The following is a 43,630-nucleotide window of genomic DNA, read 5'->3' as shown; positions in this document are numbered from 1 at the left end:
CCAGATTTAGCAAAGGCGATTGAAACTGCTTTTAGCCAAGTCTCCTTAAATGATATTTATAATTGGTTTACTCATTGTTGCTACTGTACTTCACCAGACTGAGAAACGCTATATTACATCAACTTTTAAATGAAGGAGCGTTAATTATTAAATGGGGACGAAAACTCAAAAATAAAGGCGATACTATTATCACAATTTAAATGCACAAGAGCTTATGACTGACGTGAACCTCGACAGCAATGGAAATATTACGATCGCACTCCTACCCCAAGACAATGGACAGTATATTTGCCGGTTGTCATCGTCTCTGAGCGATTCTCCTAGAGAAAATATACAATGCTACGGTCAAACCAAAGAACACGCGATCGCGATCGCCTTAGAACAACTAGCCGATGACTATCGCAAAATAGCAGAACAAAGACAAAATATAGCTTGGGACACCGTGGAGAGATCGGACTCTGGAGAGCCAATTACCAAGCATTACCATGTAATTCTGCACTACGAGCGCATTGCAGAGGAAGAATCGAAGTTTGAGGCAATGCACAATACCATTATGGGAAATACTGTGGTAGAGAATGCCAATATCACCGTGATTGAGATTGATCCAAATATACCAATTGAGGCATTAACGCGATCGTGGGATTGAAATCAACGAAATATAACGGTTTTTTACGACTTTAGTGCTATTGCGATCACCCAAGGCAAGCATAGCCCATCACCCACTCAATTCCAGCCTCATCTTTTGTCTGCACATCAATCTTTGTGATTCAAGCGAGAAGAATTTATCAATCTCAGCATAGTCATTTAAGTCGCCCAGATAAAAGCATCCACAACTCAACTACTGAACTTGTTATTTAACTAGCTCAACTGTTTTATAACCAGACGAACCCATAGAATCCTGATTCTGCCGTTGCTGGCGGATTGTTGCTAAATGCTCTAATGCTTGATTTAGTCCTCTTAAAATGTGCCTCTCATATCGGGCTAATTTATCTGTATCTGAAGGCAAAGCTAATGATTTTTGGTGTTCCTGCCTAATTTGTGCCTGCAAACTTTTCAGTTCTGCACTTCCACCTCTGTCATTTCCTGAATCAATAAGTGATTGCAGCTCATCAGGAAATTTAAAGACTTTTCCCGCATTGCTAAAGCCTTCATCCTTGCTGTTTGTGCTTGCTCTAGAACTTTATTAGCGATCGCGTTCTAAATAAAAACACAACTGTCATTTTTCAGATATGGTTATATGGGTATAAGGATGTAAGTATTCAGAACCCTTATACCCCATACCCTTTCACCCCCACACCCAATCCCCACAGACAATTGTGGTGCGTCACTATTGTATATTTTTAGTACAAAAATACTGCGAAAAGAACTGTCTTATAAATAAAGAAAACCCTCGTAAGTCTTAGCTCACAAGGGTTTCAGTTTCTAAGCGGGCGGCGGGAATCGAACCCGCATTAATAGCTTGGAAGGCTATAGTTTTACCACTAAACTACGCCCGCAAACAGAGGCTTCTATTCAATATAAATACAGTTCGTATACAAATAATACACAAGTACTGCTTATTTAGGCTTTGTTTTGCCTGTGTTTATTAATGAACTTGTATAAGTATAACAAGAAAAGTATCGGAACTACAACCCCTACTGGAAAATCTTATAAAGGAAGCATCACAGTAGAGTCAACCAATGGTAGATTGAGATTTAGAGTAGTAGGGCAGCTTTACACAGTAACTTTAGGTACATAGTATTTTTCATCCTAAATGAAATACGGCCAAGAATTATTAACCACAGATACACGCAGATAGCAATAGATAAATTTGTATCTTAGTAGACTAGAAAACGCTAGATAATCTGGCCATGTTTTTCAACAGATAAATTAACTATGTTCTATGAATTAAATATCTCGTCAGGACAATCTTAATATATTCCAATTTCTTCAGCTACTTAAATAAATAATGTATATAGAACTACAAAAGAAATTATTTAATTCAGTGCTAAAATTGATATATCATACAAAAACTATTAGATGATATTTGAAAACCATCAAGTATTTTGCTTGATTTTCTTAGTATAAGTATCCTAAATGAGACTCAAACAAATCTATTTCGTGTTCCCTGTTTCCAGTTACCTGTCTTTGTGAATTAGTTTGTCAATCAAATAGGACTAGTCTATGTCAATAGTTATCAGTTAGCCAGGCTTTGTAGCAATTTTTTGGGGAAAGACTTAACTGAAGAATTATCGATGAAAGTAAATTCTCAATCAATTGCCAACAAGTAGTCTAGATATAGGCGTATATTAAATTACTAAGTAAATTCGCTAATACTTTTCAAATAACCTCTAAGAAGCAACTCTCAAAGCACAAGCATCTTTGTGTGAAATAAATCTCAATAATTAGCTATTTGAGTAAATGCGAGTGCAAGAAATCAAAAAACATAACACCAAAATTTTTAGCTTGAACGTTCTGGCTTTTTTTGCAGCATTTGTCCAATCTACACGCGGTTTATGGCGCTACGGACAAACAGTATTAGGTATTATTTTCCGTCATCCTATTACTGGTACAAGTATTATTCCGATATTACCTGACGGTCGAATTGTCTTAATTCGACGGCGAGATAATGGTCTTTGGTCATTACCCGGAGGAATGGTGGACTGGGGAGAAGACATCCCGAATACAGTCCGCCGAGAATTAATAGAGGAAACAGGACTGGAATTAGTAGAAATTAAACGTTTAGTAGGTGTTTATTCTGCACCAGATAGAGATCCTCGCATTCATTCGATTTGCGTTGTGGTGGAAGCCGAAGTTAAAGGAAAAATGGAAATTCAAGATACTTTAGAAGTTATGGAAATCCAAGCTTTTTTTCCGAGTGCTTTACCTAAAGGCCCAATGTCTCATGACCATTCTCGACAGCTACAGGACTACTTAAACGGCTTGACAACGCTGGCGTAACAATACTTTAGATTTTCTCTGGGAGTTTTAATTACAAAATCCAATATAAAAACTACAATCTACTATGATGTAATTTTTATATATAAGATGGATACACTATTACGTAACTCCCGCAGAAAACTCTCTCAAGGATTGTTATTTTGGAGCGAGGCTGGTCAAGGTATTCCGGTGGTTTTGTTACATGGTGCTTGGAACGATAGTAGTCAGTGGTCATCTGTAATGGAAAAACTGGCGAAGAATTTCCATTGCTTTGCACCAGACTTGATAGGCTTTGGGGAGTCTGATAAGCCAAATATTCATCACTCAATAGATTTACAAGTAGAGTCGATCGCGGAACTACTGCAAGCCTTAAGACTGGAAAGAGTATACTTAGTAGGTCATTCTCTGGGAGGTTGGATTGCAGCGAGTTATACTTTGAAATATCCAGAACAGGTAGAAGGTTTAGTGCTGTTAGCACCAGAAGGTGTAGAAGTTGAGAAACAAGAAAAACGTTGGCAACAACGGCGTAAATTATTAGAATTTTCTCCGTTATTAGTGAAATTTTTCAAATTTATCAGACCAATCACTAAAATATTCGGTTGGCACGAAAAAATCGAGCAAGACCTAAAGCAACGCCAACATTTACTCAAATATCCTGCCGCTTGTCAGTTATTATTTCAAAGACAGACAGCAGAAATTAAAGCAGAGTTACTGCAAGATAAATTGCATTTAATTGAAGTTCCTGTGTTAATTTTACAAGGCGGACAAGATACTTCTGATGCTGTCTTTCAAAGCCAAACTTATAAACAATTAATTTCCCAAGTTGATTTTAAATTAGTGGCTCATGCTGGCAATGATTTACCAGAAGAGTGTGCCGGAATTGTAGCGGAAGAGATTCATGATTTTATTAAACATATATGATTTTTGAAATGCACGTAGTAGGATGTGTTAGCGACAGCATAGCACATCTAACGTAAAGCTTTTGGTGCGTTACTATCATTTGTCATTGGTAAGAGTTTCAAGCCTCTTGATGTTGTGTAAATGACTTACTTATTCAGGGTTTGTTGCCAATCAGCTACAGATATTCCTTCACTTTCAAACCGCGATATATGTTTTAAGTTTGTTGTGACAACTGTAACCTGATCAAAAATTTTTAGTTGCAAAATGGCTTGAGCAGCAAGAATTACATCTCCATCTAAGCTGTCATTACTGGCTGTGGGTTGACCTTGGTTTCTTACCCAAGCCCATAATTCGGCTGCTTTTATCATCGTTTCATGCGTTAGTGGTATTAGACAAATTTTGCTAAGTTGGTTGAGGCGCTCTATACTTTTTTGCTTTCCTTGTCTTAAAAGTTCACGTCGTAGCTCATAATCAGCTATTTCAGGAACACGTATAAGAGTTTCATCTTTTTGTAATGACTTTAACCATTGTTGGATTTTTGGATCTATCTTTGGATGCGTTACTTGACTCAATGGATTAGTATCCAACAAAATAACTCTACCCATGTGAGTTTTTATAATGATAGTTGATTGCGGTTCAAAGCTGACTCAATAGATGAATAAGTTTCTTCATCGTAATCTGATTCATCGGCCATCCATTCATCAACTAAATCTATCACCGCTTCTAAAGAATTATCCTGATTTGATTGTGATTCTAAAAATTTGCCTATTAAAGATTCATTCAGCTTACTATGTTCTCTAGCAGAGGCGTATATTATATGACCTTTGAGACTGGATGATGTAGTTATAGGAGGAAACGAGACAACTACATCTAAGTCTCTCGTTGTACTGGAAATAGATGTTTTCCTCTGATAGCTCCCAGAAAGAGGGTATAATTGAAACGAAGATTTTTCCTCAATCAAAGTATCAACTTTGGCTTTAAGTACTAGCAATTCTGCTAAAGTCAAATTATCTAAATTTTGCATGATTTCATAGATGTGTGTGGCTTTAGGCATATCTACGATTAGAAATAAGTATATGTTTCTATTTTAGCTTATAGTTGCTTTAGTATCTCTCAGTCAACCAATTATAGATTATCAACCGTTGCTATTCCCAAAAAAATTAAGTTTGGTTCTACAATCAAACGGGCTGTTATTTTTGGGTATAAAGTTTCCATATAGTTAAATAATAAGGTGCGATCGCCTCCTTTAATCACCACATTACTATTAGGATATAATTCCCACCAAGCTGTCATAAAATCTTTGATTCCAGCTAACAAGGTGTAGATAACACCACTTTGAATTGCATCTGGGGTATTTTGGGCAAACCTTGGCGGTAAAGATGTGAAAGTTTGCGTTTTTAACTGGGGTAACTGGCTGGTTTTTTGACCTAACGTTGCAAATTGTAAACCTAGCCCTGGCAAAATTGCACCGCCAACTAAATTCTGTTGACTATCTGCACCTGTAAAAGTGAGTGCGGTTCCAGCATCAATTACTAATATGGGAAATCCCAACTTTATCCCCGCACCCCACAAAGCCAAGGCGCGGTCAATTCCTAATGTGGGATAGGTATTTTTTAAAGGTACATTCTCTAAGGTAATTACTTTGACATTGGGGTAACTTTGCCAAAGTGCGGTTTGACTGGGAACAACAGAAGCAATTACCAGAGGAAGGGGACAAGGAAGGGTAAAAATCTTGGCGGGGAAATCATCTAAGGTTCGACCGTTACCTAACTGCTGTATAACTGAATCAGGTAGATAGTCTGTATTCCATGTACAGTCAAGGGTTTCGCCTACGAATAACCCCCAATGCAGTCGGGAATTACCTATCTCCAAAGCCAGCCAAGGTTTATGTATACGCGGTTTCACTCTTTTGATTTTTTTAAGATAACTATAGGTTTTTTAATAAAAATTTACATTTGAACCGTGTCAAAATAGAACAAGCGGAATAAATACTCATTGTGTTTGAGAGGGGATTTATGGTATCGCTCACCGAGAAAACGGAAAAAAGGTTGACAATACAGACTGAGGATATTTCTCAAGATACGACGGCAATTCGCTCTCTAGATTGGGATCGCGATCGCTTTGATATTGAGTTTGGTTTACAAAATGGTACTACCTACAACTCATTTTTGATTCGCGGTGAGCAGATTGCTTTAGTTGATACCTCCCATGAGAAGTTCCGTCATCTGTATTTTGATACGCTCACAGGATTGATTAATCCTCAAGATATCAATTATTTGATTGTCAGCCACACTGAGCCTGATCATAGCGGTTTAGTGAAAGATTTGTTACAAATAGCTCCAGAAATTACAGTTGTGGCTTCCAAAGTCGCAATTCAATTTTTGGAAGATTTGGTACATCAGCCATTTAAACGGCAGATTGTTAAAAATGGCGATCGCTTAGATTTAGGTAACGGTCACGAGATAGAATTTGTAATTGCGCCTAATTTACATTGGCCGGACACAATCTTCAGCTTCGACCATAAAACCCAAACCCTGTTTACCTGCGATGCTTTCGGGATGCACTATTGTTCCGATGCTACTTTTGACGAAGACTTAAAAACTATTGAAGCTGATTTTAAATATTACTATGAATGCCTGATGGGGCCGAATTCGCGCTCGGTATTGTCTGCAATGAAGCGGATGGGGGAATTACCAGCGATTAAAATGATTGCGACAGGTCACGGGCCGTTACTCTATCACAACGTTGAGGAACTCACCCAACGTTACCGCAAATGGAGTCAGAACCAAGCGAAACCAGAAACTACCGTTGGTGTATTTTACGTTTCAGAATACGGTTATAGCGATCGCCTCGCCCAAGCAATTATCAACGGTATCAACAAAACCGATGTCGCTGTAGAAGTAGTAGATTTGGGTTCAGCCACAGATTTACAAGAATTGCGCGAACTAGTTGGACGTTGTTCTGGATTAGTCATTGGTGCGCCGCCATCTGCTGGTGATACCATTGCTCAAGCCGCACTTAGTACTGTGTTAGGCTCGGCTAAAGATAAACAAGCCATTGGTATATTTGAAACCGGCGGCGGTAATGATGAGCCGACTTACCCCCTGTTGAACAAATTCCGGGCTTTAGGACTACATATCGCATTCCCAGTGATTCAACTTAGCGAAACACCCAGGGAAAATACTTATAAGCAGTGTGAAGAAGCAGGCACAGACTTAGGGCAGTGGGTAACGCGCGATCGCAGCATCAAAGCGATGAAAGCCCTGAGTGCAGACTTAGATAAAGCCTTGGGTAGACTCAGTGGCGGACTGTATATTATTACCGCCAAAAAAGGCGATGTCTCCAGCGCGATGTTAGCTTCCTGGGTAGCACAAGCCAGCTTTAAACCCTTGGGCTTTTCCATTGCAGTCGCTAAAGACCGGGCGATTGAATCCTTAATGCAAGTAGGCGATCGCTTTGTGTTAAACGTCTTAGAAGAAGGCAATTATCAAACACTCATGCGCCACTTCCTCAAACGGTTCGCCCCTGGTGCAGACCGCTTTGCAGGTGTGCGAACCCAAAGCGCCGAAGACGGTACACCCATCCTCGCCGACGCTTTAGCATATATGGAATGCGAAGTTGTTAGCCGGATGGACTGCGGCGACCACTGGGCGGTATACAGCACCGTCAATGGCGGCCGAGTTTCTAAACCGGAAGCACTGACAGCTGTGCATCATCGTAAGGTAGGAAATCACTACTAAAGACTTTTTAAAAGACGTTGCAGCGCAACGTCTTTTAAACTTTACCACTCAGCACTATATTCACTCGTTAGGGCTAGTACAGGTCGGCGGAAATAAAGATACCATTTCAAGTGAATGAAAAGCCTGTGATATGAGCTTTTTGACTTTTTACTTTTGACTTTTTACTTCCGCGTAGCGGTACTAGGTGCTTCCAAACATCCTCTTAGGAAAATTTGAAACTTTGAATGCCAGGTATAGTAATACCATTTTGGATTTTAGATTTTGGATTTTGGATTGGGAAATTGCTTACTGGCGAGCTTTTCAGTAACCCATTTGTCGCAATCATTTTTCAAATTGGTATAACACCTTTCCTCCTGCTATAACAGCCTACTACCTCAATCTGGCGTGGGCTGCCAAAATAATTCTTTCTGTTTCTTCCCAACCAATACATTTATCAGTTACAGAAACACCATACTTTAATTCTTCTGGTTTGCAATTTAATGGTTGATTGCCTTCATATAAATGCGATTCCAGCATCATCCCCACAATAGATGTATTGCCATCAATAATTTGCTGAATTACATCTTCAAATACCTGAGATTGCAATCGGTAATCTTTATTGGTATTGCCATGACTACAGTCAATCACGATTCTTGGTGGTAAATCAGAATCTTTTAATTTTTGTTCTACTAATTTGACATTAGCTGCATCGTAATTAGGCTGGTTTCCACCCCTTAAAATCACATGACCGTAAGGATTACCCATAGTTTGAAAAACGCTAACTTGTCCTTTATTATTGATCCCTAGAAAGTTATGGGGACTTTTTGCTGAGTGCAGGGCATTTAAAGCCACTTGAATGTTACCATCCGTTCCATTTTTAAAACCTACAGGCATAGAAAGCCCGCTAGACATTTCTCTGTGGGTTTGTGATTCTGTGGTTCTCGCCCCAATAGCAGACCAGGTAATTAATTCACTAATATATTGGGGGATGATTGGGTCTAAGGCTTCAGTCCCGGCGGGTAATTCTAATTCAGTAATTTTTAATAGTAAACTTCTAGCGGTTAATAAACCTTTTTCCACATGGAAAGAATCATCCATATCAGGGTCATTAATCAAACCTTTCCAACCTACTGTTGTTCTTGGTTTTTCAAAGTAAACTCTCATAACTAACAAGAGTTTATCTTTGACTTGATCTGCTAAAACTTTCAATTTTTCAGCATACTCTATCGCTGCTTTGGTATCATGGATAGAACATGGCCCAACTACAATAAATTTTCTACTATCTTGAAAATCTAAAATATTTTCTAGTTCTTGTCTATATTTTAATACTGTATGTTCTGCCGATTTCGTAATTGGCAATCTTGTCTTAACGTCGTGAGGCGTTAATAAGATATGAGAACTTTTAATGTTAGTATTAGATAATTTGTTGTGCATGTAGACGCTCTGGAGATTAGAATGCTCTCGTTACTTGAGAGAAAAGTAATATACACATTTTAAGTCAAAAGCACAATAATCTCTGCCTTGATTTTTATTTAAACAGACTTTATTCCTGAGTCTATTGATAGTTTAACTGTAATTGGTGGCGGGGAGAATTGGAGCGATCGCCCCAATTCTCCCCATTAATAAAAAAGGGGCAAATATCGCCCCGTTCACGTCTAACTCATGTCAGAGAATCTTGTTATTGCCAGACAAATACCTTAGCCTCATAAGGGCCAAGATCAGTCATAATCCCATTATCGCCAGCCTCTACATCATAATTGCCCGTCCACTCGTGCCAAGTACCGCCACAAGGGAAATTAGGAACGTGATAGCCAGCTAAAAAGTTTTCGGAAAAATTTGCTACCACAACTACACGGGAACCTTCATCATTCCATCGACTATAAGCCAACACTTTAGCTTCGTGATTTTCGTGGATGAAATCAATATTTGCTGTATACAAAGCATGGTTATTTTTGCGTAGATGAATCAAGCCTTTGTAGTAATTAAATAAACCACCGTTTAAATCATTACTTAGTAGTGTCCACTCAATTTTTGATGATTCTTGGGTTTTAGGTTTATATTCACCAAACTCTTGTCCCATCCATACCAAAGGTACACCCACAGCCGTCATCAAAATAGCTACACCTAATTTGATGCGTCTAAAAGCTTCTTCATCGAAAATATTCCGATTACCTAACTCAACCATTACCCGATTATGGTCATGGTTGGTGAGATAATTAACCACATTAGTCGCACCCATGAAACCTTGACGTTTCGGATCAATCACATCTTTGAGGTTTTCTAAATCAAAACTATCGCCGCAAATATGTGCTGTAACTGTGTGCATAAAGCTATCATGCCAACAACCATCCATTGGGCCATCAATATTAGTAATACTGGTTGTTTCTGGGATATGTTCAGCAACATTATAAAAAGGTTTCGCACCAGCAGTTTTTTTCGCTTCTTGAACTATCCAGTGCATAAAATCGTAATTGGCAATTTGTCTGGCAGCATCGTAGCGAATGCCATCTACATGATATTCTTCAATCCAAAAACGGACTGTATCGCCAATAAATTTACGGGCGGGATAAGTCTCTAAATTTTCATCGTAGAATTCATAATTAAATTCTGGCCCCCAGCTATTATCAGGGTCACGCGGTGCATGATGATACCAATAATCATGGTCTATTTGGGTTAAAGGGCTAGAAGATTCTGAGTGATTATAAATCCCATCCATAATCACCCGAATTCCTCGACTATGGCATTCGTCAACGAGTTGCTTTAATTCATTTGTAGAACCATAACTCGATTCAGGTGCAAAAAAATATCTTGGGTTATAACCCCAACTATAATTACCAGGATATTCTTTAACTGGTAGTAATTCAATAGCGTTAATTCCTAAATCACATAAATAATCTAACTTTTCAATAACGTGTTTATATTTCCCTCTCGCATCAGGGTCATCTTCACCACCAGAAAAATCACCAACGTGTAATTCATAAATCACTAGTTCATGGTCTGGCGGTAAAGGTTTATCATCATGATGCCAGACATAAGTATCAACAATTTTTTGTCCATCCTTAATACGAATTACACCATTATCTTTACCACCAATTTCGTCAACATCGGTTGCATAAGGGTCTGTAACATCTACCCATTGATCTGCTTCAAAAAACCACGATTTTGACTGCACACGGAATTTATATTTATAAACCCCATCTTCTAATTCTACAGTTGTACGGAAATAACCATCTTCTCCTTTTATCATTGGAATTTCTTGCCAATCACAAAAAGAACCTATTAACGCAGCGCCTTCGTTATAAGGTGCAAATAAACTAAATTCAATGGGATTAGCCATAAAAAATTTTCAAGTATATAAAGCGAATATCAGTATTTTCGTAATAATTAATCAATTTGCAAATCGGTCTACAGAAATAATTCAATAATCCCTCCTCTATCTGTAGAGGGACTAGTTAATGTCTAAATGGGTGTTTTTTAGAGTTTAATTCCTATCAATGCTGAATATTTGGCTATTATCAGCTATCTACCATCATGCGATAGATTTTATTAAATATGTAAAATTAGTTTTGTATATATAAGATTTATATTTGATTTAGGAAATACAAGTAGCAAAAAATTGTAGGTTGGGTGTAACGCAGTGAAACCCAACATTTTTATACTAAGTTGCTTTCAGATGTATTCCTACTCCCACCCCAGGTTACTATCTTTGACTGCAACTTGGTATTAGGATTTTGTTGGGTTACGCTTCGCTTCACCCAACCTACCTTTAATACAAGATACCCGATTTATTCAATAATTCAGGTATCTTACAGTTTAATGAATAATTGAGGATTGGTATATCAAAATTTCCCAATGACTATAATTCGGGATTTTGTTGTCGCCAATAACTTAATAACCAATTGGCGGCTGTGGCTCGGCGTGTTTCTCTGGGTGTAAATTCCCCAATTTTGTAACCTTTAAATCCCAACTTTTCTTTAAGGCTTTGCTTGTATTCTGTGGGAATTGAACGTGTTAATTTCATGGTTGCGGGACGACTTGCGAGAAAGTTTGGTGGTTCTGGGTATTCATCTCGCCATTCTGGTAAAACTTCGTTGTTTTCCCATTGATCAGTTGTGGGGTTATAGCGATATCCCAAGTAATACCAAACTAATTGATTGACTGTTACATCATCAATTTGATCCTTGAGGATTCCCCAAATTGTATCAGGATTCAAAGGTGGTAAATTAGACATAAGCAAGGCAGAATTCAAACTTTAAAATTAGCAGATTGATAGATGCTAGTCTGTAATTAGAGATGCAGCCTTCTATAGATGACGGCAAGGTACAAACAATAATTTATCATTATCTTTACTTACTCTTACAGCGAGTATGGCTATTTCTATACTGCTAAAGTGGAGCTAGATGAATTTAAACACTATTGCAGAAAATGAACGCAGATAAATTTATCCTCTGGTAGATGAGGAAACGCTATTTTTTCCTAAAACAGTTATCGGCAAAAACTTGAGTGTGTAATTAAAATTTTGTTCTCGATTCACATAACAGGTAGACTGGAAAGCGTAAAGAATTGACCAGTTTATGCAAGATTCCACACAAGTACCACAAATAATTCGCGCCCATGTCTTAATTTCTGGCCGAGTTCAAGGAGTAGGCTATCGTTATGCAACAGTTGATACCGCCAGCCAGTTGGGTTTAACTGGTTGGGTACGAAATCTACCTGATGGTAGGGTAGAGGCGGTATTTGAAGGGGTGCGGGAGGTTGTCGAGGAAATGATTCGCTGGTGTTATTCGGGGCCACCTGCGGCTGTGGTGCAAGGGGTGGTGACTGAGTATGAAGAACCAGAAGGCTTGCGGGGGTTTGAGGTTAAGTAGTTTGGGAAAGTGGGAATACGTGGGTATAAAGGTGTAAGGGTTGTGATATCAAATCGATATGAAGAAGCATATAATTAGCCTGCGTTCGGCTTTGCAGTTGCCGATAGGTTAGGCAGGCTTTGTTTGTATAGTCCTAGACTTCCAGTCTCTTGGGTTTATTCCAGAGTTACTGTATTCTTCCCTAGTTTTTTGAACCGTTTACACTCATACATTTTCATATCTGCAAGGGTGATGAGTTGGTCTAAGGGGAGGGGTTGATGAGGATCATAAGCTTGAAAACCCATACTCATCGACAGTTGAAATGGTCGGTTTTGGCGATGGTTGTATTCCTTAATGGCTGTTTGCAATCGCTGTTGAATCACTTCCGAACTGGGGTCTCGTCCTTGTAGCAGCACAACAAATTCATCACCTCCCAATCTGGCTAAAATGTCAGACTCACGAAAAGTATTTTTGAGTAAATCCGCCGCCGAGGTGATTGCATTATCACCCATTTCATGTCCTAAAGTATCATTAATGGTTTTGAGTCCATCCAAATCAATAAACAGTAAGCCAGTGGGAATTTGCGATCGCTGAATTTGTTTTAATTGCTGTTGTGCCAAAATCACAAAGCCACGCCGATTGTACAATCCTGTTAACTCATCTGTAATGGAAAGACGACGGATTTCGGCTTCTGCGGCTTTGCGATCGCTAATTTCTTGTTGGAGATGGGTATTAATTGCTGCTAAAGCCGCCGTGCGATCGCTGACTCGCTGTTCTAATTCTGCATACACTTGCACATTTTCCATTGCTACGGCTGTGGTATCTGCTAAAGCCTGTAATAACTTGACTTCTTCGGGGGTTGGCTGATGAAATTTTGCCCAATAAATACCGATAGCACCAATTGGATCAAATGTGCGAATTGGCACCATCACCATACTTTTCACAAAAGTAGGTTTATAAGCTACATGGGGAACCCGGAGATCATCATACACATCACTAATAACTGCTGGTTGACGGTTTAACATTGCCCAACCACCAAGACAGATATTCATCGGGAATCGCTGACCTTTCCACAAAGGAGCGATCGCATTTTCATCAACGTAATAGCAATAACCATTGTCTCGTAAAATAAAACTAGCTCCATCAGACCCAGTGATTTGCCGCGCTGCTACCCTCACAATTTCGATAACGCGCTCTAGAGTATGGGCGAGGGATAAATCTTGAACTACTACCAATAAGTTTTCCATTGCTCGTAAATATACCTGTGTCGAAGTATCTTTAATATCTAAGACCAGTGAGCAATGTAGCGGTGATTCAACATTTTTAGTCATATATCCCTCAATAAGCCATTAAATGGATACTTCCCTCTGAGGATTATTCAGTATAATTTTGTAAAAAAATGTAATATGTAGATTTTTATTTTTCCAGCATCAGACCATACACGGTATGATGCTCTGTGCATTTATGGTTAGCTTTGCAAAATAATGCTGGATTGGCTTTATCGTTACCCGACGCTCTACCCTGGTGTTTTACTCAAACGCTACAAACGGTTTTTTGCTGATGTGCAGCTTACTGATGGTCAAATCGTCACAGCCCATTGTCCCAACACAGGGCCGATGACTGGAGTTTCTACCCTTGGTAGTTTGGTGCAATTATCTCGCAGTGATAACCCTAACCGTAAACTGGCTTACACCCTAGAACTGATTCAAGTCTATGATCAGGAGCCGACTTGGGTAGGTGTCAACACAGCTTTACCTAATCGCATTGTCAAACTAGCTTTAGCAAAATACTTATTTCCCGAATTGGGTAACTACAGCCAAATCAAAGGTGAAGTGGTTTATGGCGTAGATAAAAAAAGTCGCGTGGATTTTTTGTTAACAGGTAATGAGACAGAACGCCCGATATATTTAGAAGTTAAAAATACAACTTGGACGCAAGGAACCTTAGCATTATTTCCTGATACAGAAACCACGAGAGGACAAAAACACCTGCGCGAATTAATGGCGCTGCTACCAACCAATCGGGCTGTGATGTTGTACTTTATCAACCGGGGTGATTGTACAGAGTTTGCCCCTGGTGATACCACAGATCCAGTATATGGTCAGTTATTGCGACAAGCGATCGCCCTTGGTTTAGAAGTATTACCTTGTCGCTTTGATATTTCTCCCGAAGGTATCCGTTATTTAGGTTTGGCAAAACTCATCGTTTAAATTGAGAACTTACGTACCAAGATTATCTGTGAAAAATGGGTGTATGGGTGAAATCAAGTCAAAAGTCAAAAGTTAAAAGTCAAAAATTCTCTTAACTTTTGAATTTTGACTTCTCTGTAAGAGTGTAGATGTTTCAAATCTTTACCCCCTACACCCTGACACTCATTCTCAACAGACCACAGCCTTATTAAAGTTGATGCGTAGCCAGAAAAGCTTCGACTTCTGCGGCTGTTGGTTGAGAAGCGATCGCACCTGGTTTAATCGTAGTTAATGCTCCCACCGCACTAGCATAAGTAACAATGCGTTTGGCGGTTTCTGCATCTTCTAGTTTTTTGATCCCATGCTGACTTAATTGGTGGATAAATCCCGCTAAAAAGCTATCTCCCGCGCCAGTGGTGTCAGCTACTTTCACCGGGAAAGAAGGTAATATTCCTTCGTTACCACTTAAGCAATAGGCGCAACCTTTATCACCATCAGTTATCAGCACCCCTTCCACAGAATCTAAACGGTAAGTAATGGCTCCTGCATCGGCGGTATCAAACAGCCATTCTGCTTCCTCTTTGGAGAGTTTGAGAAAGTCAATCCGCTTAAATGTATCTTGAATTTTTTGCCGCGCAATATTTTGGTCGTGCCAAAATACTGGTCGCCAGTTGACATCTAGCACAATTTTCAGGTCAAATTGTTCTGCTAAATCTAAAGCGCGATAAACTGCCTGTTCACTGTCAGGATAGGCTAATTCTAAAGTACCCAAAACCAGAAACTCTGCCTCTTGAAACAACGCAGTGGGTAATTGCTTGGCTTGTAGACGGGTGTCGGCAAATTCAGATGTATCATACTGACCGAAGCCAGCGAAACTGCGATCGCCTGCCAAATCTCGCACTACATACACCTGTCGCGTTGGCGCAGTCGGATGACGTTGCACACCCGTTATATCTACCCCAACTTCCTGGAGTAACTGAACCAGCTCATTCCCCGGTTCATCTTCACCTACAGAGCCAACAAATCCGGCGGAAGTTCCGAGTTTCACCAACGCACAGGCCACATTAGCTGGCGCTCCTCCAGGGTAAGGAGTCCAAGACTGTACCTCCTCCAACTTTAGCCCCAATTGATCGGCTAAACAATCAAACAGAATTTCACCAAGACACAAAACACGGGGATTGCTCATCTCACTTTAGATTTGCGATTTAGGTTGAGGAAGCAAAGAATAATCCTGACATCAGAATTTTTCTGCCTAAACCCAGAACTTTATATTCTGAGTTTTTCCTATTGACCCCTAACTTTTCAGTTCTTGTGAGGTCAGTATAAAATCTACAACAATCTTGTTGTTCTGTCGCCAGTCCTTCATAGAATTAAATAGCAATTTTTGTTACTCCTACTGAATCTGTAGGCTTTAATATCAGCTTTTATTTACCAGTGACAATACTTAATAAAATCTTCAGAATAAGTGCTAAAAATAACATTTATTTTGTGATATATAAATTTTCTCTTCGATTAAACTTGAAAAAAATTATTGTCAATCGTATTACAGCTAACACTTCAAATCCCTACCAACAAAAGAATCTTCTAGAATTAAAGAGAGTGATTAAGTACATATACCAAGGGAGGATAGAATCAGTCATGGCTGGTGGCGAGTCCCAGACCCCTGTTACTCTGTCAGACAGAGAACTGCAAATTATCGACTTAGTGGCCGCTGGCTTAACTAACCAAGAGATTGCAGCAAAATTGGAAATTAGCAAGCGAACAGTTGATAACCACATCAGCAATATTCTCACCAAAACCCAAACAGAAAACCGGGTGGCACTTGTGCGCTGGGCTTTACAGTGGGGCAAGGTCTGTTTGGATGATGTGAATTGCTGTCCTCTGCCTAAGCAAAACGAATGAATTGCTAACACAGATGCGGTCAATGGCGTTTGGCAGATGCCATAAATCGCGTCTAATCTGGCGATAAATTTAATTTGGCGTGCAGCTACGACATTTTCATGGTTCACTGCTTGTTTTACTCCTCACGCATCTATTTCAGCGTGAACCTCTAGTTCTCGCTAGTATCAACATCAGGCAGAACAGATTACTGAGTTATTGGTTATCGTGCAGAATTTGTTACCGTTGAGTCAGTTTTTTCAAACTGGCTCAACGGTACATTTCACCATATTTAAAAAGATATTCATTCAGTCATCAATAAAAATTAGCAATAATCTTTGGCTGCAAGCGTTACATTTGTAAGAAATCTATCTTGCTCCATCAGTTTGGGGAGCAGTGTTGCTATGGAAACTTCTGCTTCTGTTCAAGGTGGCTCGTCTTCCTTTAACTTTTTTAACTTTGACTTTACTACACCGCAATCTACCCTAGATGCTGATTTAGTCAGGCAGCTATCATTTGTTCCTGGCTTGAAAGAAATTCTGATGCTGCGGCAAGTCCACGCCTTAGAACATGCTACAGTTTGGGTTTTGAGTGAAACCAAAAATGTTCATACTCCCCCAGGGAGACCCAATACAGTTCAACTTGATAACGAATTATTGGGTGGTTTATCTACAGATCAAGGATTTTATCTTTATGGTGAAGTTAATATTAGCAACTTGCGACGGGCAGTCAGCCAAGCCCTTTATCGGCTGACACATGGTGAATGGGATTTAGCAGTACATCCCCGTTGTGGTACAAATCTTTCAGTCACAATGTTGTTAACAGCCGGACTCGCTGTTGGTGTCAATTTGTTGCTTCCCTTCCGCCCAGTTGAACAATTAATTGGTTTAGGACTAGCCGCCACCACAGCCGCAGAAATCGCCCCAGATTTAGGTTCCATAGCCCAGCGTTATCTCACCACAGCTATTCCGTTTAACTTAACAGTAGAAAATATTACCGTGGCTCGTGATGTTTGGGGACGGCAAGGACATTTTGTCAAGGTAAAATGGCGAGAGTGAAATTAATTCGTAATTCATAATTTTATAATGCGAAAGCTTTATTTTCTATTGCCTGGAACTCAGGGCAGATTTGTCTGTGGTGGTCTCTGGGCAGAATTAAAAACATTGAAACTTGCTCAACAGGTTTGTAGTGCAGAAGTTGTCACATACCGCCAACGAGAAGCCGATAAGTTGTTTTTAGATGACTTGCTGAGAGAACCAAATTTAGATCATGCCATTTTTGTGATTAATTGGGGATTTGATATCGCTAAATTAGTTGCCAAACTCCAGCAATATAATGTGGTATATCATGCCCATAGTTCTGGTTACAAGTTTAATTTACCTATAGGGATTCCCATTATTACTGTTAGTCGCAACACATTAGGTTATTGGGGGCAGAAATCGCCAAATAACCTCATTTATTATTTACCGAATGAAATTAGCCCAGAATTTAAAAATTTACATTTAGAACGAGATATTGATGTATTGGTGCAGGCGCGAAAATCTTCGGAGTATTTATTAACAGAGCTAATTCCCACGGTACAAAAAAAATGCAATGTGCATTTAGTTGATTATTATGTAGAAGATTTACCAGGATTATTTAATCGCGCGAAAATTTATCTTTATGATTCGGCAGAATATTGGGCGCAACAGAGTGTCAGTGAAGGCTTTGGACTGCAACCAATGGAAGCTTTAGCCTGTGGGTGTCAAGTATTTTCTAGCGTTAATGGTGGGCTTTCTGATTATTTAGATCCTGGGTTTAATAGCTATAAAATCGCTAATTATTCCAAAGAATATGATGTGGCACAGATTCTCAAAGTGCTGCAATCTGCTCCAGGTTTAAGTTTGTCAGAAGAGGTACTCAAAGAGTATCGTTATGAAAATATTATTCAAAGGCTGCGAGTAATTTTACAGGAATTAAATGAGTTTTTTGACCACAAACAGCAGTATCAATCTAACATCCCCACTTTGACGCAATTACGCTTAAATCAGTTAAGAATTAAAAATCTCTACAAAAAAGTGAAGAAAAAATATTTTAATGCTTGATTAGATATAGTAGCCCTAAATAATTCGTGAACTAAAATATCCCCGACTTCTTCAATAAGTCGGGGATATGAACCTCTCGATGAGTAATAAGTAAATTTTTGACTCATTACTCATTACTTTTTCCATCAGTTGCTGTACCTCATCAACATCTAATCTACTATGTATAGACAACTGTGCCAGTTTTGCAAATGGAACATAATTAACCTAATAGGTGATTACATTTTAATTGCTTGCGGATAAGATGGAATTGCACTTGTAGGTATCACATATAACTTAAATTCAGGGGTTAGAGTATGAAACGCCCATTTATAACTTTAGCTGTGATTGTCAGTGCGATCGCTCTTGCTCATCCTGTCCAAGCGCAACAACAAGAGGAACTTGCGCCACTGACTATCGAAAGCCGCGAAGCCGCCACCCTGATCACTGAACCAATTACAATCAACAGTAGCGCAGTTAGCAACAGCGATCGCGCTCAAGCCTTAAGACAAATTGCTAACACTATTGGTAGCGTCCGTGAAGAGAAGGGTTGCAAAAATATCAAACCCCTAGAAATTCTCAACGACCCCGAAGCAGCGATTAAAGAGTGCGAAAAGTACAATCATAACGAACCTACTCAACGTAACGGTGAACCAGTAGATTATTTAAAGGTTCCGCGACTAGATTCTGGTGGTGTCAGTTTGACAGTAACTCAGTTTTAAAAGAATCTTATTAAAAGGGAACACGCTGGTTTTGGACGGGGATTTCGACCCCGCCCAAAATGCTTGTGTTTAAAAACGGAGCTTCAAATTCAAATGGCTGAAGGAGTATAAGGAAACGAACAGAGAACTTTTTAAATTAGTTCATTTTATCCAAAAACAAAAGATTGAATCATTTTTTCCACGATGGGTAAAAATTTATCATATTCATCAACAGTTGCAGTGTAAGTAATAATATAGGCATTATCATTTTGTAAAGTCCAAACTTGCAGACTTTTTAACCGCCCATTATCAATTTTACCTGTAAAGACTAGTTGATTTGCCCTCTGATTAGCCAGTGTTGTTTCACTAGAACTTTCTATTTGAGCATCATCTACTGTATTTTTCACTTCCCGAATAAATAAATCTTTCGACTCATCTAAAGTACTCGAAAGCGGTTCAACCCGAATAGTTATAAGTTCTTGAAATTGGTCAGAATCACTTTGTTTTGGTGATAAAAAAGTCACTATATCTTGGGTTACAGCATTTGGTGTTTCCTGCACTGCCCAATTATCAGGATAGTTAATTTTTACTCCATGATCAGCATAATTTAAAAAGTTGGTTTGATTAACTTTGATTTGAGATAGAAGTATGAATCCAACTGCAAATGCGGCGGTAATTCCTAAACCCATCACCCATTTTTTCGGCAAAGATTGTTTGAGTTTAGTTAATGGTGCTTTCTCAAGCATCTCTAAGGCTTGTAACACCGACTCGGCTGTAGGGTAACGCTGGCGAAAGTCATAGCGCACCATCTTATCTAAAATACTGGCAAACTGGGGGCTAACTTTCACTTTATTACGCCAATCAATTTCGCCTGTATTGGGGTTTCTGGGAATTGAATGGCTACCAGCAGCCGGATTTATCCCTGTTAAAGCTAAGATAGCAATCATCCCCACTGCATAAATATCGCTACTTAAATGGGGATTACTATTAGCTTGTTCACTGGGCATATAACCAGGTGTCCCAATAGCAACAGTAAAACTTGTTTGTCCATCAGTATTAGCTACTTGGGTACTAATTTGTTTGACTGCACCAAAGTCAATTAAAACTATTTTGCCATCTGATTCTCTGCGGCGAATATTTTCAGGTTTTAAATCCCGATGAATCACATGATTTTGATGGACAAATGCTAAAACAGTCAGTATCTCCTTTAACAGTTTAATTACAGCAGTTTCACTTAATTGCTCACTCAGTGGCGGTAATTCTTGTTTGAGATCATGACCGGGAATAAATTCTTGGACTAAAAAGAATTCTTCATTTTCTGCAAAGTGCGCGAGTAATTGGGGAATTTGGTCATGTTTTCCTAACATTTCCAAAATTGCTGCTTCTAAGTCAAAAAAGCGTTTAGCTGCATTTAAGGTGTAGGGATCATTCGCCAGTGGCTTGAATTGTTTGACAACACACTGGGGATTTCCAGGTCTTTGTATATCTTGAGCTATAAAAGTCGTGCCAAATCCTCCCCGTCCTAACTGAGTAAGAATTTGGTAGCGTCCCCCGACCGTTTGACCCAGCATGAAGTTTCCCCTCTCTTTGAGAATACTCGCTCACTGATTTGTTAATCTTGATTTTTGCACATACAGCACAGCCAAATTCAGAATCATCTCAAAAGAGAGATAGTGTACCCCGGATTTCTCACCACACCTTTCAAAGCCTGTGCAGGGGAGCAGGGGAGCAGGGGAGCAGGGGAGAATGAAGGTACTCTCTCCCCTGCCCCTCCGCACCTCTGCCCCTCTGCCCCATCAAACGCCTGAAGCTTGTGAGAAATGCGGGTGTACTTCACAGTTTTGCCAATCTATTGTAATAAAGTGTTAAGTATTGGCTGGTAGCAAGTAGAGTTGTCATTTAGCAATCCGGTTTGATTTGTCAACTACGCGAAGAAACAGGGAGTAGATTGGTGAGCAACCGATTTAAAATTGCTAGATGCTAAATTTGTTAAGGTTTACGCAAAAAGATTTGCTGTGGAAACTGGGTGCAAGGGTATGGGGTGTAAGGGTTTTAGATATATACACCCCTACACCCTTACACCCTCTTCCCAACCCTTGATTTTTCGTTTTGATGCGTAAGTCTTATTTGTGCAAGTGCATCACCTATGTTTAATAAATATAAGTAAATAAATTGAAGTTCGCGTATGAGTATTAGTCTGTGCATGATTGTAAAAAATGAAGAAACTACGCTACCGAAGTGCTTAAATAGTGTTAAGGATTTCGTGGATGAGATGGTAGTGTTAGATACAGGTTCTAGCGATCGCACTCCCGAAATCGCCCAACAATTCGGTGCAGAAGTACATCATTTTCAATGGACTAATAACTTTAGTACTGCTCGGAATGCTGCTTTAAAATATGTTACCGGTGATTGGGTGTTGGTGTTAGATGCGGATGAAATACTCAACCCCAGTATTGTGCCACAGCTACAAGATGCAATTCAAAGTGATGAATATATCTTAATTAATCTCATCCGCCAAGAAATTGGTGCGGTTCAATCTCCCTATTCTTTGGTTTCGCGGTTGTTTCGCAATCATCCCGAAATTCGCTTTGAAAGGCCTTATCATGCCTTAGTTGATGATAGTGTAGCGGCAATTATACAAAAAGAACCTCATTGGCAAGTAGGTTATTTGCAGGGTGTAGCAATTCTGCATACAGGGTATCAAAAAAGAGCGATCGCTCAAAATAATAAATACATTAAAGCGCAAGCTGCAATGTTAGAGTTTCTCGCCACTCATCCCAATGATCCTTATGTTTGCAGTAAATTAGGGGCGCTTTATGTTGAAACTGGCAAACTTACTCAAGGTGTAGAATTATTGCTACGGGGACTCAAGCAAGCTAGTGGTAAGTCACCCCAAGATTGGGTGACAGCAAATCAATCAACAGAAAACTACGAAATTTTATATGAACTCTACTATCATTTAGGGATTGCGTACAATCATTTAAAACAGCCGCAATCAGCCCTAGAACACTATCAAGCTGCGATTAAATTACCGATATATCCCATGCTCAAGCTAGGAGCATATAACAATTTAGGCAACTTACTCAAAGATGCAGGCGATTTAAACAATGCCAAAAAAGCTTACGAAACAGCTTTAAAAATTGACCCAGATTTTGCGACTGGATATTATAACTTAGGCATGACATTAAAGGCTTTGAATTTATTTACTGATGCGATCGCTTGTTATCAAAAAGCCATCAAATTAAATCCTTATTACGCAGAAGCATATCAAAATTTAGGCGTAGTACAGCTAAAAGTTGGTAATCTCCAAGCTAGTCTGACAGCATTTAAAAATGCCATTCTCCTCCACGAACAGCAGCAAAATCTCGCAGAAGCCAAAAGACTGCACCAAGGTTTATATGAGATGGGATTAATCAAGTAACGACTCATACCAATTTTGGATTTTGGATTTTAGATTTTGGATTTTCGCTGAGAAACTTGTTTGAGACTGAGGAAATGTCTGTCTAGTAAAACTGTGATTTATTAACCACTCTGACTTCTAAATTCTGAATTTTATAGGACTTACGCAATAACTCTCTCAAACTCTTATAACTTCGTGTCTATGCGTCCTTTGCGGTTCGTTTCTTTATACTTTTGCGGTAATGATTCACTTCTCACTTCCTCTGCAAATTTAGAATGCAGCAACTTGTGAGTTAGAGAATTACGTAATAATAAGAGATGAGTGTTTTTTTGGCAAAGAGATTGAGTATGAAATTCATACTTCATGTTTTGCTACAAAACTAATAACCACCTCTTTGAGCATTAATTGAGCATTTTAGAGGACTCACAAGCTAAAAACCTTAGAGATTCGAGATAATGCGAGTAATTTTGATGACAGGCAAAGGCGGTGTGGGAAAAACCTCTGTTGCTGCCGCTACGGGACTTCGTTGTGCAGAACTGGGCTATCGTACACTAGTTTTAAGTACAGATCCCGCCCATTCCTTAGCCGATAGTTTTGATTTAGAACTAGAACATGCGCCCAAACAAATTCGCCCAAACTTGTGGGGTGCAGAACTAGATGCACTGCAAGAACTGGAAGGTAACTGGGGTGCTGTGAAGCGATACATTACCCAGGTTTTGCAGGCGCGGGGTTTAGAAGGAGTGCAAGCCGAAGAATTGGCGATTTTACCAGGAATGGATGAAATTTTCAGCTTGGTGAGAATGAAACGCCATTATGATGAAGGGGATTTTGATGTTTTAATTATTGACTCAGCCCCTACCGGCACAGCTTTGCGCCTGTTAAGCTTACCAGAAGTTGGCGGTTGGTATATGCGCCGCTTTTACAAACCATTTCAAAATATCTCTGTAGCGTTGCGTCCTTTAGTGGAACCAATTTTTAAACCAATTGCGGGTTTTTCTCTACCCGACAAAGAGGTAATGGATGCACCTTACGAATTTTATGAACAAATTGAGGCGCTGGAAAAGGTATTAACAGATAATACCCAAACTTCTGTACGTCTTGTCACCAATCCTGAAAAGATGGTGATTAAAGAATCCCTACGCGCCCATGCTTATTTAAGCTTATACAATGTAGCTACAGATTTAGTAGTTGCTAATAGGATTATTCCGCCGGAAGTGGAAGATCCATTTTTCCAACGTTGGAAACAAAATCAAGAACAGTATCGTCAAGAAATTCACGAAAATTTCCATCCTCTGCCAGTTAAAGAAGTGCCGCTATTTTCTGAAGAAATGTGTGGATTAGCTGCATTAGAAAGACTTAAGGAAATTCTCTACAAAGACGAAGACCCTAGCCAAGTTTATTACAAAGAAACAACAGTTAGAGTCATACAAGAGAAAAATGAATACAGTTTAGAACTGTATTTACCAGGTATTCCTAAACACCAAATTCAGCTAAGTAAAACAGGTGATGAATTAAACATTACAATCGGTAATCATCGCCGTAATTTGGTTTTGCCACAGGCTTTAGCAGCACTACAGCCTGCTGGTGCCAAAATGGAAGAAGACTATTTAAGAATTCGTTTTGCTGATAATAACAGAGTTTAATTCTCTGGGTAATCATCCTCAAGGAAGAGTTACTGTTTAACAGTAGAGACACAGCTTAGTTCTGGTCTCTATTTTTTTATAAAAACATAAATATCTGGTTTTTTTAAACTTTTTACTAGTGAAAATTTATCAAAAATATATAAAATACTGAGATTTTTTTCTTAAACAAAATAATGTAAAAACCTGTAACAAAAACCTAGGAGTATTCACTATATTTTGACCGTGGTTTTACTGTAGACAAATAGATTACATAAAATTCACAATATTTTTAGATTTATCGCTGACAAGATATTTAATTTCAAAAATTTTTAAACTTAAAAACAATGTCCCAACTAGCAGATCCCAACTTGCGGACAAGACTTAATCAAGAGAGTCTTCTACGCCGGATAACAAATCGGATTCGTCAAACATTAGAGTTAGAAGAAATTATTACAACCACAACAGCAGAAGTACGCTGTTTACTGGGTACTGACCGAGTAATGATTTATCAATTTCATACGGATGGTACAGGTAAAGTGGTGGCTGAATCCATTCATGAACAGCGTCTACCTTCGCTGTTGGGACTGAATTTTCCCGCCGATGATATTCCGCCTTATGCGCGTGAATTGTTTATTAAATCTAGGGTACGTTCGGTTGTAAATGTGGAATTGCAACAGATTGGTCATAGCCCGATGAGTGTTTTAGAAACAGGGGAACTGAAACCGGAGGATATTCGTTATCGCCCTGTAGATCCTTGTCACGCAGAATACTTAACGGCGATGGGCGTTAAATCTTGCGTTGTCGCGCCGATTTTCCATCAACATCAACTGTGGGGATTGCTAGTATCTCATCATTCCCAGGCGCATTCTATTTCACTTTACGAATTAGAAGCGATGCAAATGGTTGTAGATCAATTATCGGTGGCGATCGCCCAAAGTTATCTTCTCGCCCAAGCCCGCGCCAAAGCCGAACGAGAAAGCGTGATTAATCGCATTGCGACCCTGCTACATTCCCTCCCGACAATTGTTTTACAACCAGCATTAGAAGCTGCTGTCGCCGCCTTTCAAGGTGTGGGTGGAAGATTGTGTATGAGAAACGAAGCTTTTCAAGCTGCTAATAATCAAATTAAAAGTTTGAAAGAATGTTTAATTCCTGGGAGTGACTGCATTCAAATTTATACCAGTGGACAACAGCCAGAAATTCCCCCAGATACGATTTATCCCTTAATGGAGCAGTATAACGTCTGGCAAGAATATTATCAGTCTGGTGAATACGATGTTTGGGCAATCGATGATATTTATCAAACTGCAAGTTTGCGAACTTTGCAACCAACTTTTAAACCAACCAAAATTCGCAGTTTGCTGATGATTCCCCTGTGTTACCGTCAGCAATTAGTCGGTTATTTGAGTATCTTTCGCAATGAAATCGACACAGAAACCTTGTGGGCTGGTCAATTTGACCGCGATCGCCGCCAGTTATATCCCCGGTTATCTTTTGATGTTTGGAAAGAATCAAAAACAGCCCAAGCTCAACAATGGACAGACGCAGATATTGAATTAGCTAGAGAACTTGCCAAACATTTTGCCTCAGCAATTCAACAATATGAACTTTATCAACAAGTACAAGGCTTTAATCAAAATTTAGAACATCAAGTAAAAAGACGCACAGTTGAACTAGAACGCACATATCAACAACAACAAGCTGTATTTGGCGTAATTGCTAAAATTCGGGAGTCCTTGGATATAGATCAGATTTTTCAAATTACCACCAAAGAAGTTTGTCAGTTAGTCAAAGGCGATCGCGTTTCGGTTTATCGGTTTACAGCAGACTGGGGCGGTGAATTTGTCGGCGACTTTGAAGCTACTAGCCCCCATTGGACAAATGAAAGCAAAATAGGGGTAAATACCGTTTGGAATGACACCTACCTGCAAAAAACCGAGGGAGGACGTTACCGCCACAACGAAACTCTTGCTGTGGATGATATTTATCACATGGGCTTTAACCAGTGCCATTTAGATAATCTAGAGTATTATCACATTCATGCTTTTGTTTTAGCTCCCATTTTTGTCGGACAAAAACTCTGGGGTTTGCTTTGCACTTATCAACATTCTGGCCCCCGCGAATGGAAACCTTCGGAAGTTAACTTTCTCAGTCAAATCGCCGCTCAATTAGGTATAGCCCTACAGCAAGCTGACTTACTAGCGCAAACCCAACAGCAAGCCCAAAAATTAACCGCCGCCTTGCATGAGTTACAAACTACCCAAACTCAACTTATCCAAACAGAAAAAATGTCTTCATTGGGTCAATTAGTAGCGGGTGTAGCTCATGAAATTAATAATCCCGTGAATTTTATTTATGGCAATTTATCCCATGTGCGGGAGTATGCAGATGATTTACTGGGAATGCTCAACCTTTATCAGAAACAATATCCTAAACCTAGTGAAGAAATTAGCGATCGCCTGGAAGATATTGATTTAGAATTTCTCTCACAAGATTTACCCAAAACTCTCTCTTCCATGAGCTTTGGTGTAGAACGCATCCGCCAAATCGTCATGTCCTTGCGGAATTTCTCTCGCCTGGATGAAGCGGAAATGAAAGTAGTAGATATTCACGAAGGTCTCGATAGTACCTTATTGATTTTACAGCACCGCTTAAAATCGAAATCCGATGGTGCTGACATTCAAGTTATTCAAGAGTATGGTGATTTGCCATTGGTAGAGTGTTATGCAGGACAACTCAACCAAGTTTTTATGAATGTGTTGAGCAATGCGATCGATGCTTTAGAATATCACCCAGAATCCACCTCAGCCACTCATCAACGTCAAATTTCCATTCGCACTACCGTTGGTGAGATGAACAAAAATGTGCCGAGCGTGGTAATTTACATCAAAGACAATGGACTAGGCATACCAGAAGCCGTCAAAACAAGAGTTTTTGACCCATTTTTCACTACTAAACCTGTAGGTAAGGGTACAGGTTTGGGACTATCAATTAGTTACCAAATTGTGGTAGATAAGCATGGTGGTATTTTTCAATGCGATTCACAACCAGGACAAGGTACAGAATTTCGCATAGAAGTTCCCATTCAGCAGAGTATTCATACTTGAAGTGCTGAGTGCTGAGTAAAAATACTACCCTCTAGCCTCTAGTCCCTAGCCCCTAGTTTATGACATCTAACATTGATGCAACTTGGCTGACTCGTTCCTCAACTTTAGTGGCTCCTGAATTGATTGGCTGTACTCTAGTAAGACAAATGCCAGATGGTAGAATTTTTCGGGGAATAATTGTCGAAACAGAAGCCTATGCACCCGATGATCCAGCAATGCACGCTTATCGTAGTCGGACTACTCGCAATCAGGTCATGTTTGATGCGGCTGGAAAAGCTTATGTGTATTTAATTTATGGTGTTTACCACTGCTTGAATGTGGTAACTGACAAAGAGGGAATTCCTAGTGCGGTGCTTCTTCGCGCCTTGGAGTTAGAGCAAGTCCCTACCTGGGTTGATCATCAAGAAAAACTCAAACCACATCGCATCGCCGCCGGGCCGGGTAAACTTTGCCGCGCTTTGAAAATTGATTTGACATTGAATGCAATACCCCTAGAATTTGGTCAACCCCTCTGGTTAGAACACCGCCAGCCTGAGTTTCAACAACAGCTAGAACAAGGAAATCTCTCGTTAATTCAGACTACGCGCATTGGTTTGACTAAAGGTGTAGACTTGCCTTGGCGCTGGTATTTATGGAATAGTCTGGCTGTATCGAAATTTGGTAAATAGATGTATTATTTGAGCGATCGCACCAATATTTATATTTTTAAATAAAATATTCGGCATTGCTGAATCAGGGGATGAATTTTGATTTATTGAAATTTTTAACTCCTGATTCTCTCTGCGTCTCTGCGCCTCTGCGTGATACCAATTCACGAAATTACTGATACAAATCACTTCCTCTACACCTTTGTTTCCGGTCGCCGAGCGGAGTCGAGGCGCTGCTTGCCTATCTGTATCATGTTTAGAGTGAAATGGTATGAGATAAATTATCCCGCAATTATGCAACGCCACACCAAATATTTATATCTGCAATCAAAGTCTGCGTTTAGCTTGCACAGGCAAAGTAATCACAAACTCTGTGCCTGTGCCTAATATCGAATGACAATGAAGTTGACCTTGATGTAATTCAGTCACAATTTGATAACTGATAGATAAACCCAATCCAGAACCTTTACCCACATCTTTAGTTGTGAAAAATGGGTCAAATATTTTGGTGATTATAGCGTCAGAAATTCCCGAACCATTATCTACAATAGAAATTATAACTTGGTTTTCTGATAACACTTGAGTCTGAATCAATATTTGATTTTTATATCTTGTTTTTTCTGTTCTACTAAGCTGCTTATTTGCAAGTTCTATGGCATCAATAGCATTAGATATAATATTCATAAATACCTGATTGAGTTGTCCAGGATAACAGCTAATCAAAGGTAAATTACTATATTGTTTTACAACTTCTATGGCTGGGCGTTGTGCTTGCTCTCTCAGACGATTTTGTAAAATTAATAATGTACTATCAATACCCTCATGAATATTAACTGCTTTAAATTCGGCTTCATCTAAACGAGTAAAATTTCGTAATGATAACACAATTTCACGAATCCGCTCTGTGCCGATTTTCATCGAAGCCACCATCTTGGGCAAATCATCGAGAGCAAATGCCAAATCCAATTTGTCAGCCTCGATTTTAATTTCTGCCACTGGATGAGGATAGTAATGCTGATATAGTTGGATAAATTTCAACAAATCTGCGATGTAAGTTTCGATATAGCTGAGGTTCCCATAAATAAAACTAACAGGATTATTGATTTCATGGGCTACACCTGCTACCAGTTGACCCAAAGCAGACATTTTTTCGCTTTGAATCATTTGGGTTTGGGTACGTTGCAATTCTTGAAGTGTCTTTTGTAATGTTGTTGTGCGTTCATCAACTTTTAGTTCTAAGGCATTATTTATCTGTTCTAGTTCAATAAAAGAAGTCTTTAACTGATTTACCATGCTGTTGAAAGAACTGGCGAGTTCTCCGAGTTCATCTTGGCGATTAGTATCCAAATTAATTGCAAAGTCACCATTCGCAATTTGCTGACTGGCGGCGGTTAATGTTTGCAGTGGTTTAGCGATTTGTTGTTGCAAAACCGACAACAATAATAAAACTTCAACCAGTAATGCCACGGCACCAGATATTAAAATAAATTGAGCCATATCCCAAGCTGTTCCTGATAGCAATGATTGGGGATAGACTGTGACAAAATACCAGTTTGGCCCTTTCAAACGAGTCACTGCGAGATATTCACGGTCTTGGCTATTGTTGAGGACTTGGGTTTTTGCGGAAGTGTTAGTGACTAACTGAAAAATGCGCTGGAGATGGGGGTCGGGAATTGCATCGATTTTCAGTTGACCTTGAGCTTGCTGAATTTCTGGTGTGTGATGGGGATCGACAAGTAAACGGCCATCTGCACGAAAAATGAGATTGTATGTTCCTGGTAATTGATTCTGGGTTGTATGCTGTATCAAGCTGGTTAAAACCACATCATGTCCCACAACTCCTAAAAAGCGATCGCCCTGATAAATTGGTAAAACAGCCGAAACCATCCAGACTTTGACAATGGGGTCAAGGTAAACACCTGTCCACTGTGGTAAGCGGGCAGGGTTATGTTGAGGAGCGGCAATATAAAAGTATTCTTCATTTGGGATATAGATATCAGGCGGTGCTTGCAAGGCCATCGGTACGCCATTCCAATAATTTACCCCAGCATTTTCTGGTGCCAGAAAATAGGTATTGACAAATCGATGAGACCAAGCAGCCCCGTAAGCAGAAATGATCGTGTTAGCAATTAACATCCTCTGCTTGAATTCTGTAGTTAGCGGTGTCTTGAGACTAATGGCTGAACTGGCATATCGAGTAGAATCAAATTCTTGAATCGGTCGATTTTGTGGAAAATTGCGAAGACTACCATCATTCCAAGAAAAATACTCGCGTTCAAATTCGCTTTGAACATTAATATTTGTAGGTTGCTGAAATTCTAGCAACAGGCGATCGCGCAACGCAGCTATGTTATCCTGTGCAAGCTGAAAAAGGCTACTTTCTTGGTCTCCTCTTTCTTGAATATATTTTTCCAGTTGTGCTTGGGTTTGGCTTTCTAAACGCGACATCACATGAGCATAGCTTACCCCAGCAGATAGAAGTACTACCATTGTTACTCGCAATGCCATATTCAGCAGCGTTTTATACGTGAGTGAGGTAAGGCATTTCTTCAGCCAAGGGAAAGCTCTCCAAGACCACTGTTGATTGAAAATTTGTCTAAATTGGACAACCATAGCGTAGTGAATATAAGCAGGGTTCCTGAAAGTTTGTTGATGAGGAATAACTCTGGAGACGAACAATCAAGGGTTTTGGAAAGACTAAGGGGTATAGAGGTGCCACGAGAGAAGCCCTCAAACCCTCACATCCTTATACCCATTTTTACAGGTCTTACGCAAAACACCTTTCAAACTCTCATTTCTCCATGACGCGACGTGCTACAAGTTGAAGAACCCACCCAACGCAATGCTGACGCTCCTACGTTGCTACCGCTACGCTAACACCGCTTGCAGTTCTGTTGATTTTACAACGGCAAATGGATGATAAATTCAGTACCTTCACCGAGGATAGATTGACAATACAACTTTCCACCGTGAGTTTGTTCGACAATTTGTTTGGCTATAGCTAATCCTAAACCTGTACCTTTTCCCACTGCTTTAGTAGTAAATAAATGGTCAAATATTTTTCGTTTAATCTCTTCACTCATGCCTTTACCATTATCAGCAATGGAGATATTCACAAATTTATCTGCTATTGATGTGGTAATTGTAATGGAGTTAGGGTCAACCTGAATTTCCTCAAAATTACGTCCGTGGTTGGAATCTTCTAAAGCATCAATGGCATTAGCTAATATATTCATGAATACCTGATTTAATTGCCCAGGGAAACATTCAACTTGGGGTAAATCACCATAATTAGTTATTACTTCAATTGCTGGACGTTGTTCGTTAGCTTTGAGACGATGCTTGAGGATTAAGATTGTACTATCAATACCTTCGTGAAGATTAAATGGCACTTTGTAATCTCGATCAGCACGGGAGAAAGTACGTAGAGATGTGCTAATGTTTTTCAATCTATCACAAGCTATTGTCATAGAATCGAGTATTTTTGGCAGGTCTTCTAAGGTATATTCCAAATCAATTTCTGACTCGTGGTCGAGGATTTCTGCACTTTTATCCGGGAAAGTCTCTTGATAGATGTTCAAATGTTCAATAATATCAGCAAAGGTGGGTTTAGCTTGCTTGAGACTGGCAGCAATAAAACCCAAAGGATTATTCATTTCGTGAGCGACACCAGCGACTAAGTTACCCAAAGCTGACATTTTCTCACTTTGGACGATTTGTAATTGGGCTTGTTGTAAGGCCAGTTCAGCTTGTTTACGTTCGCTAATATCCAGTAACAATCCATCCCACACTAACGTACCATCCACAAGTTTTTCTAGTCGCGCTTCACCGTGAATCCACTTCATAATTCCAGAGGGGGTAATAATTCGCCCCTCCCAACGCCAAGGAGTTAAGGTTTTAACCGAATCTGCAATAGACTGATGCTGAGATTCGGCATCCAGAGGATGCACCATATCCAAGAGGATCTGCACATTAGAGATCGCCTGTTCGGCGGTGATTTCATAGAGATCATAACAGTCATTACTCATATAAGGCATTGATACCGAACCATCGGGAGCCATGAGGAACTGATACACCACCCCAGGAACGTTATCTACTAGATTATGGAAGCGGGATTGAGTAGTTTTTAACTCATGAAGCGATCGCTCTAGTTGTTGGCTGTATTCCTGAGAACGTTGATAAAGTCGGGCATTTTCTAGGGAAATGGCAGCTTGGGCGCAAAGTAGGTTGAGTAGTTCGATGCGTTCGCTCTTAAACGCCCCCGTCACTAAATTATTTTCTAGATATAAAATACCCAGCAACTTACCTTGATGTAAAATCGGACTACACAAGATACTCTTGGGTTGTTGACGGATAATATAGGGGTCATTGGCGAAAGTCATATCTGCGGTTGCATCCAACAATACTACAGTTTGTTGACTATGCTTGACTTTGTAAATGAGTTTGTGGGGAATATCCGGGCTGTCTGCAATGGCAAGACTTTGCAACAAAATTGGCTCAGAACCCTGAGTAATTGAACCTTGAATTAGTAAATGATTGTCCTGCAAGAGCATTAACACACATTTATCAGCCCCGGCATTTTCAATCACGATGGTAAGCAACGATGCAAGTAGTTTGTCTAGTTCGATTTCACCGGAGATAGTTTGAGATGCTTTGAGAATTGCTGTTAAATCTAAAGTATCTGAGATACTGGTGCTATTAGATGTAGCTGCACTGGTAGATGTCACAGTTCCCAAGGGAAAGATTGTTTCGTTAGTGGAAACAACAGAACGGCTTTGCTGTAATATGGGTGCGAGTAATTGGGGATAGCCTTGTTCTAAGTCGGCAACTTTGGCTTTTGATCCCCAACGGGCATAACAATAATATGCCTCCTGCATATAACCTGCGGCGATTTTCTCTTTCCCCCAACCAAGGTAAAATTTGGCGGCTAATTCGTTGGCTAAAGCTTCTTCTTGGATATAGCCATTGGCTTTAGCACCGGAAATAGCGCGATCGTACAGTTCACCTGCTTCGGCTTTTTGTCCTAAAACACGACATTTTTCTGCCTCCACCAAATCAAATTTATGCTGGTGATTCATGGGTGCATAGTGCGCCCATAGCTGTAATTGAGTTTGATTTTTTTCCACCCGTTCTAATACTGTTGATACCTCATCTGAGAGTTGACTTAACTCTGCTATGGCAATCAAAGAATCATAAAAATAAAATACAGGTGTACCGACTGTTCCTCCAGCCGCCATTAAATAGTTCCTGCACTCCAGGGTATAGTTGTTAGCTTGCTCAAATTCCCCAAACAAAAAGCAAAGCATTAGCTTATACAAATAGAAGTAATACAACCCAAACAGGTCATTTGCAGATCGCAGCAGTGGCTGAAATTCTGTCTCTTGCAGTGCTGAACCAGATAAAATGGTAGGGTAATTTGCAAAGCCAAGTAAATTTAACACAGATTGCCAATAGATGCGGCAGTAATTGGCAGTTGTTAATTGGTTAGATTGCATCAAACCCTTATAGTAATTTTGTGTATCCTGTTCTACAGTGGTAAGGGGCTGACCGCACCAAAAAGCATTCAGGCAGAAACAATGTCCAGCATTTCCAAGAAATTGCAGGTTTCCTACTTCTAGAGCAGTTGTATAGCTCTCGCTCAAGAGTGGTAACGTTTCTCTGATGTGAGATTTGCGGTGGAGAATAAACCCTCCCTGCAACATTAACACTTCAGGTTTAGTCACTTTGGCATCAAATTTTAAGACCATATCCAATGCTAACTGGCCAAATTCTGTCGCCAAATCTATATCTTGTAAAAGATTACAGATAACAATGCCATAGACAGCATAGTATTTGGGTGAATCAGATATGTTTCCATAGGTCAGGGATAATTTAACTGAGAGGGCAGTCAATAATGGGAACAAGGGAGATCCACAGATGTAAGCTGCTGAAATAATGCTACTGGTAATCTGGAAAATAGCAATAATTTTATCATCTATCATCCTGGGGAGATGAATGAAATCTTTGATTTTCCTATCTCCAATCAGATTATTAATTTCTTGAATTGACTGTTGAATATCTTCTGGTGTAGATGATTCGTTGATTGTTATGCCCAACTTTTGTAGAAGCTCAATCCCAATTGCCAGTGCTTCAATAAGTTGATGCTGGGAAATTTTGGCTTGAATTCTCAAACAGTAAACACTAACTTGCTCTAGCAAAGAATGTGTCTGGTGGATGACAGTATCAATCAATTCTTCCATTACCTCAAAGTCACCACATAACATTGCTACCTCCGCCGCTATTTCATGGAAGGTGAGACTCATTTCATATTGCTGTTGCCAAGTCTGTTCTCCCAAAAAAGATAATCCCACTGTGGCATATTCACGGGCTGCTTTATAAGCGGTAGAATTTTTGGCTTTGCGACAGGCAATGAGGTTCAGTTGTGCTAGTTCTATTCGTTGTGTTTGTTCGCTAATTAAAGAAGTTCCATAATTTAATTGATTGACGATTTCAAAAATGCGTTCAACTCTTGCATCTGGATGAATCTGTTGCCGTAGCAGTTGACCAATTTGATAGTGAGTTTTCTGTTTTTGCTCATCAGGAATTAGGGAATAAGCAGCTTGTTGAATGCGATCGTGTAGAAATTTGTAGGCAACATTCTGTTGATTTGCTGAAGGAGGTAGTAGACTTTCTTGCCCAACATAAAATTTATAAACATCACCAATTGGTACAATCAACCCTTCTTGTAATGCTTTCCATAAACAGGCTGCTGCTTCAATTTCCGATTGTTCGGAAACAATCGCTAAAGTTGCTAAATCAAAAGAATTGCCAATACAAGCTGCTAACTGCAATACGGATTGAGTTGATGAGGGCAGTTTCCGCAATTGCAAACTCATAAAAGCCACAACATCATCTGTAACTGCTTGCATTGTCACTTGGGAAATATCACATTGCCAACAGCCCAATTCAAAATCAAAATAAATGATATTTTCCTGATATAATGCTTTAATAAACTGGGTAGCAAAAAACGGATTGCCTTGAGTTTTTTGAAATATTAATCCTGAAAGATTACCTGCGATATATTCTGAACATTTTAGTGTGTCAGCGACAAGGTAATTTACTTGTTTTTTACTCAAGGGCGCTAAAGTAATTTTATTAAAAATAGCTGATGTTTTTTGAATTTCACTCAATGTCAATAATAATGGATGTCCGGGATGGACTTCGTTATCACGATATGCACCAATAATCAAAAGATGACCTGTGTCAGTCATTAATAGCTGCATTAATTTTAGTGATGCCGAATCAGCCCATTGTAGATCATCGAGAAACATCACTAAAGGATGTCCTTTAGTTGTAAAGACTTGGGTGAATTTTTGAAATAATAAATTAAAGCGATTTTGTACTGCTGTTCCTGAAAGTTCTGTAGCTGGTGGTTGTTGACCAATAATGTTTTCTAATTCGGGAATGACTTCAATAATTACTTGTCCATTTTCACCGACAACATCTAATATTTTATGTTTCCATTGCTGAATTTGTACATCGCTTTCGGTCAATAATTGCCCCATTAAATCGCGGAAAGCTTGCACAAATGCACTCAAGGGAATATTGCGTTGAAATTGGTCATATTTACCTTTAATAAAATAGCCGCCTTCTCTTAGTATGGGTTTATGCACTTCGTTAACAACTGCTGTTTTACCAATTCCAGAAAACCCAGCTACCAGCATCATTTCTGTTACACCTTGGCTGACTCTCTCAAAGGCTTCTAGTAGGGTTTGAACTTCTGTATCTCTTCCATAGAGTTTATCGGGGATGATGAAGCGATCGCACAAATCCCTAGTCGCAATTTCAAAGCTTTGAATTTCACCAGTTTCTTTTAGCTGATGTAGACATTTTTCTAAATCAAGTTTCAACCCCAACGCACGTTGATATCTATCTTCGGCATTTTTCGCCATTAATTTATTGACGATTTCTGAGATAACTGAGGGGATATCTGGCTTAATTTCGTGTAATAATGGCGGAATTCTCGCAAGATGAGCATGTACCAATTCCATTGGATCATTTGATAAGAATGGTAACTCATCTGTGAGTAATTCAAAGAAAGTCACACCCAAAGAATAACAATCTGTGCGATAATCAATACCCCGGTTCATTCTCCCGGTTTGTTCAGGAGAGATATAAGCAAGTGTTCCTTCTAAAACATTCGGGTTAACTAAGGTTTGGGTTTCTCTTGGTAGTAAAGATGCAATGCTAAAGTCGATTAATTTAACTTGTTTAGTTTGGGGGTTAATTAAGATATTGCTAGGTTTGATATCTTTATGAATAATCCGCTCTTGGTAGAGTAAGTCTAAGGTGTTACAGAGTGCGATCGCTATAACTAAAAACTCCTCTAAAGATGTAACACCCTGATGTTTAGTAAAATAATCCTTGAGAGAAATTCCGCCAAAATCTTCCATAACTAACATATAGCCATTATTTATTGCTTCCAGGCTATAGGTTTGGATAATTAGGGGTGAGTTGAGATTTTTCCCTATGGTGTATTGGTTGCGAAATAATAATAGTTCGCTAAAACTGGGATAAGGATTTTTCAGCAGTTTGATGACTACTGGTAGTGAATCGCTTTCTCTGACAGCGCGATAAACCAGCGTTCTCGAACCATTGTAGAGTTCTTCACTAATGCGATATCCGGGAATACTAACAAGGTTGCTTAACATATTGCGCTGATCCTGATGATTTCTGGATCTAGTATTCCCAGATAGATAAGTTTATCTGTAAGTGAGAGGTACAATTTATTTACACAGGGATTTCAATGATGAATTCTGCGCCCTCTCCTGGTGCGGAAATACAGCTTAACTTACCCCCATGTTTTTCTACAACAATCGAATAGCTAGTTGACAGTCCTAAGCCAGTACCACTACCTACTGGTTTTGTCGTGAAAAAGGGATTAAATATCTGATTTTGCTCCGAATTATTCATTCCTAGACCGTTATCCGCAATGCGAATAATTATAGTTTTATCTTCAGTTAACTCTGTCTGAATTTTGATAGTCGGGTGGCAATTTTTATCTGATGTTTCTAAAGCATCGATGGCATTGTTGATGATATTCATAAAAACTTGATTGAGTGCCGAAGCATAACAATTAACTAAAGGTAATACTCCATATTGTTTGATGACTATAATTTCTGGATGTTGACTATTACTCTGAAGTCGATGCTGCAAAATTAACAATGTACTTTCCAGACCAGAGTGAATGTCTACTTCTTTGATTTCTGATTCATCTAGGCGGGAAAAGTTTCGCAGTGACAGTACAATTTGACGGATGCGTTCTGAACCCACCTTCATGGAAGATAGGAGATTGGGTAAATCATTTAAGATAAATTCTAGGTCGATTTCGGCAATTTTCTGGTCAATTTCTGGCAATGTTTGCGGATAAAATGACTGATATAAATGATTTAACTCAATTAAGGATGTAACATATTCATTGGCTGCTGCTAAGTTGCCATAGATGAAATTAATCGGATTATTAATTTCATGGGCAATTCCCGCCACTAGCTGTCCCAAACTGGACATTTTTTCAGCTTGAATTAGTTGGGCTTGGGTCGAGTAAAGTTGATTGAGTGTTGATTCTAACTGAGTGGCTTTGGCTGTTAATTCCTGTGTGCGATCTGCTACTTTTTGTTCGAGAGTGTGAGAATAATTCTCTAATTGATGATAAAGTTTGGCATTCTCTAGAGAAATTGCAGCTTGAGTGCAGAGTAAGTTGAGTAGTTCAACGCGTTCGCTCGTAAATGCTCCCAGTGTTAAATTATTTTCTAAGTACAAAATGCCAATCAATTTGCCTTGGTTGACAATTGGCGCACAGAAAATACTCTTGGGTGAATGGTGCTGAATATAAGGATCAGTCAGTAAAGTTGGCTCGACTATGGCATTTTCCACAACAGCCAAGACCAGAGTATTTTTAACTCGATTAATTAAGCTAACAGGTACTATTTCCTCACAAGGCAGAGATTGTAAAATTATCTCAGGTTGTTGCAGTTGAGATAATGCCTCAATTGCCCAACAATCACCTTTTGGTATGAGTAATGCACATTTATCAGCTCCGGCATTTTCCAGGATTACTTTCAGTAAAGTTGAGAGTAATTTATCTAACTCAATTTCACTCGAAAGCGATTGAAAGGCTTTGACAATAGTTGCTAAATCAAGGGCTTGTGAGAGGCTAGTATTGTTCAGGGAGGAACTTTGGATTGTGTGAGAAGAGATAGAAAGGATGGTTTCTGTTGGTTTGAAAGTCGGTTGTTGTTTGTGCAGAATTGATAGCAGTAATTGGGGATAGCGGCGTTCTAAATCAACGACTTTGGCTTTTGCACCCCAACGGGAATAACAGTAATAAGCCTCCATCATGTAGGTTTGGGCGATTTTTTCTTGGCCCCAATCAAGATAGAATTTGGCAGCCAATTCGTTGGCTAAGGCTTCTTCATTGAGGAATTGGTTAGTTTTAGCAAGGCTAATGGCTTGTTGATAATTTTCTATGGCGGCTAATTTATCACCACAAACTCGACATTTTTCTGCTTCTATTAAATGCCATTTGTGTAAATGATTCATGGGGGCATTTTCCGCCCACTGGTGCAGAAAAGTTTGATGGCTTTCAACTTCGGCGAGTATTTCCTCGACTGCTGTGGAAATAACTGTGAGATGGGTGAGGGCTGCATAGAAATGGAAGAGGGGAACAACAATTAATCCTGACAATGCCATTAAACAGGACTGACCTTGGGTAATATAGTCGATAGCAGCGTGATAATTGCCAAAATAATAGGCAAGTAGCAGTTTATAGGTGTAAGCACAGGCAAATGCAGCGAGATCCTGATCTTGTTTGTGCTTGGGAAACATTGCTGTTTCATCGTAGAAAGTGCCAATCAAGCAATCAGGTTGGCTGACAGGTTCTCGCAATTGCTCTACTGTTTGCTGTACCATCGCCAAATAAGTCCGCGCCGAATCTTGTTTTACCTGAAACAGACCAGCATTATAAGCAGGTAATTCAGCAGCTATAGCATTTAGTTCTACACCAGTGAACAATAGGGTAGCAGCATAACCTAGTATGATGTAGCCAGCGTAGAAAAAATCACCAGTTTCTATCCCCGCCACATAACCTTCTTTGAGGATAAGTCGGGTTTTTGATAGTGCTTGTCGGCGATGATGGATGAAAGGCCCAAACAGGGTGAAAGTGATGCACTTCATCCTCTGAGCATTCAATTTTTCCAGTAAAGAAAGGCCTAATTTACCGAACTCATAACCGATTTCAACTTCCCCAAAAAAGGCACACATCACCATCCCATAAATTGCATAGCCAGGGATTGAAGCGGGAGTATTGCCAAATTTTAGGGATAAGCTTACCATCGTCGTACCGAGAATGGGCATTAAACTTGGCATTCCCAGTAAAACTGGTGGAAACAACATACTTAATATCTGCATTGCAGCTTGAGTTTCAGGTTCACTCATCAGAGGTACGTCAATCAGGGAAGCAATTTCTCTACCTTGGAGTTGCTGGTTCACTGCTGCTAAGGCTTGGCCAATATCAGTTTCGTCTACTTGGGTGGGTAATTCCACTCCCAATTGGGCGAGAACTTCTCTACCAACGGCGATCGCTGCTAATATTTGACTACTAGCTGTGAGGGCAGCAATTTGAATTTCGTAAATTTTCACTTTGTCGAGAATGGTTTGTGCTTGCTGCAATACCAATGCTGCAAGTTGTTCCATACCGTCAAAATCACCATTTAAATAACTGGCTTCTGTTGCTGCAACATACAAATTTAAAGCTAATTCATACTGATTTTGCCAACAATTGATTTCTAGTAACTCAATTCCAATCTGGAAATACTCTCTAGCGGCGGTGTAAGCAGTAGAATTTCGGGCTTTATTCCCAGCTTTCAAGTTAAGTTCTGCTAACGCTTCTCGTTCCTGTGGCTGATTAATTAATGCTTGTCCTTGGTTCAAATGTCCCACAATATCAAACAATTTTTCTTCTTGTTCTATTTCGGTAGAATTTTGCAAAAGTAACTGTCCGATTTTGAGATGGGTGACTTGCTTTTGGTCATCAGGAATTAGGCAATAAGCTGCTTGTTGAACGCGGTCATGTAAAAAGCGATAAACTGGATTAGCTGCTGCATAATCAGCAGATATATCTTCAGATTGAACAAAAAATTTATAAATTTCTGTATTTGGAATAATTAGTCCTGCTTGCAAAGCTTTCCATAAATCTGCTGCTGTTGTTTCTGGTACTTGTTCAGAAATAATAGCCAACGTCTGTAAGTCAAACTGCGCCCCTATACAAGCTGCAAATTTGAGAATATTTTGAGTTTGTTGGGGAAACTTTTGCAGTTGTAAGGACATAAATTCCACTACATTATCAGTAATAGCTAAAGATTTCACTTGAGCAATATTACACTGCCAATGACGGGATTCTAAGTCAAATGTAATTAGAGCTTCGTTATTTAAAGCTTTGAGAAACTGGGTAGCGAAAAAAGGATTACCTTGGGTTTTTTGATAAATTAGTGTTGTCAAAGGTTGGGCAAGTGATGATTCACAGTTTAGTGTATCTGTGACTAGCTGATTGAGATTGATTTCGCTTAATGCTTGGAGGATAATTTTATTCACTACTGCATCGGCTTTTTCTAGCTCATTTACAGCAAGTATGAATGGGTGATTTGGTGATACTTCATTATCTCGATATGCGCCCAAGAGTAATAAATATTTTGTATCTTGCATCAACAGTTGCAGCAATTTCAAGGATGCCGAATCTGCCCATTGTAAGTCATCTAAAAATATCACTAAGGGATGTTCTTGATTAGTAAAAACTTGCACAAAATTTTGCAATAGTGAATTAAATCTATTTTCGGCAGCAATTCCTGATAGTTCTGGGGCTGGCGGTTGAATACCAATAATGCGTTCTAACTCTGGAATTACGTCAATTAAAATTTGTCCATTTTCGCCGATAGCTTCCAGAAGCTTAGTTTTCCAAGTTTGCAATTTTACATCAGATTCCGAGAGCAATTGCCCCATTAAATCACGGAATGCTTGGACAAATGCACTGAAGGGAATATTGCGTTGAAATTGCTCATATTTGCCTTTAATAAAATAGCCGCGTTGTCTGACAATCGGTTTATGCACTTCGTTCACAACCGCCGTTTTACCAATTCCCGAAAACCCAGCTACCAGCATCATTTCTGTTGCACCCTGGCTGACTCTTTCAAATGCTTCTAGTAGAGTGTTGACTTCGGTTTCTCTGCCATAAAGTTTATCAGGAATGATGAAGCGATCGCACACATCCCTTTGTCCAAGCTCAAGGCTTTTAATTTCCCCAGTTTCTTTTAACTGATTTAGACATTTTTCTAAATCAAATTTCAATCCTAATGCACTTTGATACCTATCTTCAGCATTTTTTGCCATCAATTTCTTGACGATTTCTGAGATAACTGAGGGTATATCTGGATTAATTGCGTGTATGAATGGTGCTGTTTTCGCAATGTGAGAATGTACCAATTCCATCGCATCCTGAGACTGGAACGGTAACTCGCCTGTAAGTAATTCATAGAAAGTCACACCCAGAGAATAAAAATCTGTGCGATAATCAATCCCGCGATTCATTCTCCCTGTTTGTTCTGGCGATATATAAGCAAGTGTCCCTTCTAACACATTGGGGTTAACTAGGGTTTGGGTTTCTCTGGGTAGTAAAGATGCAATACTAAAGTCAATTAATTTAACTTGTTTAGTTTGAGTATTAATTAAGATATTGCTGGGTTTGATATCTTTATGGATAATCCGCTCTTGGTAGAGTAAGTCTAAGGTGTTACAGAGTGCGATCGCTATAACTAAAAATTCCTCAACAGATGTGACACTCTGATTTTTACTGAAATAATCCTTGAGAGAAATTCCGCCAAAGTCTTCCATGACTAACATATAGCCATTATTTATTGCTTCAAGGCTATAGGTTTGAATAATTAGAGGTGAGTTGAGATTTTTCCCTATGGTGTATTGATTGCGAAATAACAACAGTTCGCTAAAGCTGGGATAAGGATTTTTCAGCAGTTTTATCACTACGGGTACTGAGTCAATTTCTCGAACTGCGCGATAAACCAGTGTTCTCGAACCATTGTAGAGTTCTTCAGCAAGATTATATCCGGGAATACTAACAAGGTTGCTCATCATAATTGCGTTCATTCTCATGATTTCTCAATCTAGTATTCCCAGATAGACAATTTTATCTGTAAGCTAGAGATAAAATTTACATGGGAATCTCAATAATGAATTCAGTACCTTCACTGAGGATAGAATAGCAAGACAACTTTCCACCGTGAGTTTGTTCAACAATTTGTTTGGCTATAGCTAATCCTAATCCCGTACCTTTTCCCACTGCTTTGGTAGTAAACAAATGGTCAAATATTTTTCTTTTAATCTCTTCATTCATCCCCTTACCATTGTCAGCAATAGAAATTTTTATACAATTATCTTCAGCAAATGTTTTAACAATAATTTTATGGTAATTAGATTGTATTTCCTGATAACTAAGACCTTCGCTTGATTCATATATAGCGTCGATTGCATTCGCTAGAATATTCATAAATACCCATTGGTGACAAGTTAAAGTCAACAAGCGGTATCACAGAGATTTTTGACATTTCCATCAGAATTATTTGAAAAAGTATTTAAAGATTTACTACCTAGTTTAAGAACAGCTTGGGATAGTAGAAAGAAACGACCGTTGCCAGAAAGTATTCAGTTTACATTATCAAAATTCGAGAAAATTTGGATAGTAGACGGGTCAACACTGGAGGCATTGTTTAGAAAATTACAAAGCTTAGAGCCGGCTCAAAGAGGGCAATTAGCAGGAAAAATGAGTACAGTCATTGATTTAAGGACCAGATTACCTGTAGAAATATGGTTTGAAGAAAATCCCAAGGCATCTGACACTAAACTAGAAGAAAATATCCTAAATTTAGTTACAACAAGAACTTTACTCTTATTAGATAGAGGTTTTTATCACTTTAATTTTTGGCATCAGTTAATTGAGAAAAAAGTTGACTTTATTACGAGAATAAAAAAAGGAGCAGCAATCAAGATAGAACAGGTATTTACAGATAGCTATGGACTCAGGGACAGAAAGATACGTCTGGGTTCTGGCACAAAAAAGACTCCATTTATCACTTTACGTTTGATTGAAGTACGGTCAGGAAAAACATGGCATTCCTATTTAACAAGCGTTCTAGACCCTCATGTTTTACCCCCTTATGTGGTAGCCGATTTATATCAACGACGTTGGCGCATTGAAGATGCTTTTAATACTGTCAAAAGACTCTTGGGTTTAAGTTATTTATGGACGGGTTCAATTAATGGGATTAAGTTGCAGATTTGGGCAACTTGGTTATTTTATGCGGTTTTAGTAGATTTAGGTGATGCTGTGGCTGACGAACTTTCTCTGCCTTTTGATGAGATTTCATTAGAAATGATTTATCGTGGTCTTTATCATTTTACGATGGCTCATCAAAAAGGTAAGGCAACAAGATGAAAGGATGAAGGGAAACCATAAAAAAGCCACAGATAAGTATATAGAAATATTACTAGAAACTATAGATAAAGAACCAGAAGAATTAGGATACGAGTTTGGCAGATGG

The 43,630-nt window shown here is 39.2% G+C and carries 27 protein-coding genes, 1 tRNA gene and 2 pseudogenes; 15 read left to right on the top strand and 15 right to left on the bottom strand.

Annotated features, from left to right (window positions below):
* Nucleotides 1-214: 214 nt before the first annotated feature.
* Nucleotides 215-646 carry a hypothetical protein gene (locus H6G28_RS31325; RefSeq protein WP_190676777.1) on the top strand — a complete coding sequence of 144 codons (432 nt, stop codon included), beginning with the start codon at nt 215-217 and terminating at the stop codon, nt 644-646.
* A 204-nt stretch (nt 647-850) separates the two neighbouring features.
* Here the strand turns inward: H6G28_RS31325 and H6G28_RS31320 are convergent, their stop codons facing one another.
* Nucleotides 851-1,048 carry a hypothetical protein gene (locus H6G28_RS31320; protein ID WP_242048755.1) on the bottom strand — a complete coding sequence of 66 codons (198 nt, stop codon included), beginning with the start codon at nt 1,046-1,048 and terminating at the stop codon, nt 851-853.
* A gap of 377 nt (nt 1,049-1,425) precedes the next feature.
* A tRNA-Gly gene (locus H6G28_RS31315) sits at nt 1,426-1,496 on the bottom strand.
* A 949-nt stretch (nt 1,497-2,445) separates the two neighbouring features.
* Here H6G28_RS31315 and H6G28_RS31310 point away from each other — a divergent pair.
* Both H6G28_RS31310 and H6G28_RS31305 read left to right on the top strand, forming a co-directional pair.
* A complete protein-coding gene (locus tag H6G28_RS31310; protein WP_190676784.1) occupies nt 2,446-2,940 on the top strand; it encodes an NUDIX hydrolase in 495 nt (164 codons plus the stop codon).
* Nucleotides 2,941-3,027: 87 nt separating this feature from the next.
* Entirely contained in the window at nt 3,028-3,840 is an 813-nt protein-coding gene (locus tag H6G28_RS31305; RefSeq protein WP_190594977.1) for an alpha/beta fold hydrolase, read from the top strand.
* A 125-nt stretch (nt 3,841-3,965) separates the two neighbouring features.
* Here H6G28_RS31305 and H6G28_RS31300 read toward each other — a convergent pair whose 3' ends face one another.
* The 3 genes from H6G28_RS31300 to H6G28_RS31290 all read right to left on the bottom strand — a co-directional run bounded on the left by H6G28_RS31300 (nt 3,966) and on the right by H6G28_RS31290 (nt 5,733).
* Nucleotides 3,966-4,424 (bottom strand): type II toxin-antitoxin system VapC family toxin, encoded by a 459-nt coding sequence (locus tag H6G28_RS31300; RefSeq protein ID WP_190594976.1) that lies wholly within the window; start codon nt 4,422-4,424, stop codon nt 3,966-3,968.
* 8 nt (nt 4,425-4,432) lie between these two features.
* Nucleotides 4,433-4,873: a hypothetical protein gene (locus H6G28_RS31295; protein ID WP_190594975.1), complete on the bottom strand. Its 441-nt coding sequence runs from the start codon at nt 4,871-4,873 to the stop codon at nt 4,433-4,435.
* Between the two features lie 71 nt (nt 4,874-4,944).
* On the bottom strand, nt 4,945-5,733 hold the full coding sequence (locus H6G28_RS31290; RefSeq protein ID WP_190676782.1) for a pantothenate kinase: 789 nt from the start codon (nt 5,731-5,733) through the stop codon (nt 4,945-4,947).
* Nucleotides 5,734-5,834: 101 nt separating this feature from the next.
* On the opposite strand from H6G28_RS31290, the gene H6G28_RS31285 reads away from it, so the two are divergent.
* Nucleotides 5,835-7,559 carry a diflavin flavoprotein gene (locus H6G28_RS31285; RefSeq protein WP_190676775.1) on the top strand — a complete coding sequence of 575 codons (1,725 nt, stop codon included), beginning with the start codon at nt 5,835-5,837 and terminating at the stop codon, nt 7,557-7,559.
* Between the two features lie 369 nt (nt 7,560-7,928).
* Here the strand turns inward: H6G28_RS31285 and H6G28_RS31280 are convergent, their stop codons facing one another.
* The 3 genes from H6G28_RS31280 to H6G28_RS31270 form a co-directional block, all read right to left on the bottom strand.
* Complete coding sequence (locus tag H6G28_RS31280; RefSeq protein ID WP_190594973.1) at nt 7,929-8,972, bottom strand: 3-deoxy-7-phosphoheptulonate synthase; 1,044 nt, start codon at nt 8,970-8,972, stop codon at nt 7,929-7,931.
* A gap of 244 nt (nt 8,973-9,216) precedes the next feature.
* Nucleotides 9,217-10,875 (bottom strand): alpha-amylase family glycosyl hydrolase, encoded by a 1,659-nt coding sequence (locus H6G28_RS31275; protein ID WP_190676773.1) that lies wholly within the window; start codon nt 10,873-10,875, stop codon nt 9,217-9,219.
* Between the two features lie 519 nt (nt 10,876-11,394).
* Complete coding sequence (locus tag H6G28_RS31270; protein ID WP_190676771.1) at nt 11,395-11,769, bottom strand: DUF1823 family protein; 375 nt, start codon at nt 11,767-11,769, stop codon at nt 11,395-11,397.
* A 343-nt stretch (nt 11,770-12,112) separates the two neighbouring features.
* On the opposite strand from H6G28_RS31270, the gene H6G28_RS31265 reads away from it, so the two are divergent.
* Complete coding sequence (locus H6G28_RS31265; protein ID WP_190676769.1) at nt 12,113-12,406, top strand: acylphosphatase; 294 nt, start codon at nt 12,113-12,115, stop codon at nt 12,404-12,406.
* Between the two features lie 155 nt (nt 12,407-12,561).
* Here the strand turns inward: H6G28_RS31265 and H6G28_RS31260 are convergent, their stop codons facing one another.
* Entirely contained in the window at nt 12,562-13,716 is a 1,155-nt protein-coding gene (locus H6G28_RS31260; RefSeq protein ID WP_190676767.1) for a sensor domain-containing diguanylate cyclase, read from the bottom strand.
* Between the two features lie 153 nt (nt 13,717-13,869).
* On the opposite strand from H6G28_RS31260, the gene sfsA reads away from it, so the two are divergent.
* On the top strand, nt 13,870-14,595 hold the full coding sequence (gene sfsA / locus H6G28_RS31255; RefSeq protein ID WP_190676766.1) for a DNA/RNA nuclease SfsA: 726 nt from the start codon (nt 13,870-13,872) through the stop codon (nt 14,593-14,595).
* Between the two features lie 187 nt (nt 14,596-14,782).
* Here sfsA and H6G28_RS31250 read toward each other — a convergent pair whose 3' ends face one another.
* Nucleotides 14,783-15,760 (bottom strand): carbohydrate kinase family protein, encoded by a 978-nt coding sequence (locus H6G28_RS31250; protein ID WP_190594967.1) that lies wholly within the window; start codon nt 15,758-15,760, stop codon nt 14,783-14,785.
* A gap of 452 nt (nt 15,761-16,212) precedes the next feature.
* On the opposite strand from H6G28_RS31250, the gene pedR reads away from it, so the two are divergent.
* The 4 genes from pedR to H6G28_RS31230 all read left to right on the top strand — a co-directional run bounded on the left by pedR (nt 16,213) and on the right by H6G28_RS31230 (nt 19,234).
* Nucleotides 16,213-16,476 carry a photosynthetic electron transport-dependent transcriptional regulator PedR gene (gene pedR / locus H6G28_RS31245; protein WP_190594981.1) on the top strand — a complete coding sequence of 88 codons (264 nt, stop codon included), beginning with the start codon at nt 16,213-16,215 and terminating at the stop codon, nt 16,474-16,476.
* A 380-nt stretch (nt 16,477-16,856) separates the two neighbouring features.
* Nucleotides 16,857-17,510, top strand: coding sequence for a DUF6391 domain-containing protein (locus H6G28_RS31240; RefSeq protein WP_190594966.1), 654 nt, complete (start codon nt 16,857-16,859; stop codon nt 17,508-17,510).
* Between the two features lie 27 nt (nt 17,511-17,537).
* Nucleotides 17,538-18,536, top strand: coding sequence for a glycosyltransferase (locus H6G28_RS31235; protein ID WP_190676763.1), 999 nt, complete (start codon nt 17,538-17,540; stop codon nt 18,534-18,536).
* 293 nt (nt 18,537-18,829) lie between these two features.
* Nucleotides 18,830-19,234 carry a hypothetical protein gene (locus tag H6G28_RS31230; RefSeq protein ID WP_190676760.1) on the top strand — a complete coding sequence of 135 codons (405 nt, stop codon included), beginning with the start codon at nt 18,830-18,832 and terminating at the stop codon, nt 19,232-19,234.
* A gap of 146 nt (nt 19,235-19,380) precedes the next feature.
* Here the strand turns inward: H6G28_RS31230 and H6G28_RS31225 are convergent, their stop codons facing one another.
* A complete protein-coding gene (locus tag H6G28_RS31225) occupies nt 19,381-20,784 on the bottom strand; it encodes a serine/threonine-protein kinase (RefSeq protein WP_190676759.1) in 1,404 nt (467 codons plus the stop codon).
* Between the two features lie 614 nt (nt 20,785-21,398).
* Between H6G28_RS31225 and H6G28_RS31220 the strand changes: the two genes are divergently transcribed.
* From H6G28_RS31220 to H6G28_RS31205, 4 genes are all read left to right on the top strand, one after another.
* On the top strand, nt 21,399-22,634 hold the full coding sequence (locus tag H6G28_RS31220) for a glycosyltransferase (protein ID WP_190676757.1): 1,236 nt from the start codon (nt 21,399-21,401) through the stop codon (nt 22,632-22,634).
* Nucleotides 22,635-23,068: 434 nt separating this feature from the next.
* On the top strand, nt 23,069-24,256 hold the full coding sequence (locus H6G28_RS31215; protein WP_190591557.1) for a TRC40/GET3/ArsA family transport-energizing ATPase: 1,188 nt from the start codon (nt 23,069-23,071) through the stop codon (nt 24,254-24,256).
* Nucleotides 24,257-24,579: 323 nt separating this feature from the next.
* Nucleotides 24,580-27,342: a GAF domain-containing protein gene (locus H6G28_RS31210; protein WP_190676754.1), complete on the top strand. Its 2,763-nt coding sequence runs from the start codon at nt 24,580-24,582 to the stop codon at nt 27,340-27,342.
* 59 nt (nt 27,343-27,401) lie between these two features.
* Nucleotides 27,402-28,010, top strand: coding sequence for a DNA-3-methyladenine glycosylase (locus H6G28_RS31205; protein WP_190591555.1), 609 nt, complete (start codon nt 27,402-27,404; stop codon nt 28,008-28,010).
* A 306-nt stretch (nt 28,011-28,316) separates the two neighbouring features.
* Here H6G28_RS31205 and H6G28_RS31200 read toward each other — a convergent pair whose 3' ends face one another.
* The 4 genes and pseudogenes from H6G28_RS31200 to H6G28_RS31185 form a co-directional block, all read right to left on the bottom strand.
* Nucleotides 28,317-30,497, bottom strand: a complete 2,181-nt coding sequence (locus H6G28_RS31200) for a sensor histidine kinase (RefSeq protein WP_242054695.1) — start codon at nt 30,495-30,497, stop codon at nt 28,317-28,319.
* A gap of 392 nt (nt 30,498-30,889) precedes the next feature.
* Nucleotides 30,890-36,679 (bottom strand): trifunctional serine/threonine-protein kinase/ATP-binding protein/sensor histidine kinase, encoded by a 5,790-nt coding sequence (locus tag H6G28_RS31195; RefSeq protein WP_190676752.1) that lies wholly within the window; start codon nt 36,677-36,679, stop codon nt 30,890-30,892.
* 79 nt (nt 36,680-36,758) lie between these two features.
* Complete coding sequence (locus H6G28_RS31190; RefSeq protein WP_190676779.1) at nt 36,759-42,167, bottom strand: trifunctional serine/threonine-protein kinase/ATP-binding protein/sensor histidine kinase; 5,409 nt, start codon at nt 42,165-42,167, stop codon at nt 36,759-36,761.
* A gap of 76 nt (nt 42,168-42,243) precedes the next feature.
* Nucleotides 42,244-42,585, bottom strand: a pseudogene (locus H6G28_RS31185) (sensor histidine kinase); the annotation flags it as partial.
* 18 nt (nt 42,586-42,603) lie between these two features.
* On the opposite strand from H6G28_RS31185, the pseudogene H6G28_RS31180 reads away from it, so the two are divergent.
* A pseudogene (locus H6G28_RS31180) lies at nt 42,604-43,518 on the top strand (IS4 family transposase); the annotation flags it as partial.
* Nucleotides 43,519-43,630 lie beyond the last annotated feature (112 nt).

Origin of the sequence: Nostoc sp. FACHB-190, from assembly GCF_014696905.1 — a bacterium.
Lineage (GTDB): Bacteria > Cyanobacteriota > Cyanobacteriia > Cyanobacteriales > Nostocaceae > Nostoc_B.
The sequence above is the reverse complement of the archived record's forward strand: the minus strand, read 5'-3'. Positions and strand labels throughout refer to the sequence as shown.

What these genes read in the sequence shown, in the direction of transcription:
- H6G28_RS31195 (WP_190676752.1), bottom strand. Translation starts at nt 36,679, where the DNA reads ATGTTAAGCAACCTTGTTAGTATTCCCGGATATCGCATTAGTGAAGAA.
- H6G28_RS31235 (WP_190676763.1), top strand. Translation starts at nt 17,538, where the DNA reads ATGCGAAAGCTTTATTTTCTATTGCCTGGAACTCAGGGCAGATTTGTC.
- pedR (WP_190594981.1), top strand. Translation starts at nt 16,213, where the DNA reads ATGGCTGGTGGCGAGTCCCAGACCCCTGTTACTCTGTCAGACAGAGAA.
- H6G28_RS31260 (WP_190676767.1), bottom strand. Translation starts at nt 13,716, where the DNA reads ATGACTAAAAATGTTGAATCACCGCTACATTGCTCACTGGTCTTAGAT.
- H6G28_RS31300 (WP_190594976.1), bottom strand. Translation starts at nt 4,424, where the DNA reads ATGGGTAGAGTTATTTTGTTGGATACTAATCCATTGAGTCAAGTAACG.
- H6G28_RS31210 (WP_190676754.1), top strand. Translation starts at nt 24,580, where the DNA reads ATGTCCCAACTAGCAGATCCCAACTTGCGGACAAGACTTAATCAAGAG.
- H6G28_RS31285 (WP_190676775.1), top strand. Translation starts at nt 5,835, where the DNA reads ATGGTATCGCTCACCGAGAAAACGGAAAAAAGGTTGACAATACAGACT.
- H6G28_RS31295 (WP_190594975.1), bottom strand. Translation starts at nt 4,873, where the DNA reads ATGCCTAAAGCCACACACATCTATGAAATCATGCAAAATTTAGATAAT.
- H6G28_RS31240 (WP_190594966.1), top strand. Translation starts at nt 16,857, where the DNA reads ATGGAAACTTCTGCTTCTGTTCAAGGTGGCTCGTCTTCCTTTAACTTT.
- H6G28_RS31270 (WP_190676771.1), bottom strand. Translation starts at nt 11,769, where the DNA reads ATGTCTAATTTACCACCTTTGAATCCTGATACAATTTGGGGAATCCTC.
- H6G28_RS31215 (WP_190591557.1), top strand. Translation starts at nt 23,069, where the DNA reads ATGCGAGTAATTTTGATGACAGGCAAAGGCGGTGTGGGAAAAACCTCT.
- H6G28_RS31325 (WP_190676777.1), top strand. Translation starts at nt 215, where the DNA reads ATGACTGACGTGAACCTCGACAGCAATGGAAATATTACGATCGCACTC.
- sfsA (WP_190676766.1), top strand. Translation starts at nt 13,870, where the DNA reads ATGCTGGATTGGCTTTATCGTTACCCGACGCTCTACCCTGGTGTTTTA.
- H6G28_RS31265 (WP_190676769.1), top strand. Translation starts at nt 12,113, where the DNA reads ATGCAAGATTCCACACAAGTACCACAAATAATTCGCGCCCATGTCTTA.
- H6G28_RS31200 (WP_242054695.1), bottom strand. Translation starts at nt 30,497, where the DNA reads ATGGCATTGCGAGTAACAATGGTAGTACTTCTATCTGCTGGGGTAAGC.
- H6G28_RS31275 (WP_190676773.1), bottom strand. Translation starts at nt 10,875, where the DNA reads ATGGCTAATCCCATTGAATTTAGTTTATTTGCACCTTATAACGAAGGC.
- H6G28_RS31280 (WP_190594973.1), bottom strand. Translation starts at nt 8,972, where the DNA reads ATGCACAACAAATTATCTAATACTAACATTAAAAGTTCTCATATCTTA.
- H6G28_RS31190 (WP_190676779.1), bottom strand. Translation starts at nt 42,167, where the DNA reads ATGATGAGCAACCTTGTTAGTATTCCCGGATATAATCTTGCTGAAGAA.
- H6G28_RS31250 (WP_190594967.1), bottom strand. Translation starts at nt 15,760, where the DNA reads ATGAGCAATCCCCGTGTTTTGTGTCTTGGTGAAATTCTGTTTGATTGT.
- H6G28_RS31305 (WP_190594977.1), top strand. Translation starts at nt 3,028, where the DNA reads ATGGATACACTATTACGTAACTCCCGCAGAAAACTCTCTCAAGGATTG.
- H6G28_RS31230 (WP_190676760.1), top strand. Translation starts at nt 18,830, where the DNA reads ATGAAACGCCCATTTATAACTTTAGCTGTGATTGTCAGTGCGATCGCT.
- H6G28_RS31225 (WP_190676759.1), bottom strand. Translation starts at nt 20,784, where the DNA reads ATGCTGGGTCAAACGGTCGGGGGACGCTACCAAATTCTTACTCAGTTA.
- H6G28_RS31220 (WP_190676757.1), top strand. Translation starts at nt 21,399, where the DNA reads ATGAGTATTAGTCTGTGCATGATTGTAAAAAATGAAGAAACTACGCTA.
- H6G28_RS31205 (WP_190591555.1), top strand. Translation starts at nt 27,402, where the DNA reads ATGACATCTAACATTGATGCAACTTGGCTGACTCGTTCCTCAACTTTA.